This is a genomic window from Psychrobacter sp. MES7-P7E, from assembly GCF_002863645.1.
Taxonomy (GTDB): domain Bacteria; phylum Pseudomonadota; class Gammaproteobacteria; order Pseudomonadales; family Moraxellaceae; genus Psychrobacter.
The window spans coordinates 1-42812 of the sequence record NZ_PJBU01000106.1 but is presented as its reverse complement, the minus strand read 5'-3'; the positions used below and the strand labels follow the sequence as shown (position 1 = coordinate 42812).

The following is a 42812-nucleotide window of genomic DNA, read 5'->3' as shown; positions in this document are numbered from 1 at the left end:
AGTTGGCTCAGTTGGCTCAGTTGGCTCAGTTGGCTCAGTTGGCTCAGTTGGCTCAGTTGGCTCGGTTGGCTCGGTTGGCTCGGTTGGCTCGCTCTCAAAAATCTGTTTAGGATTAACTAACGATCTTGACTTAGTAACGAGCGTAAACTGAGATTGATCGTCAAAATAGATTGTGTTATCTAGTTCTGCGAAGCCAGTTAAGATTAAAATGTTGCCATGAAAGTCACTGACATCATCAGTCATACCAGCAGGGCCATTAGGCGCGTCTTTAATATATTTAATTTTCATAGTGACCTCGTGTTTTTTATGAGTAGATACTGATGCAGATAACGGGAGGTGGCACACCAATACCTACTCATAAAAAACCTCACGTTTGACGGTGAGGTTTTTTTATTCAATTATTTAAGGTTAATTTATACCAGCTGAGAGTAATCGATATAAGCGGCTGCGATGGTACGGCGTTTAGCCCAAGTGATATGGCGCTCAGCTCGAATGGCAGTCATGTTTTGTTGCCATAGATTGACCAAGGTAGTTGCACCCATATCGATGGTAGCTTGGTCGCTGAAGGCAACCTCAACATCACCATCATCGGCAAGGTAGAGCTCAGATGGTTTGACCAATGCGATTACTTCACCTGCATTCTCAGATTCAATAACAGGCAATCCATCTAAGGTTTTTTCACCAGGACCGTTCGCCATGCCACGGTAGTACGGGTTGCCTAATGCATCGCGTAAACGCCCCATAGCACTAGCGCGGGTTGCGCTCATAATGTAGTGAGCGCCTGTTAGTGAAAGATTTTTACTGATGAACTCATCATTCAAGGCGGCCAAATCCGCATCATATTCGGCTGTTGTTTTACCCGTAGCAGCAATCTTGGTAGCACCGTTCAATACGCCAGCTGGACGTGTAGAAGTTTGTGCAGCGTCATCCATAAATGTAGTATCGATAAGCGTGGCTGATGCTTCGACCAAATCATTGAGTAACATCTGGTCAGTGCTAGGTGTTGATAGTTTTAGCAAATCATCAGTACGAACAACAATACCAGCAAGTTTATGATGCTTGATTTCTACAGTGTTAAATGTCGGGTTGGTAGCTGGTTTCGGTGCACCTTCGCCTACCCATGCCGCTGTTGATCCAGTTCCTTGACCTGGAATGGTCGTATTAAATGGAGCGACACGCATCATAGAAGCAAGTTTATCAACGATAGTCTCTGCTCGTAATAGCTCAACGAACTCACCTGCGAGCTGATTCTCAACAATCAAAGCGCTGGAGTTTGATGTATCAAGCACCACAGCCTTTTCAAGCGCTTGGATGACACGCGGGTCCATACCTTGCGACTTTGCAACGTCAAGCGGAGTGATGTAGTTGCCTTTCTTTTGCTGTAGTACTGCGAGTGCTTTCGCTTTAGCAAGCTGGGCGAAGCCAATACCTTTTTTAGCATGGTTTGGTTTAACAGTGATGCCTTTAGCCGCTTTCTCAGGTTCTGCTGCACCATCTGCGCTAGCGGCTGCTTGGTCTGGGTCTTCGCCAGCGGCAGGGGTGGCATTGGCTGCCGCTGTTGCTACATCAGCGATAAATCCTTCGACACGTGCCAAGTTGGTTTCGAGTCGAGCGATGTCATCTTCAACGGCTTTGACCTCTGCTTCTTCGTCGTCGCTAGTTGTGCGTTTTTCAGTAGCAGCTTTAGTGATAATGCCACCGATTTTGCCTTTCTTAGATTTGATAGTCGCAAGGATTTGCGCGCGTTGTTGTTCCCATGTCATGGCTTACTCTCCAGATATTAATGATATGCTGCCCTGATTAGGGTCAACTAAGTTGATTATTCGTGATGGTGGTGGATTTGGAACGCTAGTATTGCTAGGCGCTTTTGTTTGGGTGTTTGGTACTGCTGGGTCGGGCGCTGCGTTTGAAGGCGAGGTCGCAGGGTTTTGAGCGTCCGAAAATGCTTGTTTGATTTTTTTGACGCTGGTTATTTGCCCATCAGGGTTTGCTGGTACTGTGACAGCGGATAATTCGTACCATTCCCACTCTTTAACATGCAGACCGTAGCTGTCTTCAAGGTAGTTGTACTCAAGCAATCTAAAGCCAATGGATAAGCCTTTGACCAAGCCTGACTTGATTGACTGCCATGCTTCGTCAATGCGGGTTTTGAGTGCGCCTTCATCTTCAATATTTACGATGGTCGCTGTGATCTCAATACCGTCTTCAGTAACTGTGGCATTCGTAACTTCGCCAATCGGTTGGTTATGGTTGTGCTGCCACAAAAAAGGCATGGGCAGCGCAAACTTGGCACCCGCCATATCCATGATGTCGTCATCACGGTCCTGCTTGGGCGTTGATGCGATACCAGTAATGGTGCGACTGCCATCTTCCTCATTGACAGCTTTGACTTTCAATATGCTGTAGGCTTTGGTCATAGTGATTCTCGATTGGCTGTATATAAAATTTCGGCAATAAAAAACCCACCAATTGGTGGGTTTATTTTGCATTCAGATAAGTTTTAATTTATTTAAACGTCGTTTCGCCAGCAGTAGCATAGTGACTCTTCTTCGGTTCTGTTTCTCCATCAAGCTCTGCAAGCAGCTCTTTGAACGCTTCCTCACGTGCTTCTGTATCTTGATACCATTCTTTAGCTAGCTTTTTAGCCTTTTCAGAAATTCTTTTTGACACATTGCCATTATTATCATTAACGGCTAAGGCTTTAGAAAATTCAAAAACCGTTTTTTCAAACTCTTCAAATGTTACATTTGTACTCATAGCATGACACTCCATGTTAAAAAATCATTTAGATTAATTTGACTTATGTTTAGATTGTTACGCAATCACCATGCCGAGTTTACTCTTAAGAGTAGTTATTGAGCTTTCAGTATGGTAAGTCTTTTCTGCAGTAATAATAGTGCATCGACTGCCATGATCTATAATGCCTGTCACACTACCTACCCTAACATATGCATTATATTTAATATTATTATCAACACAAATTAACTTAATAAATTGGTTATTAATTTGCTGTATTTGACTATCCATAAAGCCTCCATTATAAATTTATAATATTGATAAATTATAATGGAGACTAGATTAAATATATCAACACTTGTTAAACAAAAAACATAGTAGGTGCGCCAGTTTTTGGCGGCTCTGGATTTAGGCTCATCAATGCGACGGCGTTGAGCATACCAATGACTGGGTCAATCTTGGCAGTGCCTGACTCAGCCTTACTAATCATCGTGCCACTGCCGCGTACTACTGTGCGAGAGTTGCCAACGCACCAAGCCATAATATCTTGGTCAGCATGCAACAGATGCTTACGCGCGATTTTGTTTTCAGTGGTTTTGATATAGCCTGACATCTTGAAACCTTGACTGACGCCAATGATTTTATCGTCTGGTATTTCTACTGCGTCCAGCTCTTCTATCAGTGTGCCAATGCCAAGTGGGTCCAGTCCGATTTGGTCAAGCTTACCGCTATCAAATACTTGTTTGCATAGCTGAGCGACTTGCTCTGACTCATCACCGATGTTTTTTACAATGACAAGGTCGCCGTCTTTTTCAAACCCTTTTAATGTTGGCGCAATAGACATACGACGTTCTAGTGCAATCGTGTGACACCAAGCGCGTGTCCATACCCACCACGGCTTGATTTGTACTTTCTGTTTAGTAATGCTGTCTTCATACTCTCTTAGCACAATAGGTAATCGACCAACAGCCGCGAAGCCTAGTAAATCATCAAGACCACCGCCATCGATACCGATTGTGATAACCTCTGATGCCTCAATCAGCTCATCTAATGTAAATGGCACAGGAGCAGCTGCCGCTTCCCAAAACTCCACAGCAGCCCAACGATTGGCGCGTAGTGATATACCAATTTGTACGTTGAGATGTTTGGCCGTAAAATCTTGCAGCTCCTCTTTGCCTTCGTCTGCTGCTTTTTTGAATTCACGCTCTAAAAACTTAACACTGACAGATGCGCCAAGATTAGGGTTGGTTATATACCAATTTTCTGGGTTTAGATAAAGCTCATCGTCGATATACTTTTGCGGAAACTCATAGAGTAAGCCTAAGAACTGCGGATCGATAATCTTGCCGTCACGTACACCGCGAGCATAGTCTAGCTTTTGTTTGAATATGCCAGCCGGTTGCTCGTCAGGCATGGTGCTTAGATAAACAACAAACCCTTCAGGGCGTGATGCCAATCCGCCAGTTGCTTCACGCAACATCGATGCGGCATTGGCACGTTTACCAAATAGCCAAAGCTCATCAATCAGCACATAGCTAAATTTACTACCACCAAGTGTGTCAGATTCAGCAGCATAGACTTTCAGTGTGGCGTTGGTGCCTAAATGAGTGATAGTACGTGTATGTGGCGACACGTTAAACATGGCTGACAATTCAGGGTCTGCGCTAATCATATCGCTTGCAGGGCCATAGCTAGCATTAGCAACTTCTTTGGTCGGCGCAATAATAGCTAAGCTTGCACTAAAACGCTCATTGAGCACTAGCGCAATCATCATGATTCCAGCAGCGAGCGTCGATTTCGTATTTTTTTTGCTGATTAGTAAAAAGAACTCAGTGATTAATCGTTCTTGGCTATCAGTGTCATAAGCACCAAAGATAGCCGCGATAAACTCACGCGCCCATTCACGGGTGACATCTCCAGCAGCAGGGCTGCCAATCATATCTACCAGGATTAATTGGTCGAATATTTTTAGAGCAATATCAGCCACGTCTTGATTGAGTGGCTTGCACGGCATGAGAGACTCACCAGCGACGATGCGCTTTTCCCAGTCAGGCAAGGCTGTTGACCAGGTGTCTATCATGGAGGGCTCTTATTGGGTAGTCTTGGACGTGTTTAAAGGCAGCTGATTGTTAAGCGTTCTAAATGCGCCAGTATTGGTAGCAGTTTTAGCATCAAGCTTACCTTGCTCTTTTTTACCAATGGGCGCAGGCTTCGGCTCTTCGTATTGGATAGCAATAGTGGCGCAGCTGATACGGTCTTTCATTGACTTGGCTGGGTTCTTATAGACAGTCTGAAAGAAGTGCAGGGCGTTAACCAACTCAACGACTTCAGCAGATTCGCCCTCAGTCGTTTCGCCAGTCTGTAAAAGATTAATAGCACGCAATTCAGTAATACGATTTTGCACCAACTCATCATCATCGAGATTCTTGAGCTGTCGTTTTGCATTCGCTTCATTTTTAGCTTTATAACCAGCAGCTGCCATCGCCTCTAATTCATCAAGACCATCCGCGACGTTTTGGCAGTACGCTTCCTTTCTTTTAGTTAGCGACATAATGAGAACCTTTCTCAATTAAATAGATTCGGAAAAATGGAAAAATAAATTTGATTTAGCATTTTTTTTGCGCGTGGGAGGGGGAGTGGTGTCCGCTGGATTTGCCCAGAAAATAAATTGACTCCCCCCGGGCTTTTTCGCCAAAAATATCTTAAATTTCTTGGCTTTCGGCGTGTGTTTTCGCAGCATGACAAGGTGATTTGCATAGAGTTTGCAAGTTGTCATCGCTATCAGTGCCACCACGTGCAACATTGACGATGTGATCAAGCTCAAGCTCACCACCAACACGACCGCAAACTTGGCAAGTATATTTGTCACGCAAAAATATCTCATCGCGCTTGCGACGCCAAGGTCGGCCACCGCGTCCATGTCCCCATTTTGATTTGGGTTGGTGGGTATCGCTGACTGCTTTGGTGCCGATAGTTGTGAGGCGTGGGCGTAGGGTTTTCAATGCCATGCTTTATTACCTCCAAAAAGAAAGCCCGCTGCGGGGGCAACGGGCTTAACTGGTGATGTTTGTTTGAGTCTGCTTTGTGATTAGGCAGGAACTTCGAATATGAGAAATACTAAGCCAAACTGTTCCATTAATCAATAGGCCTCTTCTTCATCAATGAGCTGTTTGTCTATCTGACGCCTTACGCGACGAGCGGTAGAGCGGATATCTTTTATTATAAATTCGATGTGCTCTGAGTAATTATTGCGTGACCATGTTGCTTTAGATATACCAGCAAATGCTGCTCGTTCATTACCTGACCAAGCAAAGCCAGTGGCTTCATTCACTGGGTATTGCAATTCCGCAAGGGCTGTGGCACTAAGTGCTGCGCTGCACTTTAACGGTTTGTCTTCATAATTCCATTTGATGCTGTATCTAGAAGCTATGCGCTGCTGGATGATCGGGTCAAACCCGCTATAGATATAATGATAGCAATCAGACTCTATCTCATGAATGTTTGCATAAGCTTCAGCTGCTGCCCTTAAGTATTCTTGACGCATGATAAATATCCCCCGTTATTTATAGCCAATATAAGGGCGTGTGCATAGTTGCGTCAAGATGTGCAGGGTTTGATTTAAACTATGCACGTCTGAACCCATTGGTATTACTGGCTTATATGACTGATGTTCATAGTGTGCATAGTGTGCATAGTTATATCTACGCATGGAAATAAAAAAATATAGCTTTGATTGTCCTATATATTAAATAAATAATTATTTCCCGCGCGCACATACGGAAAAACCCTGCACACTATGCACAGGGTCGCTATAAGCTATATGGGGTAAAGGCTGTAGACGTGCATAGTTTGTTTTTATACTATGCACATGGGGTGCACACTATGCACATGGTTGGCTATTTTGGGTCAAGTTTGTGACCGATAGCGTTCTTCATGAGCTGGATTTGCATTCCAAGCCATAATTGCTGGTTAGCAGCATCAGGCGTTGGGTAGTTCGTTGGCATGTTGATAGCAATAATTGTCGATTGAACAGGCCGCGCGCTGCCTTGCATTTGGTATCTTAGTCGCTCTTTGTGCTCACGTCTACCAATATATGTCATTAATTTCGTTTTAGTGGTGCCACGTTCGCCGCCCTTACGACACCAATGCTGATAGTAGTCGTATAGATCGTCGGTCAGAGAGCTGCAATAAGGGATGCCAGCCTCACCTTTCACCCAGTCATCATAGAATACTTCCCAGTTCGGTTGGCTGAGTCTGATCAGTTGACGCTTGCTACCCGTCATGATTGCGGGAGAGTGTGCTGTTTGGCCATTAAGGTCCAGTTTCATAAGATAAGTATAGAACGCGCGGAGCATGTCATCATTTGTATTATCTAGAGCTTTCGCGACATCTTTTAATAAGGGTTCGGGAATCTTTTTCTTTGGATAACAGACGACATGGCGGCGGTCGTTCTGCTCTAATGATAGCGGCATCATGTTGTTTGATAAAAATATCGCGTTGACATAGTTGTCTTGCTTCCAACCGCTCATAAACTTTTGATTAATATAAATAGTGTTACCGGTGATGAGCTGCTTGACCATGCCCATCTGTGAATAGCGGTCACTACCACTGAATATCTCTTCAAACAATGCATAAAGTTTGTTTGATACCCAATCATTGTACTGCGACTCAAGCTGACCTTGTCCCAATATCACACCGTAGTCGCCATATATGCGCGTCATGATGCGGTCAAAGAATAACGATTTACCAGCGCCTTGTATCTCACCATGAAAGATAAGGGCTGTGTCGAGCTTTGTGCCTGGGCGCTGTAACGGGATTGCAAGCCACCTAACTACCCAGTCGTAAATAGACTGATCGCCTTCGCATAAATGCAATAGGAGCTCTATGATAGGAGTGCATAGCTTTTGCGCATCGTCAGCGGTCATGTTGTCGACAGGTTTCATTGGTAGCCCATCAAATGTATTGATAGCGATATCCTTGTCGTGCTTGGGTACTTTTGTGCGAGTAGGATCAAACCAGATATTATCAGCCTTGACCGTAATGCGCGCCTCAGATTTGAGCCATATATCATACTCGTTTGGTCGTGCAAGCTTGATGGTATCGACGGGCAAACGAATACGCTCAACGTCATCCCATACTTCTTTTGTGCCGTAAATGAGAAAGTAACGGTCAAACATCGACTGTGCTTCGACTACCATCAGCTCATCGCGGTCTTTTGAGACTTCCGCTTTGCTAATCTTGCTATGCTTTGCAAGCCACCATAAGTCTGCCAGCTTTTTGTTGCCAGCTTCGCTTACAAACTGAGTCTTTGTATACTCAATCTTTTGCTCAAGATCATATACTTTATTAGTGCCTTTGCCGATATCCATTATTTGAGCATAACGCTTAAGCATATTGGCCAAGCGCATGTCTCGCTCAATGTCAGCCGGTACATTGCCGTTGTGCTGAACGTTTGCCGACGTAGGTGCACTGTCGTCGTCATTAGCTGCCTGAGTCACTATTGACTGATTGGCTAGTGCATGTTTGATTTGGCGTGCTACTTCGTTGAGGCCCGCAGCTGCTGCGAGGTCATTAAAATCTGTATGTTGTTTGCCTTGCATTACGCCGCATCCTTATCTATTTCTAGTGTGTCGAAGCTTGGGGTGACAACTTCACCAGCTACATTGATAGCGGCTTGCTGTGCCTTATGAATGCCTGCGTTATATTCAACAAGTAATTTTGGTTCCTTGCCGTCGGCGATGTCTTTATCCCGCATCTTGATAGCCGTCGCACTGTCATCGTCAGCACAGATGATAATGCGATGATCGGGATATTGAGCGCGTATCGACTGAGCCACCGGAATGAGGTTATGAGCATTAAACGCGACGATGACCGGCAAGCTATAGCTCATAGCATCGAATACAGTAGCGCCAGTTGCATAGCCTTCACAAATCAATATCACGCCACCGCTGAACATAGCGGCACTACCAATCGTAAAGTAAGCGCCGCTGACTAGACCGCCTTTCAAAAATAACTTTTCGCTATCAGGTGCAATCGTCTGTACGTTGACCAATGTGGTTTGCTTGGTATCAGTATTATAGTAATGCATCGGTATGATTAGATTATCGTTCGTATCTTGGCGCAAGCCGATAGCTGATACACCTTTGCGTAGTAAGTAAAGATGATCGTCTGTGGTGGGTTTAGCATTATCCCACATGCTTTGGGCGCGACTGGCGGCATCGATACGAGCTTGGCGCTTTTCTGCCTTCTCAGCCGCTTCACGTTCGACTTGCTGTGATTGCCATTGGGTGCGTTGCTCATCCGTCACTTCACTCGTTGCGTCTAGTCCGATAGCACCTGCAATAAGCTTGTTGGTCTCGTAGACATCAAGGTCGGTATATTGCTGCACAAGCATAAAGCCGTTACCAGCACCACACTGCGAGCATATCCACGTGCCTTCGCCGCGCTTATCATCACAGCGAAAGCGATCATCGCCGCCACACATAGGACATGACTGATGCTGATGGGCAGGTTTGCTGAAGCTAATGCCAGCAGCAGGGAATATGGTCGAGACATAATTGCCGACAGCTGCTGCTCGTATGGCTTCGAAATCTAGCGGGGTGCGTTTATCTGTCATTATGTCTCTCCATATTACGCTTGGCATTTTCTAAAATTGTTTGAATATGACCGATTAACGCATGGCCGTCCTTTTGCATGCTCGCATATTCATCAGCCTCAATAATCTTGTCAGCATAAGCGTCCAATGATGTGCTGTTTAAGTTGGCAAACTTTTGACCAAGCAATGCAATATCAACCATTTCATCACATTGATTATCAGCATCAGGAAGCAAAAACCATCCTGCGTTGCCATGCGCGCAGCAGATAGCATCCATGATTAACGGCGACTGGGTATGTTCGAGCACTAATTCAATCGTCTCAGGCGCTAGTGTGTGACTGCTACGGTTTGGATTCACTTGTAAAGCAAGCGTGTTGTAGTTCACACCATAGATATCAGCAATCTTACCCAGTGTCCCGCGCTCTTTTTTGCAAGCGTGGTAGACGGATTGTTCAAGTGATAATACGCAATGAGCTGCGCGCTGAGCGGATGTAAAAATTGTTGTCGACATATTGCCCCCGTTATTGTCGTTCTTTTATTACTTGCTTACCGTTATGCTAGGTCTTGTTGATTACTTGGATCGTTAGCTGGCTCAGGGAAGATATCAGGCCGTAGTTCATGACATGAGACTCCAGTTGCTTGAGATACTTTCACCACCCATTTAGCTGATGTTTTTTTATCGCGGTTGAGCCAATTCCATATATTTTGTTGCTTTAGTTTTTCTTGATTGGGATCGATGCTTTTGGCTAGTTCAGTTTGACCGCCAGCGGTTTCGACTGCTTTTTGCAAAGCCTCTAAAGGACTGAGGAGTTTATCGATTTCACGCATGATGTAAATCCTTTGTTGTTAATTTTAGTGTATTTAATCATTTGTTGTTAATTATGTCAAATCCTTTGTTGTTAGCTTTATAACGTCATTTGTTTTAATTTATGGGTAGAATATAAGGGGCACAGCTATGGCGTTAGGATTGAGAGTAAAAGAAGCACGAGAACATAGAGGACTTACACAAGGTGAATTGGCTGATAAAATCGGCTGGTCACAGCAAGCGCTTTCCACATTAGAGAAGAGAGATAGCAAAAAAAGCGCGTATGCATCTCCCATAGCAAAAGCACTAGATATAGATATTGATTGGTTAATGGGTGGCACAGGTGAGATGCTTATCAAGCCGGAAAACAAGAGCCCATCAAAGAAACCCATCAAATATGTACCGGTTAAAGGGTCAGCGCAGATGGGCGACCAAGGCTATTGGATAGAGTTGGATTACATGGGTAATGGTGGTGACGGGTACTTGGAGGTTAATAACGCAAGTGACGATGCTTACGTCATAAGGGCTGTGGGCGATAGCATGTTCCCTGCATTACGTTCTGGCTGGTACATAGTATTCGACCCGAAAAGAGATCCATGCGCGGGTGAGTATGTACATATTGTATTGGCTGATGGTCGCAACATGATAAAAGAGTTCGTGAGCTGTCAACATGGGGTGCTTACTGTTATATCTGTAAATGGCATGGAGCGTATGTCTTTTAACTGCGATGATATAAAGGTTCTAAACCCATTTGTGGAGATACAGCCACCCAGTCGCCTGCGTGATGAACTGCATGTGCTGGATAATGAATGCGCGGAGAATTGATAATGACAAGTAGACCATGGCTCGAATATTGGGCTGAGCATTATTTTGCCAATGCAAAACCTGTGTCCGATAGCAACCCATTAGCCTTTGGTTGGTGCGTTTATATCGAAGTTTTTGAATTTGACTAACCTAAATTAATACCCATTTTGTTGTTTTATTATTTTTATTTTAATTATAAACAACAAAAGATTTGACACTATTAACAACAAATGATTAAATATACCCGTAATCAACAAAACGGGTGTAATGTCATGTCTCAATATCAAACCAACGGAACGGTCCCACCAAGTCGCGCACAAGCTGAAATCGAACGCTTACACGCGATCCTCTCTGAACGCAATCAGCAGCTCCAAACTATTGAGCAGCAAATCACTCATAACGAAATAAGCACCAAGCATGGGCGTAGAAATACGCGCTTGCTAATGGTGCTTTGCGCCATTTTGATTGTCGCATTGTCGTTGGGAGGTGTTGCATGAGCCAGTCAAAACCTATACCAAAATTAATCAGTCGCTTTGAAATTGGCTTCGATAATGAAACCAAAGTCGAAATTGGTGCTTTAAAAAGCAAGTTAGATGAGGTATTGCGCGGATTATCTGCTAAAAATGACAGTCACGGCGACCGATTGCTTGCCGCTATGCTAGCTGAAGCAGCTAATGATTCGCCTGTAACGTCCTCTTCTTGGGAAAATGATCTTAATCTCTCGACCGTCAATGATGTCGATTATCTAAGCGGTAGCGGCTTAGAAGAATGCGTACCACGTATTGATGACGTGCTAGACCAACCTAATTGGCTCTCAGAGTCAGCACCACAAATCACCCAAGCTGATATGCAGCTTATCTTTATCAAAAACCTATCTGAATGTCTCGTCCAGCGCATGCATAGCATGGATCGTTTTAGTGAGGATGATTATGCGATTGGTGGTGATAAGTTGATGGCTTGGGATATTTTGATTTACGAACCTTTAAATAGCTACGCTGTTTTAATAGATAACCGTCAAAAACCTAAAATAGCGGATTTATTGGTATTTTGGAATACTGGCGCAGCCGCTGATGCTAACTGGAATACTGATAGCGGCGCATTTGCAACGTTGCGCACCATTACAGAAGCCGAACTGCCAGCATTCCGTGCTGCACTGGAGGCTTGCTATGCGTAATATCGCCAATATCAAGCCGAGCGTCATCTTAGTATCTCTTATCCATAACGCCAAACTTAGCAACACTGTCAGCCGTATCGCCTTACGGGATGCCGAAAACCAGTGGTGCAAGCATATTACCAAGCCCATCGAACTACGCGACCAGCACACTATGCTTGATGTTGCTGAGCAACTGCGCCTAGTAATCGTGCAAGTGTCACAGCGTCGTTGCCGTATCAATCCAATGTATTGGGCGACATTGGTGCATTTAGAAGCTGACTTACGCAAGGCGTATGCTCATAACATCAACCTTGAGCCGCTACTTGACACCGTAGCTGCCAATAGCGAACACAGTGAGGTAGCGTAATGTCTATCAATACCCAAAAACGTAAAGGGCCTTTGCTGATTAATGTCAGCGGCGCGCCTCACATCGGTGTCACTACCGCCTGCGAACGCGTGCAACGGTGCTTAAATGCTCAAGGCATTATCACTGACGTTATCGTGCTTGAGCGTGGCATCGATGTAGTCAACTTTGACGATGATTATTTGCTTGGCAACTATGGTCACTTGGACGTCATTTTGTTTGATAAGCATCGTAATGCTGACTCTGCTGTCAAACGTCGTATGATTCAGCCGCTTTGGGACACTGAGGGCGTCGTACCCGATATCAGCGTCTTACTCAGTTGCACACCTGATAACTATAAGTGTCAAATCCGCAATCGTATCGACAAGCGCAAGAAGTTTGAACATCACGGCTACTACCTGGCAATCGATAGGGAGCATTACGGTACGCGCAACCATCATGTCGTCAATATCGATGGTAAAAACGGGCAGTTATACGCAGCCGGTACGATTAAAAGTCTGATATTACGGGAGCTGCGGCGATGAGAGTCTCGTTTGTATTGAATGCCAATCAAGATATAAAGCATGTTATGGCGAACCGCATTCGCGTGATCGAGCATAACTTTAATATGGAAGTGCAAGGCTTTGCTATTAAGCAGATAAGCAGTGCTAATTTCGATGTTAATTATGAATCTTTAGGTTCAGAAGAGGTTAAGCAGGCTTTATCTGGTTGGGATTGTGATTTGCAGTTCCAAATTCAGCTTGAATTTAGGGAGGTAGATGAAGATGCGGAAAACACTATCACTTAACCCACGCACTCATCTGTTTATCAAGGACAGTGCGCTATTTATCAAGCTTCAGCGGCCACACAATTTGGACCCAATGAAAGCAGATTATTACATTATCAAAAAATTCAGCATCAACCGTCTAAAAGAGATCCGCGACTGGGCAGATGCAATTATTAAAGACAGTGAGAGTAGTAATGTCAAAAAAGATTAAAAGAATCACGTTTGCAGCAAACAATTACGGCTTGAGTTGGTTGGAAGTAGACACAAGCTGTTGGGAGATTGTAGAGGCATGCAGCGCTGGTAGTCACTTGATTGGTAGGGCATGTCGCTTAGCTGATCGTGGAATGAAAATAGAATATCGCTACGGTATCGGCTATAAGCGTATCGAAGCGAACGTTGAGAAGATGGGGTAAGTAATGGCTGATGATGCTGATCGCGCAAACGACTATGTTGATTTAACACTGGCTCACTGCCTAAGTCGCGCGCCAAAATTTGATAAACCGTCACTGACAGAATGTTTGGAATGTGGCGAAGATATACCGGCTAGACGCCAAGCAGTGGGTGGGGTAACGCTCTGTGTAGACTGCCAAAGCGTATTTGAGAAAAGGGGACGGTGATGTTAACCAATAATGAGCAATTATTAGTAATAACTGGCACTTCTATCTTCCTTGGCATGTTGGTAGTCGCAGTGGTTTGGTTGTTGTCGATTGAATTGAATAAAGGGGAATGATCGTGAGTGATGTGGTCTTAGAGTGTTGTGATTGTGGTCACAAATACAAGGAAGATGATGCCAAGCGTATACCCGACCCAGATAACTGGATTGTGGTGCTTAGGGTGTGCCCAGAATGTGATTGCCCTGATTTCTATATGGAGGATATGGAAGATGACTAATACAACTAATATTCCGCAAGTTATTGACCAGCTTATTGAAGTGATACAAAATGGAGGCGGGTTGATTGACTGGGTGCAGGCTGAGCGCTTTGAGCAAATCACTGGTATCAAGCAATCATCGTTACGCGGCAAGCATGAGATGTGGCCAGAAGGCATTGTCTGGGCTAAGTTTGATGACGGTCGCCTCTATTATAGTATTGCGGGGTATAACAATTGGGCAAGTCAGCAAGCAGCAAATCGCTGCCCACAGGCGTCACCGACAGAAACGGCACCATCCGTATCTGGTGGATGTGGCACAAAAAGAGACACTGGCAAACGCTTGAAAAGCTCCCCGCGACAGAACGTGGCTACACCGCCGCGTCTGTTATCAGAAATCGCTTAGCTGAACATGCCAAATGGGGCACACTTACTGACGATATCATCAATGAATTATGCGGTAATGATGATGCCCCAAAAACTACTCCTACCTTTTTAGACTATGCCAGGCTTTATCTAAAGCAAGCCGACGTCAGCAAAGCCACCTTGCGCGAATACGCAAAATCCCTCGATAGATATTGGATACCGCCCTGGTACCAACGTGAAATTCATACCATTACCGCAAAAGAGGTCCGCACATTGATAGCGGACATTATTTGGTCTAGTGAAAAGACACGTAATAACAACCTAATTCCCTTGCGCGGGGTTTTTGCGATTGCATTGGATGATAGCGTCATCCATGCCAACCCAGTCGATAAAATAAAGAATACCAAGCATCAAGCCCCACCGCCGGACCCATTTAGCCGCGATGAAATGGAGCGCCTGCTTACATGGTTGCATGACAAACATGGTAAAGATGAAGCTGTATATTGGTTATATTTTGAATTGGCGTTTTGGACAGGTATGCGTACGGGTGAGCTGCTCGCGCTGACTTGGGATGATATCGATTGGGATGCGGGACTGATTAAAGTAAGCAAAGTCATGAGTGATGGGGAGCTAGTTAATCGCACCAAGACGGCTGAATATCGTGATGTCTTCTTTAATGCGCGCAGTGAATATGCGCTGAAGCGATTAAAACGTATCAAATCACCAGTCAGTGATCGGCTGTTTATGTCCCCGCGCTTCATTAATAGTGCGTGGCAAACAGATAAGACGCCAAGACGAGCACTTACAGCAGCGATGAAAGCGACCGGCATACGACATCGAGCCACTTACACAACGCGTCATACTTTTATAACAAACTGTTTAACGGATGGATTGAATATTTACTTTGTGGCCAAACAAACTGGCCATAGCGTGAGAACGCTTGAGACTAGATATGCGCGCTGGATCGACGTGTCGAAAGCACGTAGTGAGATTGCTAAATTAGATACGGGGAGTAGGTGAGATGTTCATTAATCATAAGCGGTGCCCAGAATGTGGAGCTAGGCTCAGAAAGAATGATTGGCGGTGCAGGGATTGCGAGAGTCAAAGCTTAACAAATTGGCCGCTAACTCTAACAATTTGGTTTGGGTTTATAGCTTTAATAGGGGTTCTTGTGATCAACTTCTTAGGAACAGCATGTAAAAGCAGTCTCATACAGCAGATTGCTATAAATTGGGGTATGAGCTGTTGATTTGTGCCAAATTTGTGCCAAAAAAAATAACTCAACGACCTAAGCCGTTGAGTTATATGGTATTTCTTGGTCGGAACGGCAGGATTTGAACCTGCGACCACTACACCCCCAGTGTAGTGCGCTACCAGACTGCGCTACGCCCCGAATGACTGACTATTTTACGCAAAATTATGCATATTGCAAGGATTAATTATTGTACAAATAACCCATTAACCTATATTGTCAAAAAACCACTTGCCTTCTTTTGTACGTCTAAAAAACATGCCCCAAGCTGCATTAACAATGCTTGAAACATACTCTAGATTAACTTCATCGTCTTGCAAATTAATTTCGACTTCATATATGTACGGCTGATACTTTTCAATCGTATTTTGCTGATTTTCGTGTGCCTCTAAATCCATCTCTACTATTTGAGACATAACTTCTCTAGCACGCTGTAACAAATCAGAGGTATGTTCTCCCTCATTTAAAGTCAAACGCACATCGAATTCATTTGCAATAATAATATTTAATTCTGCCGCACCTTTATCAAACAAAGCAGAATTAAAATATCGAATGATCATATTTTCTTGCAAATTCAAGGAATCCAAACACTGTATAGACGTGACATTCTTGCTCAGGCTATACTTATTGATCATTTAAAATTTTCCTAAAGCTATGTATAAAGTGGAAATATTTGAAAAGCTTATGAAGTATCTAGAATGTATAAATCAAAATGCTAATATAAATTCATCGCAAGCATAGTAAGAGAGTTCCTCTTATGAGTTACTTGTACTTTTATTAATGAATAGTAACTTTTCATATAAAAGTACAAGCAACGGGCTCTTATTACAAAATTAACCCAAAAGCTCTTTTAGAATTTGGTTCACTTGCTGTGGGTTAGCACTGCCGCGACTGGCTTTCATGACCTGACCGACCAGACCGTTAAAGGCTTTTTCTTTACCGCCGCGATATTCTTCGACCATCGCTTCATTTTTTGCGATGACTTCTTCGACCATCGCTTTGATAGCACCAGTATCGGTCTCTTGCTTGAGGCCTTTGTCTTTGATGATTTTATCTGCTGCATCATCGCCATCGCCGCCTTCGCGCTCGTATAGAGCACTAAAGACTTTCTTAGCCAGTTTGCCAGATAGCGTGTCATCTTTGATACGCTTGAGCATGCCAGCCAATTGTTTGGCACTGATAGGAGAGTCGATGATATCGGTGTCATCTTTGTTAAGGGCGCCAAGCAAATCGCCCATGACCCAGTTGCCAGCCATTTTAGCATCTTGTTGACCGATTTCAGCCACCACATCTTCGAAATAGTCAGCAATTTGACGACTGCCAGTCAAGATACGAGCGTCATATTCTGACAGACCAAGCGCTTCTTCAAAGCGTGCGCGACGAGCAACTGGTAGCTCTGGCATCGCTGCTTTGATCGCATCAACCGTATGCTGCTCGATACGGACAGGTAGCAGGTCAGGATCAGGGAAGTAGCGATAGTCGTTGGCGTCTTCTTTGGTACGCATGGTACGCGTTTCGTCACGCTCTGGATCATATAGCATCGTCGCTTGAACGACTTTGCCACCGTCTTCCAAGATATCGATTTGACGTTCGATTTCACGATTGATAGCACGTTCGATAAAGCGGAACGAGTTTAGGTTCTTTAGCTCAGTACGCGTACCGAGATCAGCACCTGGCTTGCGCACAGAGACGTTACAGTCACAGCGGAATGAGCCTTCAGCCATTACTGCGTCTGAGATACCTAGCCAAGTAACTAGCTGATGAATGGCTTTAATATAGGCAAGTGCTTCGTGGGCTGAGCGCATGTCTGGCTCAGAGACGATTTCGATCAGTGGCGTACCAGCACGGTTCAAATCCACACCCGTCATACCATCGACAGCGTCATGTACAGATTTACCAGCATCTTCTTCTAGATGCGCGCGGGTGATACCCATACGTTTAGGGTATTCGTTCTTTTCGCCCTCATTTACCACGACATCGATGTAGCCAACGCCTACGATAGGATTGGCCATCTGGGTGATTTGATAGCCCTTAGGCAAATCAGGGTAGAAGTAGTTTTTGCGGTCAAACGTATTAAATAGACCTAACTCAGCATTGACGCCGATGCCGAATTTTAGCGCGCGATCGACCACACCAGCATTTAGCACTGGTAATACGCCAGGCAAACCCAAATCGACGATGCTAGCTTGGCTGTTTGGCTCATGACCAAAATCAGTCGGCGCACTTGAGAAGATCTTACTTTCCGTATTTAGCTGGCAGTGAATCTCGATACCGATGACCACTTCATAGCCATCGACAAATAGCTCTTTACGCACGGCGTGTTCACGGACGGCATTGTTATCAGTAGTAACTGTACTCATTATACCGTCTCCTTTGCGATGGTAGAGTGTTGTAGGTGATGATCAGTATGCTGCTGGAACAGATGCGCAGTCGTGAGCAGTTGACTCTCTTGCCAGTGCTTACCGATTAATTGCAAGCCAATAGGTAGGCCTTCAGTCGTCAAACCAACTGGCTGACTGAGGGCAGGTAGACCTGCTAGGTTGACCGCGATGGTATAAACGTCACCTAAATACATCGTTGCAGGATCAAGGTTGTCAGTAAGCTTGTAAGCTGCCGTCGGTGCGGTTGGGCTAGCAATCACATCGCAGCTAGCAAAGGCTTCATCGAAGTCTTTAACGATTAAGCGGCGAATTTTCTGTGCTTTGGTATAGTAAGCATCGAAATAACCAGCCGATAGCGCATAAGTCCCTGTCAAGATACGGCGCTGTACTTCAGGGCCAAAGCCTTCAGAGCGTGAGCGCGTGTATAGATCGATCAGATCCGTTGGGTTTTCACAGCGATAGCCAAAGCGTACGCCATCGAAGCGTGATAGGTTCGATGATGCTTCAGCAGGTGCTAGCATGTAGTAAGTGGCAAGTGTGATCTCAGGATCAGTGATGTTTACTTCTACAATCGTTGCGCCTAATTCTTCGTATTTCTTGAGCGCAGCACGTGCTGCTTGCTCGACTTCGCTATCAAGCCCTGTACTGAAGTATTCTTTAGCCACACCAATACGAAGACCGTCAAATGGCTTATCACCAGCAGCGGCCTCTGCATCATTGATGTCTTGTACGTAGTTAGGCATGTCATATTTGATCGAAGTGGCATCGCGTGGATCGTGACCAATCATTGGCTGGAGTAGATAAGCGCAATCTTTCGCGCTGCGTCCCATGCTACCAGCTTGATCCAAACTTGAGGCATAGGCAATCATACCAAAGCGTGATACACGTCCATAAGTCGGCTTGATACCTGTTAGGCCACAGAATGAGGCGGGCTGACGAATAGAGCCACCCGTATCACTACCAGTCGCAACAGGGACAAAACCTGCGGCAACGGCGGCAGCACTACCACCTGACGAGCCACCAGGGACGCGCTCTAGGTTCCAAGGGTTCTGTACGGTGCCGTAGTAAGAGCTACTGTTGTCTGAGCCCATCGCAAACTCGTCCATATTGAGCTTACCTAAGCTGATCATGCCAGCTTTATCGATGTTAGAAACGATAGTCGCGTCATATGGTGAGACAAAGTTATGTAGCATCTTTGAGCCACAAGTGGTCAGTACGCCTTGGGTACAAAAGATATCTTTGTGCGCCATTGGTACACCAAGTAGCGGACGCTGATCGCCCTGAGCACGCATCTCGTCTGCCGCTTTTGCTTGTGCGCGTGCTGTCTCAGAAGTATGAGTGATAAAGCTGTTAATTTTGCCGTCTAGCGCGTCTATACGCTTGATGTAGTGTTCAGTTAATTCTGCGCTGCTAAATTGTTTGTTTTGCAAGCCAGTAATGAGCTGCTCGGTACTTAATAAATGAAGTTCAGACATAAGGTGTCGTCCGTCAAAATGTTAATAGCATAAAATAAAATGAGATAATGGCAAATGCGTGATTATATTATTCAGCCACTATTATTCAATCACCTGAGGCACTAGATATAAGCCTTCTTCTACGGCAGGTGCGACTGACTGATTACGCTCACGATTGATGTCGTGTTTTGCCACATCAGCACGCAACTCTTGGCAAGCTTCATGGATATTGGCTAGTGGCTTGATGTCTGTGGTATCAACGTTAGATAGCGTATTCATCAGTTTTAATACTTTACTGATATCATCAGCATAGCTATCGGCTGTACTTTCATCGACACCTAAGCGGGCAAGGTTGGCAACTTCTAGGATTTCTTCACGGCTGACGTTGCTGTCAGACGTTGCTGGCTGCTGAGACATAGTTTCTCCAGTTAAGGACAGTTTTTGTTAGAGTAATTGATTACGAAAAGGAAAATACGTAAGCGTTAAAATAGAAACAATTAAAATAGAAACAAATAGTAAGTGGGCTTATTATAAAGCATCTGACTCAAGTTTACAGAGTATGACGCTTGATTGATGCACAATCTCAACCAAGAGGCTGAATTGATAAAGACGTAATATTAAATAAGATATGGTGCTAGCCGAGCCATAATGCCAATTAAGACACAATGATTTACAGAGAATTGCAAAACTGACCCCCTAATTCATCATTGTTCCTCAATTGCTCTCCAATTAGCTTCTAAAATACGTTACAGTATGCATCTGCTATTAAGCAAAACATTCATCTGCCTGTAGAGCCTTGTTAGTTATCAGATTAAATGATGTTTCATTGAGTTGAATGATATTTACTACTATTTCAAACTTTGTAACAACTTTTGGCGTCTAAGACAAAAATCCTTACTTACTGATGCAAATATCTATGTTTTTTTTGAGCTAAATCGGTATAATTTAGCTCAGTTTTTTCATTTCATCATTATTGTTTGGATTTTGACTTGTTGGGATGATTAACTGTTGCCATAAGTAATGTTTAACGACGACCTGCTCAACACTGACGAGTAACACCTCAGTCAATCTCATTCGCCTCATTCGTAAGACGCTGGATATATTAGTCATGAACCTGTTTGGATTTTTATCAAATAATATCGCTATCGACCTCGGTACTGCGAACACCCTAATTTTTATTCCTAATAAAGGCGTCGTGCTTGACGAGCCTACGGTGGTCGCGTTACGAAGCAATCGTACTCAAAACCCGACCGTCGCCGCTGTTGGTATCGATGCCAAGCAGATGCTAGGTCGTACGCCTGCGAACATCACAGCGATTCGCCCGTTAAAAGACGGTGTGATTGCTGATTTTGAAGTGACGCAAAAAATGCTTAAGCACTTTATCGCTAAAGTAAAAGCCAAGCGTTTTATGGCACAGCCTAACGTCGTGGTTTGTGTGCCATGCAAGTCTACTCTAGTTGAGCGCAAGGCGATTCGTGAGGCAGTATCATCAGCAGGTGCGAGCAAAGTACTATTACTAGAAGAGCCGATGGCTGCGGCTATCGGTGCTGGTATGCCAGTTCATGAAGCCAGTGGTTCTATGGTTGTGGATATTGGTGGTGGTACAACTGAGATTGCTGTTATCGCCCTGTCTGGTTGCGTATATGCTGAGTCGATTCGTATCGGTGGTGATATGTTTGATGAAGCGATCATCACTCATGTACGCCGTACGCATGGTTGTGTCATCGGTGAGACAACCGCTGAGCGCATCAAAAAAGAAGTCGGCTCTGCATTGAATGAAGACAGCCAACTAGAAGTAGAAGTTCGCGGTCGTAGCATGGCAGAAGGTGTGCCAAAGACCTTTACTGTCAACTCAGAAGAAGTGCAAAAAGCATTGACTGATCCATTGAGCGGTATTGTTAGCGCTGTAAAAGTAGCACTTGAGCAGACTCCGCCAGAGTTGTCATCTGATATCGCTGAGCGTGGCATTGTATTGACAGGTGGCGGCGCACTATTACGTGACTTAGACAAACTTATCTCACAAGAGACTGGTTTGCCAGTGACGGTAGCAGAAGACCCACTAACCTGCGTTAGTCGCGGTGGTGGTATCGCACTTGATTTCATCAATAACAAAAGTTTAAACATGATTTTTGTTTAAGTCATCTTTATCTTTAATTGCCCTATAGTCTTGGTAATATATGATGATTTATGTGAATGATGAAACTATGAATATAGTCGGTTTAATATAATTTGGATACAAGGAAGGCAAGCGAAAGTACTACAAGTAGTAGGCTGAGCGAGACTGACACCGTATCCAATCTATAGAAGATTGACTATATATAAAATTAAAGGTAGCCGATTGTGCTACCTTTAATTGCATTCATTTGTGCTAGAACCCAATATCCTCGATAAACACTCATGCTGTAAATAAGTGCTATTGTTCATTTTAGAATCCTTAAATCAGACGACTTATGACTCCAAGTATTTTTGCGCGCCAGCCGTTATCACTTCGTAAGACTGTTATCGTATTGATAGCAGCCTTAATCTTGATGTGGTTTGATAGCAAAAACTCTGATTGGTTTAAGCCTGTACGTAGCACCAGTCATGCCGCCATGCAGCCAATCTATGAGCTGTCTTTATTACCAAGCTATGCTAAGCATTGGGCTAGTGGTAGTCTGCAATCAAAAGAAGCACTGCGTCGCGAAAATATGCAGCTAAAGTCGCAATTGATACACGCGCATGCCAAGCTACAACAGCAAGATTATATTTTGGCGCAGAACGCACGCCTGCAAGGTATCTTATCTACCACCAAGCCTGAGCAGTTCGATCTTAATTTGGCGCAAGTCATCGGTACAGATACCAATTTGCTCAGACAGATTGTCGTGCTTAATAAAGGTGAGCAAGATGGCGTACAAGTTGGGCAAACGGTCATCGATGAAGACGGTGTGTTAGGACAGATCATTAACGTCTATCCCAATACTAGCCGTTTGTTGTTGATTACAGATGAGCAGCAGTCAGTTGCGGTTACTGTTAAGCGTACTGGTCAGCGTGCTATCGTCACAGGCCAAGGTATCCCATCTTCATTGAGTCTCAATTACGTCTTCAAAACATCGGATGTGCGAGTAGGTGATGAGCTAGTGTCGTCAGGACTCGGCGGTCGTATTCCGGCAGGCTATCGAGTAGGGCGTATCGCGCATGTCAAAGATGAGCAAACCGACAACTTTAGAACGATCGAAGTTACTCCAGCAGCTAACTTTATTGACAATGCCTATGTTTTAATACTTCAAGACAAGCTGTTAAATGAGAACAATGCTACTGCTATTGCTCCATAGATAACGACGTAAGCCACAGTATTAACGTTTTAAAGCTTTCCATTTATGGTATTCACCTTGCCAATATCCAATCAACAATATCACAGCAACCACCAAACACTCGCTAAGGTAAGTACCCATGTCGTATCCTGATTCTGAGAATGCCACGGTACTATTGATAGTTGTGATTGTTCTGAGTTTCATCGCTGCATCATCACTCAATGTCTATCCATTAAGCCCAAGCATGGCCACACTGCGTCCCATGGTCATGATCATGGTGCTGATTTATTGGTTGCTGTTTCAGCCGCGCTATGTCGGCATTTTTACCGCATTTACGGTTGGACTGATTGCTGATTTATTGATGGATACGCATTTAGGTCAGCAAGCGTTCGCCGCCGTTGTGGTTGCACTGGTTATCAAAATTACCAGTATCTACGTCAGACAGTTGAATACCGTTAGCGCGTGGTTAATTGCTAGTCTAGGGCTGATTGTCTTTCAGTTAAATCTATGGATACTACAGATGTTTATTCAAAACGTCTTTGTCGCTCAGTCTGCTTTATCACTGTTTATGAGTATCCTCAGCTGGCCACTCGTGCTGTTTGCTTTACGCAAGTTTTCGCGTTAATGAATCGCTAGTTATAGCTGTTATTCTGATTAATAGCTTAGCTTGCTCGGCCCACAATACTGTATGACCACACACATCATAAATTTATAAATGAAGAGAATATCGATGGATATCGTTTTGGCATCTGGCTCTCCGCGTCGTCGTGAGCTACTAGAAAGAGCGCAACTAAACTTTACTATCTTGAGAGTGGATATTGATGAGACGCCGTTAGATAATGAGTCGCCGACAGACTATATCGAACGCATGGTCGAAACCAAAGCCGATGCTGCGATACAACAATTAAGCGATACCTCTCAAGCGGATCACGATAGCCTTACCTCACCGTTTATTATTCTGACCTCTGATACTATTGGCGTGCTGTCAGATGGTAAGACAGTATTGGTCAAACCTATCGATCGCGAGCACGCATATAGTATGTGGCAGCGTATGTCTGATAACGTTCACGAAGTATGGACTGCCGTTCAAGCGACTCAAGTACAGCTATTGCCTAAAGCAAAACCAAGCCCATCAGAACCTATACATTCCTTGCAAATTATTAACCAGAAGCGAATCACTGAGCGTACGGAAGTGACCTTTATACCAATGACGACACAAATGATGAGCGACTACTGGGATAGTGGCGAACCCGCTGATAAAGCTGGTGGATATGGCATTCAAGGACTGGGAGCTGCGTGGGTCAGTCGTATCAACGGCAGCTATACCAATGTCGTTGGTCTGCCACTGGCACAAACACTGGCACTAATCAAAGAAATGACAGAAGGCAGTATGGACACAGTCAACCCGTTATAATGGGATATGCACATAATGACACGGTAGGGTAATGGGCAAGAGCAAGTCGCATTTGTTACACTGTCAATCTAATAGGCGATGACCGTCTAATAAGAAAGCTGAGAGATAAGAGAAAAAACTATGTCCGAAGAGCTGCTGATTAATATTAGTCCAATGGAATCCCGTGTTGCGGTTTTAGACAATGGTATTTTGGGCGAGATTTATATTGAACGACATCACAAACTGGGGTTGGTCGGCAATATCTATCTAGGGACGGTCGTACGTGTCCTTCCTGGTATGCAGGCAGCCTTCGTAGATATTGGTCAGTCACGGACCGCATTTCTACATGTTAATGATATGCAGCGTGAACCACGCCCCGTTGCAGAAAAAAACAAAGCGGCTAAGGCCACTAAGCACGAGATAAATGAGGACGATGCCACTGCCAACGCTTCTGCTGATAGCTTGGCTGTGACACCGCCTATTGTCAGTGCACAAAGTACAGAGATCGTACCAGCGTCTAAAACATTGATTCAGCATCGTCTGCATGAAAGTCAGCGTATTTTGGTACAGGTAACCAAAGACCAGTTGGGGAGCAAAGGTGCTCGTCTAACGACCAACATCTCACTACCATCACGTTATTTAGTATATTTACCATCGAGTGATCATATTGGCATATCGCAGCGTATTGATGGCGAAGAAGAGCGTAGCCGATTAAAGACTGAGCTTAGTAGCCTAATGCAAACGGTCAATCTAAAGGGTGGACTGATTGCCCGCACCGCTGCTGAGCGTGTGCCTGTCGATAAGCTAGAAGAGGACATCTATTATCTATTGCAGCTATGGCGTACTATCTGTGCTCGTCGCCAAGAGATTAATCATCATCAGAGCTCAGAGCTGATCTATCAAGAACTGTCATTACCATTACGTTCTATCCGTGACTTGGTTCACGCTGATACCGAAAAAGTTATTATTGATAATACGCAGATTTATGAGCAAGTCAGATATTTCGCCAAAGAGTTTGTTCCATTTGTCTATGATCGTATCGTGCATTACACCGCTGAGCAGTCATTGTTTGATGTACACCGTGTCGAAGACGACTTACGTGATGCGCTAAAGCGCCGTGTCGATCTCAAGTCTGGCGGTTATCTGATTATTGATCAAACCGAAGCTATGACCACGATTGATGTCAATACAGGCTCTTTTGTAGGCGGTCGCTCATTAGAGGATACGGTTTATAAAACCAATCTAGAAGCCACACATGCTATCGCCCGTCAGCTACGACTACGTAATCTAGGCGGCATTATTATTCTAGATTTTATTGATATGCTTGAGCAACAGCATAAAGATGACGTGCTAGAGAGCTTGCAGGCGCAGCTTACTCAAGATTATGCAAAAACCAAGATTACGCAGGTTAGTGAGCTTGGCTTAGTAGAGATGACACGCAAGCGCACGCGTGAGTCATTGGGTCAACAACTTTGTGAGCCGTGCTCGACTTGTCAAGGTCGTGGGTTCGTCAAAACCGCAGAGACGGTTTGCTTTGAGATTTTCCGCGAGATTATGCGCTGCGCCCGCACTTATAATTCTCCCAAAAAGTTCACAGTGGTGGCTCATGCGGCAGTCATTGACTTACTGCTTACGACAGAGTCAGACACAGTGGCTGATTTAGAGTATCTACTGGGTAGGGTCATTACTTTTGATGTAGAGAATTTATATACCCAAGAGCAGTATGATATTGTTTTAGATTAATATTATTTAAAACAAATAATAATTTTAGATGAAAATATTTGTGTGATTAGTAGCCAGTATAAAAAGGAGCATCTCTAATGATACTAGAGATTGCTCTTGCAATACCTAAAATACTATGTATAATATACACCACTGAATTATATATGCGCAGCTGAATAAAAAAAGCTGGCGCTATGACAGCTAGAGCATCGTTTCTAGCACTATTTCATTATGCCTTTGCTACTTTCCAATTAATAGGAGGGTTGGCGGGGCTTTAAACTATTTTACTTTTGGCACGCTATAAGTTCGGATAAAGAACTCATTCTGGTTAAGAACAGAAGGCCGCTTTAAGTGAATATTTAACCAAACTGCTTTTGATCATGGTCTTGCGACGCAAGAATGACAAAGGCACATATTAGGAGCTTGCTGGCATGGCTAACCAGAGAATCCGTATCCGTCTTAAGTCTTTTGATCATCGTCTGATTGATCAATCTGCACAAGAGATTGTTGATACTGCAAAGCGCACCGGTGCGCAAGTTTGTGGTCCTGTACCGTTGCCGACTCGCATTGAGCGCTTCAACGTTCTAACCTCACCACACGTTAACAAAGATGCTCGTGACCAGTACGAAATCCGTACTCATAAGCGTATGGTTGATATCGTTCAGCCAACTGACAAAACTGTGGATGCGCTAATGAAATTAGATTTAGCGGCGGGTGTTGACGTTCAAATTGCTTTGGGTTAATGCACATTAAACACCCAACCCATTAATATAAGATATAAAGAGGTCTAAAATGGCGATCGGTTTAGTCGGTAAAAAGTGCGGCATGACCCGTGTCTTCACTGAAACAGGCGCATCTATCCCTGTAACAGTTGTTGAGGTCGATGCAAACCGCATTACTCAAGTAAAAAATACTGATGTAGATGGTTATCAAGCCATCCAAATTACCACAGGTACTCGTCGTGACAGCCGCGTAACAGCTGCACAAAAGGGTCACTTCGCTAAAGCTGGTGTTAAAGCTGGCCGTGGTGTTTGGGAATTCCGTGCCAACGAAAGCGATCTTGAAGGTCGTGAGATTGGTGGCGAGATTCTAGCTGACTTGTTCGAACAAGGTCAGATGGTTGATGTGACAGGACAGAGCAAAGGTAAAGGTTTCCAAGGCCCTGTTAAGCGTCACAACTTTAGTATGCAAGATGCTACTCATGGTAACTCAGTGTCTCATCGTGCGCATGGTTCAACTGGTCAAAACCAGTCACCAGGTAAAGTATTCAAAGGCAAGAAGATGGCGGGTCAGATGGGTAACAAACGTGTTACCGTTCAGGGCCTAGAAGTGATTTCGGTTGATGCCGAAAAAGGGTTACTTGTCATCAAGGGTGCTATCCCAGGTGCCACCGGTGGCGATGTTATCGTACGTCCGTCAGTCAAAGCCTAAGCAAGGGGATTAACGTGGATTTAAAAACAGTTACAGGTGCGGCGGTTGAGCTTTCTGATACGGCATTTGGTCGTGAATTCAACGAAGCACTAGTGCATCAAGTCGTCACCGCTTATTTAGCTGGTGCTCGCCAAGGTACACGCGCACAAAAAACACGTGCCGAAGTTTCTGGCGGTGGTATTAAGCCATGGCGCCAAAAAGGTACTGGTCGCGCTCGTGCGGGTTCTATTCGTAGCCCAATCTGGCGTTCAGGTGGTCGTGCATTCGCTGCAAAACCACAAGATTGGTCACAGAAAGTAAACCGTAAAATGTATCGCGGTGCGATGCAGTGCATCCTAGCAGAATTGATTCGTCAAGAGCGTCTGATTTTGGTAGAAGAGTTGAGCGTTTCTGGGCCGAAAACCAAAGAACTGATTGCTAAGTTAAACGATTTGAATGCACCTCGTGCACTAATCGTTACTAAAGAAGTTGATGAAAACTTATACTTAGCTGCTCGCAACATTCCACACGTCAATGTACTTGGTACAAATGAAGTGGACCCAGTGAGCTTGATCGCATTTGATAAAGTGATCATGTCAGTTGAAGCTGCGAAACAATTTGAGGAAGCACTAGCATGAATAACGCAAGACTTTATCAGGTCTTAAGAGGGCCTGTATTCTCAGAAAAATCTCAAATGCTTGGCGACTCACTTGGTGTGCAGGTATTTAAAATTGATTCTAATGCTACTAAGCTTGAAGTCAAGAAAGCAGTTGAGTTGATGTTTGAAGGTGTTGAAGTTACTAAAGTAAACACTTTGAATGTTAAAGGTAAGACAAAGCGTTTTGGTAAAAGCATCGGCCGTCGTAACGACTACAAAAAAGCCTATGTTACCTTAAAAGCTGGTCAAGATGTACAAATGGCTGATGCTGGTGAAGAAGTAGCGAATACTACTGATTCTACTAGTGAAACAGCGAATAACGAATAAGGATTACACTCATGCCTATCGTAAGAGCAAAGCCAACATCACCAGGCCGTCGTTTTGTTGAAAAAGTAGTGCATCCACACCTGTACAAAGGTCGTCCGTTTGCAGCACTTCTAGAATCAAAAAGCAAGTCAGGTGGTCGTAACAATAATGGCCGCATTACTACTCGTCACATTGGCGGTGGTCATAAGCAACATTATCGCATTATCGATTTCAAACGTACTAAAGACAATATCCCAGCAACGGTAGAGCGTATTGAATACGATCCTAACCGTACTGCTCATATTGCTCTACTTAAGTATGCTGATGGCGAACGTCGTTACATTATCGCTGCTAAGAAACAAGTAGTTGGTGATACAGTAATGTCAGGCGAGACTTCTCCAATTCGTCCAGGTAACTGCTTACCGCTAAAAAACATCCCATTGGGTACTGTGATTCACAATATCGAGCTTAAAATCGGTAAAGGTGCACAGATGGCTCGTTCTGCGGGTGCTAGCGTTCAGTTACTAGGTCGTGACGGTGTTTATGCTATTCTACGTATGCGTTCTGGCGAAACTCGCCGTGTACACGTAAATTGCCGCGCTGTTATTGGTGAAGTTTCTAACACTGAAAACAACTTGAAATCACTTGGTAAAGCCGGTGCTTCACGTTGGCGTGGTGTTCGTCCTTCTGTTCGTGGTGTCGCTATGAACCCGGTTGATCACCCACACGGTGGTGGTGAAGGTCGTAACAAAGGTCGCCATCCAACCAGCCCTTGGGGTCAGAAGTCTAAAGGACTTAAAACGCGTCACAATAAGCGTACTGACAACATGATCATCCGCCGTCGCGCCAAGAAGAAATAAAGGAAGAATTTCATGCCTCGTTCATTGAAAAAAGGTCCATTCATAGACGCGCACTTGTTTGCTAAAGTTGAGAATGCATTAGACACCAACTCACGCAAGCCAATTAAGACTTGGTCGCGCCGCTCGATGATTCTGCCACAAATGGTTGGCCTAACTTTATCTGTTCACAACGGCCGTACTCATGTACCGGTTATCGTGAGCGAGCAGATGGTTGGTCATAAACTAGGTGAATTTGCCCCGACTCGTACGTATCGTGGTCACGGCATTGACAAAAAAGCTAAGAGATAAGGTGCTTACCATGGAAGTAACTGCAAAATTACGCGGTGCCGCCATATCGGCACAAAAAGTTAGACTCGTTGCTGATGAAGTTCGTGGCAAATCTATTGAGCGTGCTTTGGATATCCTAACGTATAGCAATAAAAAAGGCGCTGTGTTTGTTAAGAAATGCCTTAACTCAGCCATCGCCAATGCCGAACATAATCACGGCTTAGATATTGACGACCTAAAAGTCGCTACTATCTATGTTGATGAAGGCATTACGCTAAAACGTATCCTACCACGTGCCAAAGGCCGTGCTGATCGTATCAGCAAGCGTACTTGTCACATCACTATAAAGGTAGGAGAATAAGTTATGGGTCAAAAAGTACATCCAATCGGAATTCGTCTTGGTGTTGTAAAAAAGCATAACGCAAACTGGTATGCTAACCCTAAACAATACTCAGAATACCTAATCAACGACATTCAAGTTCGTGAATATCTACGCAAAAAGCTAGATAACGCTATGATCAGCAACATCATGATCGAGCGTCCTACTGGCGCTGCTAAGATTACCATCGCCACTGCGCGTCCTGGTATTGTTATCGGTAAGAAAGGCGAAGATATCGAAAGACTTCAAAAAGAATTGACCAAAATTATGGGCGTACCTGCTCAGGTCAACATTGAAGAAATCACGTCACCTGACCTTGATGCACGTTTGGTAGCAGACGGCATCGGTAGCCAGCTTGAGCGTCGTGTTATGTTCCGTCGTGCGATGAAACGCGCGGTACAGAACAGCATGCGTTCTGGTGCTAAAGGTATCAAGGTTGAGCTGTCTGGCCGTCTAGGCGGTGCTGAGATTGCTCGTAGTGAATGGTACCGTGAAGGTCGTGTGCCATTGCATACACTCCGTGCTGATATTGACTACTCGTCAATTCGTGCAGAGACAACTTACGGCACCATCGGTGTTAAAGTTTGGATTTTCCGTGGCGAAATCCTTGACGGTATGAACAGTGTATATAATCCCGTCAAAGAAGAGCAGACTCGTGCGCCAAAACGCCGTGGTCGTGGAAACCGTCGAAACTCAGACAGAGGTTAAACTATGTTACAGCCAAAACGTACCAAGTTTCGTAAAATGCACAAAGGTCGTAACACTGGGCTAGCTCATCGTGGAAGCACCGTTGCATTCGGACAAATTGGTCTAAAATCATTGACGCGTGGTCGTATGACAGCTCGTCAAATCGAAGCAGCACGTCGTACCATCACTCGTAAAATTAAGCGTGGCGGTAAGATTTGGATTCGTGTATTCCCTGACAAACCGATTACTAATAAACCATTAGAAGTACGTATGGGTAAAGGTAAAGGTCCAGTAGAATATTGGGTATGCGAAATCAAACCTGGTAAAGTGCTATATGAAATTGAAGGGGTACCAGAAGAGCTTGCACGTGAAGCTTTCACGCTTGCTGCAGCAAAACTGCCCTTTAAAACTACCATTGTTAAGCGGACGATAATGTAATGAAGATCAGTGAATTACGTGATAAATCATTAGAAGAACTGACCCAGTTACTTGATGAAAAGCAACTTGATGCTTTCCGTATTCGTATGGCTAAAGCAACTGGTCAGTTGGGTAATACCCATGAAGTACGTGACAATCGTCGCACGATTGCTCAGCTTCAGACTTTGATTAACGAGAAACAACGAGGCGACTCATGAGCGATAACAATCAAACAACTACCAATGCTAGCGTATTGACAGGTCGAGTTGTTAGCGACAAGATGGATAAGTCCATCACAGTTTTGATTGAGCGTCTGGTTCGTCATCCTTTGTATGGCAAGCAGCTTCGTCGTTCTACAAAAATCAAAGCACATGATGAGAATAATGTTTGCCAACAAGGCGATCTTGTCCGTATCAAAGAAACGCGTCCAATCTCAAAAACCAAGTCTTGGACTTTGGTTGATGTGGTTGAAAAAGTAGAAAAAATCTAAGTAAATTGCATTAAAAGCCAGAAGCTGTTAAAATAGCCGCCTTTTTAAGGATGCTGATTGCGCCGAGCGTATATCACTCACATTAAGAGTAAGTCGCGGTTATTTATATTAAAATGCCGTCTACTCATACTGTGCTAGCGGCAGCAACTGGTTTTTATTGCTCATACGTGTGGAGTAACGCTATGATTCAGGTTGAGTCAATGCTGGAAGTTGCAGACAATAGCGGTGCAAGAAGAGTTCAGTGCATTAAAGTACTGGGTGGTTCTCATCGTCGTTATGCATCAGTTGGCGACATTATTAAAGTAACGGTTAAAGAAGCCATTCCGCGTGGTCGTGTTAAAAAAGGCGACGTGATGAATGCAGTAGTTGTACGTACCAAAAAAGGCGTTCGTCGCCCTGATGGTTCTGTGTTACGTTTTGATGACAATGCTGCGGTATTGTTGAACCAAAACAAAGCGCCGATTGCAACTCGTATTTTTGGACCGGTAACTCGTGAACTACGTGGTGATCAGTTTATGAAAATTGTATCACTAGCACCAGAAGTATTGTGAGGTAATCCATGTCAAAATTACGTAAAGGCGATACAGTTATCGTGATTGCTGGGAAAGACAAAGGCAAGCAAGGTACTGTACAAGCTGTAAAAAACGATCGTATTAAAGTTGAAGGCATTAACATTGTTACCAAACATCAGAAGCCAAATCAGGCAACTGGCGTTGAAGGTGGCATTCTTAAGCAAGAAGCTTTTCTGCATATCTCAAATGTCGCAATCTTAAATGCGCAAACCCAAAAAGCAGACCGTATTACTTATCAGTTTGGCGAAGACGGCAAGAAACAACGCGTCTATCGTTCAAGCGGTGAAGTAGTGGCGACTGCGTAAGACACTAAGGGTGTAATGGTAATGGCAAGATTAAAATCTTTATATAACGATGAACTAAAGCAGCAAATCAAAGAAGAGCTTGGTTTGGCAAATGTGATGCAAGTGCCTAAAATCACTAAAATCACACTTAACATGGGTGTAGGCGGCGCGTCTCAAGACAAGAAATTGTTGGAAGGTGCTGTAGCTGATATGACCGCGATTGCTGGTCAAAAACCTGTTGTCACCAAAGCGCGTAAATCAGTTGCTGGCTTTAAGATTCGTGAAGAATGGCCAATTGGCTGTAAAGTAACGCTACGCGGTGAGCAAATGTACGAATTTTTAGATCGTCTCGTTGCCATTGCAATTCCTCGTATTCGTGATTTCCGCGGTTTTTCACCTAAAGCCTTTGACGGACGTGGTAACTACTCATTGGGTATCAAAGAACAAATCGTATTCCCAGAAGTAGATTTTGACAAGATTGATCGTATCCGTGGTATGGATGTGACAATCACCACGTCAGCTCAATCTGATGAAGAAGGTCGTGCGTTGCTTAAAGCATTCGGCTTCCCATTTAAATAAGGTAAAGACGTTATGGCAAAGAAGAGCATGATTAACCGCGAATTAAAGCGCGAAAAAATGGTTGCTAAATATGCTGAAAAGCGTATCAAGCTAAAAGAAACTATCAGTGATATGACTGCAAGTGACGAAACTCGTATGGAAGCGATGTTAGAGCTACAAGCTCTTCCACGCAACTCATCACCAGTACGTCTGCGTAATCGTTGTGCTATCACCGGTCGTCCTCACGGTTACTTCCGCAAGTTTGGCTTGTCACGCAATATGCTGCGTGAGCGTGTCATGCAAGGCGATGTGCCTGGTGTTCGTAAAGCAAGCTGGTAAGGAGTAACTATATGAGTATGCAAGATACCGTTGGGGATATGCTAACCCGTATCCGTAACGCACAAATGGCTAACAAAGTATCGGTAGCAATGCCGAGCTCTAAATTACGTAAATCAATTGCTGATTTACTAGTTAGCGAAGGTTATGTGGCTAGCGCTGTTGTTGCTGAAGAAGAAAACAACAAAGCAACCCTTACTATTGAATTGAAATATTTCGAAGGCCGTGCTGTCATCGAAACTATCCAACGTTATAGCCGTCCTGGTTTACGCCAGTTCCGCGGTAAAGACGCTATCCCTACTGTTAAGCAAGGTATGGGTGTTGCTATCGTATCTACTAGCCAAGGTATCATGAGCGATCGTGCTGCACGCGCTGCTGGTATCGGTGGTGAAATCGTCGCATTTGTAGCGTAAGCTATACGACGATGAAGTCTATTTGATGGTTGTTAGGCTTCTATCGGTTGAGTAATATTAAATTATTTCGAATTGATAGATGTCTAACACAGTCAACTATGCTAAACTAACACGCTTTTTAGCCTGTTAGTTTTTTCGCTAATATAAAGAAGTTAAATTTTTTAAGGAATATTCCTATGTCTCGTGTGGCTAAAGCCCCAGTGACGCTGCCAAACGGTGTAAGCGTTACTTTGAACGATCGGCAGGTCGAAGTTAAAGGCAAGAACGGTTCTATGTCTTTACGCCTGCATGAATTGGTCGAGCTGAAACAGGAAGATGATGCTATCATTTTCTCACCTACAGTCGATTCAAAAGAAGCTATGATGCACACTGGCACCATGCGCGCTCTTGTTAACAACTATGTTACTGGCGTAAACGAAGGCTTTGAAAGACGTCTTCAGTTAATTGGTGTTGGTTATCGCGCGCAAGTTACTGGTAACAAAGTAACCTTGAACGTTGGTTATTCTCATCCAGTAGAGTATACGTTACCTGAAGGTGTATCAGCTGAAACGCCAACGCAAACTGAAATTGTTTTGAAATCAAACAATAAACAGCAGCTTGGTCAAGCAGCCGCCAACATCCGTGGTTTCCGCCCACCTGAGCCTTATAAAGGCAAAGGTATTCGTTATAGTGACGAGCATGTGATTCGCAAAGAAGCTAAGAAAAAATAAGGTGAGTTGAAATGTTTGATAAAAAAGCAGCTCGTCTGCGTCGAGCTAAGAAAACACGCGCGCATATCCGTTTCTTAGGCGTTCATCGCTTAACGGTTAACCGCACGTCAAAACATATTTATGCCCAGATTATCTCTCCAAATGGTGGTGAAGTGATTGCTCAGGCATCTACCTTAGACAGCAGCTTGCGTTCAGGCGCGACTGGTAATGCTGATTCAGCAACGTCTGTAGGCCAAATGATCGCAGAACGCGCAAAAGCAGCTGGCATTACTAAAGTTGCCTTTGACCGTAGTGGTTTCAAATATCATGGTCGAGTTAAAGCTTTAGCAGAAGCTGCTCGCGAAAACGGATTGGAGTTTTAATCATGGCTAGAAATGATAAAAATGATAAAAATGAACAGACTGACGGTCTAGTAGAACGCTTAGTTACCGTTGATCGCGTAGCGAAAGTTGTTAAAGGTGGTCGTATTTTCTCTTTCACTGCATTGACTGTAGTGGGCGATGGCAATGGTCGTGTAGGTTTTGGTCGCGGTAAAGCACGTGAAGTGCCAGCTGCTATCCAAAAAGCACTAGAAGCTGCCAAACGTAATATGATTACTGTTGAGCTAAATGATGCAACTTTGCATCATCCAATCAAAGCACGTCATGGTGCTAGTAAAGTCTACATGCAGCCTGCATCTGAAGGTACTGGCGTAATCGCTGGTGGCGCAATGCGTGCTGTATTAGAAGTTGCTGGTGTCAAAGATGTTTTGACTAAATGTTATGGTTCTACCAATACTGCTAACGTTGTTCGCGCAACGTTTAACGGTTTACGTGATATGTCAACTCCAGAGAAGATGGCAGCTAAACGTGGTAAATCTGTAGACGAAATCTTGGGTTAACTTAGACTAGGTGAGTTACGATGAAAAAAATGAAAGTCACTCAATTTAAATCGGGTGCCCATCGCCTAAAGAGCCACAAAGCGAGCTTGAAAGGATTGGGTTTACGCCGTATTAATCATACTGTAGTAGTAGAAGATACTCCTTCGACTCGTGGTATGGTCAATCGCGTTAACTACATGGTAAAAGTGGAGGAAGCGTAATGGGTCTTAGATTAAATGAATTATCACCAGGTGTTGGCGCAAAGAAAACTGCTCAACGTCGTGGTCGTGGTATCGGTTCAGGTCTTGGTAAGACTGGTGGTCGTGGTGTAAAAGGTCAGAAATCTCGTTCAGGTTCTAGCATTCGCTCAGGATTTGAAGGTGGTCAGATGCCTCTATATCGTCGTCTACCAAAATTTGGTTTTACCAGTAAACTGGCTATGAAGACTGCTGAAGTACGTCTTTCTGAACTGAATAAAATTGAAGGCGATGTAGTTAGCCTTGAAACACTTAAAGCTGCTAACCTTATCCGTCACGATATGAAACGTGCTCGTGTAATGCTATCAGGCGAAGTCACTAAAGCTTATACTTTCAAAGGTATTAAAGTGACTAAAGGTGCTAAGCAAGCTATCGAAGCTGCTGGTGGTAGCATCGAGGAGTAGTAACGTGTCAAAACAATCAATGTCATCGGCTGGTATACCGCTTAATCCATTCGCATTTATACGTAAGTATGATGAGCTATGGACGCGTTTATTATTTTTAATCGGCGCATTGATTGTTTATCGTTTAGGGTCACATATTCCAGTTCCGGGTATCAACCCAGTTAACTTGGCTGATCTGTTTTCGCGCAACGAAAACACCATTCTGAGTATGTTTAATATGTTCTCAGGTGGTGCGCTAGAGCGTATGTCTATCATGGCACTTGGCATTATGCCATATATCTCAGCATCGATTATCGTACAGATGATGTCTGCAGTATTGCCATCGCTTGAAGCCCTCAAAAAAGAAGGTGAAGCGGGACGACGCAAGCTAAACAAGTATACCCGTCAGGGAACGCTTGCTTTAGCCCTAGTACAGTCATTAGGAATGTGTGCCGGCTTAATCAGCCAAAACCTTACTTTATCTACTGGTCTTACCTTTTATATTCCAGCTGTTACTTCTTTAGTAGCAGGCGCAATGTTCTTAATGTGGCTTGGTGAGCAGATTACAGAACGTGGCGTAGGTAATGGTATTTCAATGCTCATTTTCGCGAGTATTGTGGCTGGTACGCCAGGTATGATTTCGCAGTCTATTGAACAGGTCAATCAAGGGCAGATGAACTTGATTGTGCTATTTATTTTTGTACTGCTAGGTATCGCGGTTACTGCGGGTATCGTTTATATTGAACGTGCTCAACGCCGTGTTCCTGTGAACTATGCTCAAAAGCAGCAACAAGGCCGCAAAATTTACGCTCAGCAGCAATCACATTTGCCGTTGAAGCTAAATATGGCAGGGGTTATCCCAGCTATTTTTGCAAGTTCTTTGTTATTGTTTCCTGCAAGTTTAGGGCAGTGGGTCGGTCAATCGACTGATCCTACCTTTGTACAGAAAATGCTTCAAAATATGGCATTGGTGTTGTCTCCAGGACAGCCGCTATATTTAGTACTGTTTGGCGCAATGATTATCTTCTTCTGTTATTTTTATACGGCATTGGTATTTAGTCCGCGTGAAGTAGCAGAGAACCTTAAACGTAGTGGTGCGTATATCCCAGGTATTCGCCCAGGACAACAAACTCAGCGTTACCTCGATCATGTATTAAACCGACTGACCTTTATTGGCGCGATGTATATGACGGTTATTTGTTTAATGCCAATGGTCGTCCAGTCATCGTTTGGTGTGCCGTTTCAACTCGGTGGTACGTCTTTACTGATTATGGTGGTTGTGGTAATGGACTTCATTTCGCAGATTCAAGCGCATTTGATGACCCATCAATATCATGATCAGACGTTAATTCAATCGCCCACTCAACCTTAAATGAGCGGTACGATATTTCAAGGAGCATGCTATGAAAGTTCAAGCATCAGTTAAAAAGATTTGTGGTAGCTGTAAAGTTGTGCGCCGTAAAGGCCGTGTACATATTATTTGTACAGCAGAACCTCGCCACAAGCAACGTCAAGGTTAATATTTAGTATTAGAAAACATCTAGTTTTCACTGCTAATTAAATTAATACTTGAAAAATAACGGCGGATGCGATATCATCCGCCACTTGCCGTGTTTATACAAAATCTTTTATAATAGAATCGATGAGCAGACTTATAGTCAAAACATCGATAATGACTATAAAAGCTCTAGTATTAACAGCAACAAATCTGAAGAGTAAAGCCTTATCGCTAGATAACGCTTATTTTTCTTTAATGGAGAGAAATCAATGGCTCGTATTGCCGGCGTAAACATTCCGGATAATAAGCATGCTGTTATTTCACTAACTTACATCTTTGGTGTAGGTCGTACCACTGCTCAGAAAATCTTAGAAGCAGTTGGCATCGCCCCTACTACTAAAGTCAGTCAGTTAGATGATACACAGTTAGATGCTATCCGTGCACAAGTTGCAAACTACATGACTGAAGGTGACCTTCGTCGTGAAGTTTCAATGAACATCAAGCGTTTAGTTGATCTTGGTTGTTACCGTGGCATCCGTCATCGTCGTAACCTACCAGTTAGAGGTCAGAACACCAAGAACAACGCTCGTACTCGTAAGGGTCCGACACGCCCTCTCAAAAGATAATTAACTTAGGAAGCTAAAAGATGGCAAAAGACACTCGCAGTCGCAAAAAGGTGGCTCGTCGTTCAGTATCGGAGGGCATTGCCCATATCCATGCGTCTTTTAATAACACCATTGTTACGATTACCGATCGTCAAGGTAATGCATTGGCTTGGGCCACTTCAGGTGGACAAGGCTTCCGTGGTTCACGTAAATCTACACCATTTGCAGCTCAGGTTGCAGCTGAAGTCGCTGGTAAAGCGGCCCAAGAATATGGTGTTAAGAATATCGATGTTTTGGTCAAAGGACCAGGACCGGGTCGTGAGTCTGCGGTAAGAGCACTAGGTGCATTGGGTTATAAAGTTAACAGCATCTCTGATGTAACCCCAATCCCACACAATGGTTGCCGTGCGCCGAAAAAGCGCCGCGTCTAATATTAAAGACGAAGCTTTTTACATTAAAAGCTTATAGGAGACATAACAATGGCCCGCTATATTGGACCAAAACTGAAATTATCACGTCGTGAAGGTACGGATTTAGGCCTTAAGTCTGGCGTTAAACCGTATGACGTAAAAACGAAGAAAGCTGGTCGTCCACCAGGTCAGCATGGCGTAAGCCGTAACAAGACCTCAGAATATGCTCTACAGTTGCGTGAAAAGCAAAAAGTTAAGCGTATTTATGGTGTACTAGAGCGTCAATTCGCGAACTACTATAAAGAAGCTGCTCGTAAGCGTGGCGCTACTGGTGAAAACCTACTAGCAATGCTTGAGAGTCGTCTAGATAACGTTGTATATCGCATGGGCTTTGGCTCAACTCGCGCAGAAGCACGTCAGCTAGTCAGTCATCGTACTGTTATGGTAAAAAAAGCTGGCCGTGATGAGTTTGTTCGTGTGAACATTCCTTCAATTCAGCTTCAAGATGGTGATGTCATCGCTATCCAAGAGAAATCTCGCGAACAACTACGTATTAAAAACGCTATCGAATTAGCGACACAACGTGGTATTCCAGAATGGCTTGATGTTGACCACAGCAAACTACAAGGCACATTTAAACATGCGCCTGATCGTATTGATCTACCTGCTGAAATCAACGAAAGCTTGATCGTTGAGCTATACTCTAAGTAATGACGTAATGCTCAATGTTATGAAAATGGCATTGAGCAATTAACGTTAATTAAACCAGTTTAATAAATCGAGGTGACATCATGATGCTAAATGCAACTGAGTTTCTAACGCCGAATGCCATTAATGTGGATACGGTTAACGAAACGATTGCGAAAGTCACGCTCGAACCGTTAGAACGCGGCTTTGGGCATACCCTAGGTAATGCTCTGCGTCGCATCTTGTTATCTTCATTACCTGGTGCTGCAGTCATTGAAGCTGAGATTGATGGTGTTGACCATGAATACTCAACGCTTGAAGGCCTGCAAGAAGACGTACTTGATTTGCTTTTGAACCTAAAAGGCTTAGCAATTACCCTTCATGACCAAAATGAAGTATTTTTGACCTTGGATAAACAAGGTCCAGGCACTATTACTGCTGCAGACATCGCGTTGCCGCACAATGTTGACATCATCAATCCAGAATTGGTCTTGGGTACATTGAGCGATCGTGGTCATCTTAAGATGCGTTTGCGTGTAGTGATGGGTCGTGGATATGAGCCAGCAAACCAGCGCCGTGAAGATGGTGATACTAAAGCAATTGGACGCTTAAAGCTTGATGCAAGTTTTAGTCCTGTGCTTCGTGTTGCTTATCAGGTTGAGAACGCTCGTGTAGAGCAGCGTACTGATCTTGATCGTCTTATCATTGAGCTTGAAACTAATGGCACTATAGATCCAGAAGAAGCAATTCGTAAAGCAGCCACTATTTTACAACAACAGATTTCTATCTTTGTTGACCTAGAAGCTGAAGAAGCGCCTGAGCCTGTGAAAGAGAAAGAAGAGGTTGATCCGGTGCTATTACGCCCTGTGGACGATCTTGAACTAACGGTTCGCTCAGCCAACTGCTTGAAAGCTGAAAACATTTACTATATCGGTGATTTGGTACAGCGTTCAGAGACTGAACTTCTAAAAACCCCAAATCTTGGTAAGAAATCATTGACAGAAATCAAGGACGTATTAGCGTCTAAAGATTTAGAGCTCGGTATGCGCCTAGATAACTGGCCACCAGCTGATTTACGTGTTGATGATCGCTTTTCTTATCGTAGCCGTTAAACTTTAAGGATTTTTGACTATGCGCCATCGTAAGAGTGGAGTCAAGCTGGGTCGTACCGGCAGTCATCGTAAGGCAATGTTTCAGAACATGACTAACTCATTATTTGAGCATGAACTGATCAAAACAACTTTACCAAAAGCTAAAGAACTACGTCGCGTTGCCGAGCCATTGATCACTATGGCTAAAGAAGACAGCGTTGCTAACCGTCGTTTAGCATTCAGCCGTATGCGTAGCAAAGCTATGGTAGGCAAATTATTTGGCACGTTAGGTCCTCGTTACCAGACGCGTCCAGGTGGTTATTTGCGTATCGTAAAATGCGGTTACCGTGATGGTGACAATGCGCCAATGGCTTATGTAGAATTGGTTGATCGCGACTAATTTTGCACCTAAGACATATTCCATAAAAAAGCTCCAATTGAATTGGAGCTTTTTTTTGTCTTAAATTTGACTAAATATACTAGTAGCTTTTTAAAGCAATAATTAGCTGCTTAGAGTAATAACGAATCGACATTGGCCGCACCTTGCCTGATAACTTCAGGAACGCTGCTAGTCATATCCACGATAGTAGTAAGCTTAGTTGTCTTTATACCTGCATTGATGAGACCGTCGATTTGATTGCCTAGCAAATCTTCAATCTCAAATGGGTCATCCAAAATATCGTCTCGATTAGGCAAAATCAGTGAGCTGGTTAAGATAGGTTCATCCATCGCTTCTAATAATGCTTGAGCAATGGGGTTACTAGGTACACGGATACCAATGGTTTTTTTCTTTGCATGCGCCAGTTTTTTCGGTACGTCTTTGGTGGCAGTAAGAATAAAAGTAATTGGAGCAGGGGTATGGGCTTTCAGCTGTTTAAATTGCACATTATCAACTGTTGCATAATTGGCAATTTCACTCAGGTCGCGGCACAGCAAGGTAAATTGATGCTTATCATCGAGTTCACGGATTTGCTTAAGCTTCGCTAGGGCATCCTTTGCACCCAACCGGCAACCAAAAGCATAACTGGTATCAGTTGGGTAAATAATTAGCTGATCTTTGCGCAATAGGTCAGCGGCTTGCTCAATGAGACGTGGCTGCGGATTATCGGGATGAATATAGAAGACTTCCATAGTGGTTCCTTATTTTATAATTATTGGTTTTTAATTGAGACAAATTTTTCATTAGTTAGATGTGGTTCAATCACTGGATATATTAGAAGAACTATTCTAGAACTAAAGCAGATCGATATCTTTAAAATACCACTTCAGTTATCAGTATAGCTCAAAGTAGATATAAGTTTAGTGGTAAGGCGTTACCAACCGTAGAAAATCGTTAATAAGTAGGGAAGCTTAGTAATTTGAATTAAGCGTTGATTTCAGATGAAGAGGTGCAAGCGCTAAGTAACGCAGTCAGCAAAGTCTTAGCGTCACGCGGCAGAGTATGAGGTTTGGCTATGTAGCTTTCTACTTGCCGATAGACATCAATAGCAAAGGTACTACTACTAGTGTCGAAGTCGGCAAACAAGTTATCTTGTGAGACTTGAAAATTTCGTCCACACGCCAAGGTGAATAGACACTCTAATGCTTGAGGTTTGATTTCTACACGCTCAAACGCTTGTTGCTGCGCTGCTGATCGTCCATCTGGAGCATACCAGTAGCCAAAGTCAGATAGTTGTCTACGAGCGTCACCAGCTACGCACCAATGGCTTAGCTCTAGTAAACTCTTAACTATAAATGTACATTACTAAGTTATTGATTGATAAAGAAGTAATTGTAATGATGTAAAATCAGCTTCTTGATAAAAAAATGTACAATATTCCTCATAAAAGGAGATATTGTACATTAAGTGAGTCATTGGAATTATCACTTTTCAAAGCACTAAGAAGCTTATATTAGCCGTGTATATACAATCGAGACATATCAATATTTTATTTTTGATGAATAGATCGGGACTTTTTGTTGGTTCTTCTCTTAGTAGATATTCTTTGTTTTTTCAATAAAATTGGGAAGGCTAGAATATTTACTATAGTTATCATCGGCTGAATAGTAGCCTGATGAATATACTTCACATGACTGCTTTGAAATTTTAAAATTAAGTAAGTATGAATTTGCAATATGTAGTTAATAAACTAATTATCCCTTAACGTAGAAAAATCTGTATGCATTAATGTTTCTAAAGCTATTCTAGCCGTAGGAGGAGGATTCGTAATCATCTCTTGATAATTAACTTCTAAGTTTTTTAGAAACATCTCTGATATCGGTCGACCTGAAAAATCATCAAAGCTAGGTGAAAAATGTATACCTATAGCTTCACACATAGCCTTTTCTAAGCCTTGAGGTCTTGCTTCAACCAATTGAAATAGCTCTTGCTCTTCACTTGTTCTACCACATTCAGTATACCAGTAACCATAGTCATCTAATTTGCGTCGTTTTTGCCCTGCCAAACAGTAATGAGCAATTTCATGTAATAGGCTTCTTGGGTAGTTTTCTTTAAAAAAGATCTTCGCATTTGTATCTGCTTTTGGCGCTTCATAGTAGGGTTCATCTACTCCACCAATTATGGTTAGAGTAGGAAACAGATGTTCAAATAAAATTTTTAGTTTGTTACACAAATGATCGTCATTCATAGGAATACTTTTAAGGCATCTTAATAGCCGTAATATGAGAAAAATAAAGCTTTAGAGAGGCTTTATTCATAGATTGTATTTGAGCTAAACAGGAACAAGA

General features: G+C 43.7%; 66 protein-coding genes, 1 tRNA gene and 1 pseudogene. 46 read left to right on the top strand and 22 right to left on the bottom strand.

The features are described 5' to 3' along the window. The 13 genes from CXF62_RS14740 to CXF62_RS09930 form a co-directional block, all read right to left on the bottom strand. Nucleotides 1–288, bottom strand: a 288-nt coding sequence (locus CXF62_RS14740; protein WP_185156636.1) for a hypothetical protein, incomplete at its 3' end; no start/stop codon positions are given. 125 nt (nt 289–413) lie between these two features. Then, nucleotides 414–1763, bottom strand: coding sequence for a phage major capsid protein (locus CXF62_RS09985; protein ID WP_102094210.1), 1350 nt, complete (start codon nt 1761–1763; stop codon nt 414–416). A 3-nt stretch (nt 1764–1766) separates the two neighbouring features. Continuing rightward, complete coding sequence (locus CXF62_RS09980; RefSeq protein ID WP_102094209.1) at nt 1767–2417, bottom strand: HK97 family phage prohead protease; 651 nt, start codon at nt 2415–2417, stop codon at nt 1767–1769. A gap of 88 nt (nt 2418–2505) precedes the next feature. Further along, the gene (locus tag CXF62_RS09975; protein ID WP_145990551.1) at nt 2506–2757 is read right to left on the bottom strand and encodes a hypothetical protein; all 252 of its coding nucleotides are present in this window, start codon (nt 2755–2757) and stop codon (nt 2506–2508) included. 57 nt (nt 2758–2814) lie between these two features. Beyond that, complete coding sequence (locus CXF62_RS09970; RefSeq protein WP_102094206.1) at nt 2815–3027, bottom strand: hypothetical protein; 213 nt, start codon at nt 3025–3027, stop codon at nt 2815–2817. A 70-nt stretch (nt 3028–3097) separates the two neighbouring features. Then, a complete protein-coding gene (locus CXF62_RS09965; RefSeq protein ID WP_102094204.1) occupies nt 3098–4816 on the bottom strand; it encodes a terminase large subunit in 1719 nt (572 codons plus the stop codon). Nucleotides 4817–4825: 9 nt separating this feature from the next. After that, the gene (locus tag CXF62_RS09960; RefSeq protein ID WP_102094202.1) at nt 4826–5287 is read right to left on the bottom strand and encodes a hypothetical protein; all 462 of its coding nucleotides are present in this window, start codon (nt 5285–5287) and stop codon (nt 4826–4828) included. Between the two features lie 151 nt (nt 5288–5438). Continuing rightward, nucleotides 5439–5744, bottom strand: a complete 306-nt coding sequence (locus tag CXF62_RS09955) for an HNH endonuclease (RefSeq protein WP_102094201.1) — start codon at nt 5742–5744, stop codon at nt 5439–5441. Between the two features lie 131 nt (nt 5745–5875). Continuing rightward, complete coding sequence (locus CXF62_RS09950) at nt 5876–6280, bottom strand: hypothetical protein (protein ID WP_102094199.1); 405 nt, start codon at nt 6278–6280, stop codon at nt 5876–5878. A 352-nt stretch (nt 6281–6632) separates the two neighbouring features. Then, nucleotides 6633–8336 carry a primase-helicase family protein gene (locus tag CXF62_RS09945; protein WP_102094198.1) on the bottom strand — a complete coding sequence of 568 codons (1704 nt, stop codon included), beginning with the start codon at nt 8334–8336 and terminating at the stop codon, nt 6633–6635. Next, complete coding sequence (locus tag CXF62_RS09940; protein ID WP_185156635.1) at nt 8336–9352, bottom strand: primase-helicase zinc-binding domain-containing protein; 1017 nt, start codon at nt 9350–9352, stop codon at nt 8336–8338. Before CXF62_RS09940 ends, CXF62_RS09945 begins: the two co-directional genes overlap by 1 nt. Beyond that, nucleotides 9342–9842: a phage regulatory CII family protein gene (locus CXF62_RS09935; protein WP_102094195.1), complete on the bottom strand. Its 501-nt coding sequence runs from the start codon at nt 9840–9842 to the stop codon at nt 9342–9344. Before CXF62_RS09935 ends, CXF62_RS09940 begins: the two co-directional genes overlap by 11 nt. Nucleotides 9843–9883: 41 nt before the next feature. Then, nucleotides 9884–10159, bottom strand: a complete 276-nt coding sequence (locus CXF62_RS09930) for a transcriptional regulator (RefSeq protein WP_102094193.1) — start codon at nt 10157–10159, stop codon at nt 9884–9886. Nucleotides 10160–10286: 127 nt separating this feature from the next. Between CXF62_RS09930 and CXF62_RS09925 the strand changes: the two genes are divergently transcribed. The 13 genes from CXF62_RS09925 (at nt 10287) to CXF62_RS09875 (ending at nt 15476) form a co-directional block, all read left to right on the top strand. Continuing rightward, nucleotides 10287–10961: an XRE family transcriptional regulator gene (locus tag CXF62_RS09925; RefSeq protein WP_102094192.1), complete on the top strand. Its 675-nt coding sequence runs from the start codon at nt 10287–10289 to the stop codon at nt 10959–10961. A gap of 2 nt (nt 10962–10963) precedes the next feature. Then, nucleotides 10964–11089, top strand: coding sequence for a hypothetical protein (locus tag CXF62_RS14925; protein ID WP_265734913.1), 126 nt, complete (start codon nt 10964–10966; stop codon nt 11087–11089). 123 nt (nt 11090–11212) lie between these two features. After that, entirely contained in the window at nt 11213–11437 is a 225-nt protein-coding gene (locus tag CXF62_RS09920; RefSeq protein ID WP_145990550.1) for a hypothetical protein, read from the top strand. After that, complete coding sequence (locus tag CXF62_RS09915) at nt 11434–12114, top strand: hypothetical protein (protein WP_102094188.1); 681 nt, start codon at nt 11434–11436, stop codon at nt 12112–12114. The genes CXF62_RS09920 and CXF62_RS09915 overlap by 4 nt, the downstream gene beginning before the upstream one ends. After that, nucleotides 12107–12460 carry a hypothetical protein gene (locus CXF62_RS09910; RefSeq protein WP_102094187.1) on the top strand — a complete coding sequence of 118 codons (354 nt, stop codon included), beginning with the start codon at nt 12107–12109 and terminating at the stop codon, nt 12458–12460. The genes CXF62_RS09915 and CXF62_RS09910 overlap by 8 nt, the downstream gene beginning before the upstream one ends. Beyond that, nucleotides 12460–12981: a hypothetical protein gene (locus CXF62_RS09905; protein WP_102094185.1), complete on the top strand. Its 522-nt coding sequence runs from the start codon at nt 12460–12462 to the stop codon at nt 12979–12981. Before CXF62_RS09910 ends, CXF62_RS09905 begins: the two co-directional genes overlap by 1 nt. Then, nucleotides 12978–13244: a hypothetical protein gene (locus CXF62_RS09900; RefSeq protein ID WP_102094183.1), complete on the top strand. Its 267-nt coding sequence runs from the start codon at nt 12978–12980 to the stop codon at nt 13242–13244. The genes CXF62_RS09905 and CXF62_RS09900 overlap by 4 nt, the downstream gene beginning before the upstream one ends. Then, entirely contained in the window at nt 13222–13434 is a 213-nt protein-coding gene (locus tag CXF62_RS09895; RefSeq protein ID WP_102094182.1) for a hypothetical protein, read from the top strand. Before CXF62_RS09900 ends, CXF62_RS09895 begins: the two co-directional genes overlap by 23 nt. After that, nucleotides 13418–13636, top strand: coding sequence for a hypothetical protein (locus tag CXF62_RS09890; protein WP_102094180.1), 219 nt, complete (start codon nt 13418–13420; stop codon nt 13634–13636). Before CXF62_RS09895 ends, CXF62_RS09890 begins: the two co-directional genes overlap by 17 nt. Nucleotides 13637–13639: 3 nt before the next feature. Further along, nucleotides 13640–13840, top strand: coding sequence for a TraR/DksA C4-type zinc finger protein (locus CXF62_RS09885; protein WP_102094178.1), 201 nt, complete (start codon nt 13640–13642; stop codon nt 13838–13840). Nucleotides 13841–13955: 115 nt separating this feature from the next. Continuing rightward, nucleotides 13956–14114: a hypothetical protein gene (locus tag CXF62_RS14735; RefSeq protein WP_185156634.1), complete on the top strand. Its 159-nt coding sequence runs from the start codon at nt 13956–13958 to the stop codon at nt 14112–14114. Further along, nucleotides 14107–14496, top strand: coding sequence for a hypothetical protein (locus CXF62_RS09880; protein ID WP_102094177.1), 390 nt, complete (start codon nt 14107–14109; stop codon nt 14494–14496). The genes CXF62_RS14735 and CXF62_RS09880 overlap by 8 nt, the downstream gene beginning before the upstream one ends. Then, entirely contained in the window at nt 14403–15476 is a 1074-nt protein-coding gene (locus CXF62_RS09875) for a tyrosine-type recombinase/integrase (protein ID WP_102094175.1), read from the top strand. Before CXF62_RS09880 ends, CXF62_RS09875 begins: the two co-directional genes overlap by 94 nt. A gap of 296 nt (nt 15477–15772) precedes the next feature. On the opposite strand, the gene CXF62_RS09870 is transcribed toward CXF62_RS09875, so the two are convergent. From CXF62_RS09870 to CXF62_RS14920, 6 genes are all read right to left on the bottom strand, one after another. Continuing rightward, nucleotides 15773–15849: transfer RNA gene (locus tag CXF62_RS09870), tRNA-Pro, on the bottom strand. Between the two features lie 65 nt (nt 15850–15914). Then, nucleotides 15915–16343 (bottom strand): hypothetical protein, encoded by a 429-nt coding sequence (locus CXF62_RS09865; protein WP_102094174.1) that lies wholly within the window; start codon nt 16341–16343, stop codon nt 15915–15917. 198 nt (nt 16344–16541) lie between these two features. Beyond that, nucleotides 16542–18068, bottom strand: a complete 1527-nt coding sequence (gatB, locus tag CXF62_RS09860; protein WP_102094172.1) for an Asp-tRNA(Asn)/Glu-tRNA(Gln) amidotransferase subunit GatB — start codon at nt 18066–18068, stop codon at nt 16542–16544. Beyond that, nucleotides 18068–19564: an Asp-tRNA(Asn)/Glu-tRNA(Gln) amidotransferase subunit GatA gene (gene gatA, locus CXF62_RS09855; protein WP_102094171.1), complete on the bottom strand. Its 1497-nt coding sequence runs from the start codon at nt 19562–19564 to the stop codon at nt 18068–18070. Before gatA ends, gatB begins: the two co-directional genes overlap by 1 nt. Before the next feature lie 81 nt (nt 19565–19645). Next, the gene (gene gatC / locus CXF62_RS09850; RefSeq protein ID WP_057758683.1) at nt 19646–19960 is read right to left on the bottom strand and encodes an Asp-tRNA(Asn)/Glu-tRNA(Gln) amidotransferase subunit GatC; all 315 of its coding nucleotides are present in this window, start codon (nt 19958–19960) and stop codon (nt 19646–19648) included. Nucleotides 19961–20488: 528 nt separating this feature from the next. Then, on the bottom strand, nt 20489–20617 hold the full coding sequence (locus CXF62_RS14920) for a hypothetical protein (RefSeq protein ID WP_259358613.1): 129 nt from the start codon (nt 20615–20617) through the stop codon (nt 20489–20491). 25 nt (nt 20618–20642) lie between these two features. Here CXF62_RS14920 and CXF62_RS09845 point away from each other — a divergent pair, with 25 nt between their 5' ends. From CXF62_RS09845 to rplQ, 33 genes are all read left to right on the top strand, one after another. Beyond that, nucleotides 20643–21680 (top strand): rod shape-determining protein, encoded by a 1038-nt coding sequence (locus tag CXF62_RS09845; protein ID WP_057758685.1) that lies wholly within the window; start codon nt 20643–20645, stop codon nt 21678–21680. 313 nt (nt 21681–21993) lie between these two features. Further along, nucleotides 21994–22854, top strand: coding sequence for a rod shape-determining protein MreC (gene mreC, locus CXF62_RS09840; protein ID WP_102094169.1), 861 nt, complete (start codon nt 21994–21996; stop codon nt 22852–22854). Nucleotides 22855–22972: 118 nt separating this feature from the next. Next, entirely contained in the window at nt 22973–23458 is a 486-nt protein-coding gene (gene mreD, locus CXF62_RS09835; protein WP_101204871.1) for a rod shape-determining protein MreD, read from the top strand. A gap of 105 nt (nt 23459–23563) precedes the next feature. Next, nucleotides 23564–24247, top strand: a complete 684-nt coding sequence (locus CXF62_RS09830; protein ID WP_185156633.1) for a Maf family protein — start codon at nt 23564–23566, stop codon at nt 24245–24247. Between the two features lie 120 nt (nt 24248–24367). Further along, the gene (locus tag CXF62_RS09825) at nt 24368–25969 is read left to right on the top strand and encodes an Rne/Rng family ribonuclease (RefSeq protein ID WP_102094166.1); all 1602 of its coding nucleotides are present in this window, start codon (nt 24368–24370) and stop codon (nt 25967–25969) included. A gap of 410 nt (nt 25970–26379) precedes the next feature. Further along, a complete protein-coding gene (rpsJ, locus tag CXF62_RS09820) occupies nt 26380–26691 on the top strand; it encodes a 30S ribosomal protein S10 (protein ID WP_010196670.1) in 312 nt (103 codons plus the stop codon). A gap of 49 nt (nt 26692–26740) precedes the next feature. Next, the gene (rplC, locus tag CXF62_RS09815; RefSeq protein WP_057758696.1) at nt 26741–27379 is read left to right on the top strand and encodes a 50S ribosomal protein L3; all 639 of its coding nucleotides are present in this window, start codon (nt 26741–26743) and stop codon (nt 27377–27379) included. Nucleotides 27380–27393: 14 nt separating this feature from the next. Further along, a complete protein-coding gene (rplD, locus tag CXF62_RS09810) occupies nt 27394–27996 on the top strand; it encodes a 50S ribosomal protein L4 (RefSeq protein ID WP_057758698.1) in 603 nt (200 codons plus the stop codon). Continuing rightward, a complete protein-coding gene (gene rplW / locus CXF62_RS09805) occupies nt 27993–28343 on the top strand; it encodes a 50S ribosomal protein L23 (RefSeq protein ID WP_057758700.1) in 351 nt (116 codons plus the stop codon). Before rplD ends, rplW begins: the two co-directional genes overlap by 4 nt. An 11-nt stretch (nt 28344–28354) precedes the next feature. Further along, complete coding sequence (rplB, locus tag CXF62_RS09800) at nt 28355–29182, top strand: 50S ribosomal protein L2 (protein WP_057758702.1); 828 nt, start codon at nt 28355–28357, stop codon at nt 29180–29182. 12 nt (nt 29183–29194) lie between these two features. After that, nucleotides 29195–29470, top strand: coding sequence for a 30S ribosomal protein S19 (gene rpsS, locus CXF62_RS09795; RefSeq protein ID WP_010196682.1), 276 nt, complete (start codon nt 29195–29197; stop codon nt 29468–29470). A 10-nt stretch (nt 29471–29480) separates the two neighbouring features. After that, a complete protein-coding gene (gene rplV, locus CXF62_RS09790; RefSeq protein WP_021813373.1) occupies nt 29481–29810 on the top strand; it encodes a 50S ribosomal protein L22 in 330 nt (109 codons plus the stop codon). Between the two features lie 3 nt (nt 29811–29813). Continuing rightward, a complete protein-coding gene (gene rpsC / locus CXF62_RS09785; RefSeq protein WP_057758704.1) occupies nt 29814–30536 on the top strand; it encodes a 30S ribosomal protein S3 in 723 nt (240 codons plus the stop codon). A gap of 3 nt (nt 30537–30539) precedes the next feature. After that, nucleotides 30540–30953, top strand: coding sequence for a 50S ribosomal protein L16 (rplP, locus tag CXF62_RS09780; RefSeq protein WP_010196693.1), 414 nt, complete (start codon nt 30540–30542; stop codon nt 30951–30953). Then, a complete protein-coding gene (gene rpmC, locus CXF62_RS09775) occupies nt 30953–31150 on the top strand; it encodes a 50S ribosomal protein L29 (protein WP_102094164.1) in 198 nt (65 codons plus the stop codon). The genes rplP and rpmC overlap by 1 nt, the downstream gene beginning before the upstream one ends. Then, a complete protein-coding gene (gene rpsQ / locus CXF62_RS09770) occupies nt 31147–31422 on the top strand; it encodes a 30S ribosomal protein S17 (protein ID WP_102094163.1) in 276 nt (91 codons plus the stop codon). The genes rpmC and rpsQ overlap by 4 nt, the downstream gene beginning before the upstream one ends. A 182-nt stretch (nt 31423–31604) precedes the next feature. After that, on the top strand, nt 31605–31973 hold the full coding sequence (gene rplN, locus CXF62_RS09765; RefSeq protein WP_010196702.1) for a 50S ribosomal protein L14: 369 nt from the start codon (nt 31605–31607) through the stop codon (nt 31971–31973). Nucleotides 31974–31981: 8 nt separating this feature from the next. Continuing rightward, entirely contained in the window at nt 31982–32299 is a 318-nt protein-coding gene (rplX, locus tag CXF62_RS09760; RefSeq protein ID WP_101204866.1) for a 50S ribosomal protein L24, read from the top strand. Nucleotides 32300–32320: 21 nt separating this feature from the next. Next, a complete protein-coding gene (gene rplE, locus CXF62_RS09755; protein ID WP_101204865.1) occupies nt 32321–32857 on the top strand; it encodes a 50S ribosomal protein L5 in 537 nt (178 codons plus the stop codon). 12 nt (nt 32858–32869) lie between these two features. Beyond that, complete coding sequence (gene rpsN / locus CXF62_RS09750) at nt 32870–33175, top strand: 30S ribosomal protein S14 (protein WP_010196705.1); 306 nt, start codon at nt 32870–32872, stop codon at nt 33173–33175. Nucleotides 33176–33186: 11 nt separating this feature from the next. Then, a complete protein-coding gene (gene rpsH, locus CXF62_RS09745) occupies nt 33187–33585 on the top strand; it encodes a 30S ribosomal protein S8 (RefSeq protein ID WP_101204864.1) in 399 nt (132 codons plus the stop codon). A gap of 176 nt (nt 33586–33761) precedes the next feature. After that, nucleotides 33762–34295 (top strand): 50S ribosomal protein L6, encoded by a 534-nt coding sequence (gene rplF, locus CXF62_RS09740; RefSeq protein ID WP_057758710.1) that lies wholly within the window; start codon nt 33762–33764, stop codon nt 34293–34295. Nucleotides 34296–34306: 11 nt separating this feature from the next. Next, nucleotides 34307–34657, top strand: coding sequence for a 50S ribosomal protein L18 (rplR, locus tag CXF62_RS09735; RefSeq protein WP_057758713.1), 351 nt, complete (start codon nt 34307–34309; stop codon nt 34655–34657). A 2-nt stretch (nt 34658–34659) separates the two neighbouring features. Further along, on the top strand, nt 34660–35175 hold the full coding sequence (gene rpsE, locus CXF62_RS09730) for a 30S ribosomal protein S5 (protein WP_057758716.1): 516 nt from the start codon (nt 34660–34662) through the stop codon (nt 35173–35175). Between the two features lie 20 nt (nt 35176–35195). Continuing rightward, on the top strand, nt 35196–35375 hold the full coding sequence (rpmD, locus tag CXF62_RS09725; RefSeq protein WP_057758718.1) for a 50S ribosomal protein L30: 180 nt from the start codon (nt 35196–35198) through the stop codon (nt 35373–35375). Then, the gene (rplO, locus tag CXF62_RS09720) at nt 35375–35815 is read left to right on the top strand and encodes a 50S ribosomal protein L15 (protein ID WP_057758719.1); all 441 of its coding nucleotides are present in this window, start codon (nt 35375–35377) and stop codon (nt 35813–35815) included. Before rpmD ends, rplO begins: the two co-directional genes overlap by 1 nt. 19 nt (nt 35816–35834) lie before the next feature. Next, on the top strand, nt 35835–37166 hold the full coding sequence (gene secY, locus CXF62_RS09715) for a preprotein translocase subunit SecY (RefSeq protein ID WP_185156638.1): 1332 nt from the start codon (nt 35835–35837) through the stop codon (nt 37164–37166). A 31-nt stretch (nt 37167–37197) separates the two neighbouring features. After that, nucleotides 37198–37314: a 50S ribosomal protein L36 gene (gene rpmJ / locus CXF62_RS09710; protein WP_010196721.1), complete on the top strand. Its 117-nt coding sequence runs from the start codon at nt 37198–37200 to the stop codon at nt 37312–37314. Between the two features lie 247 nt (nt 37315–37561). Further along, on the top strand, nt 37562–37918 hold the full coding sequence (gene rpsM, locus CXF62_RS09705; protein ID WP_021813384.1) for a 30S ribosomal protein S13: 357 nt from the start codon (nt 37562–37564) through the stop codon (nt 37916–37918). Between the two features lie 20 nt (nt 37919–37938). Then, on the top strand, nt 37939–38328 hold the full coding sequence (gene rpsK, locus CXF62_RS09700) for a 30S ribosomal protein S11 (protein WP_010196728.1): 390 nt from the start codon (nt 37939–37941) through the stop codon (nt 38326–38328). 48 nt (nt 38329–38376) lie between these two features. Beyond that, nucleotides 38377–39018, top strand: a complete 642-nt coding sequence (gene rpsD, locus CXF62_RS09695) for a 30S ribosomal protein S4 (RefSeq protein ID WP_057758723.1) — start codon at nt 38377–38379, stop codon at nt 39016–39018. Between the two features lie 80 nt (nt 39019–39098). After that, nucleotides 39099–40106, top strand: coding sequence for a DNA-directed RNA polymerase subunit alpha (locus tag CXF62_RS09690; RefSeq protein ID WP_021813386.1), 1008 nt, complete (start codon nt 39099–39101; stop codon nt 40104–40106). A 19-nt stretch (nt 40107–40125) separates the two neighbouring features. Then, nucleotides 40126–40485, top strand: coding sequence for a 50S ribosomal protein L17 (rplQ, locus tag CXF62_RS09685; RefSeq protein WP_021813387.1), 360 nt, complete (start codon nt 40126–40128; stop codon nt 40483–40485). Nucleotides 40486–40595: 110 nt separating this feature from the next. Here the strand turns inward: rplQ and CXF62_RS09680 are convergent, their stop codons facing one another. From CXF62_RS09680 to CXF62_RS09670, 3 genes and pseudogenes are all read right to left on the bottom strand, one after another. Further along, on the bottom strand, nt 40596–41216 hold the full coding sequence (locus CXF62_RS09680) for an L-threonylcarbamoyladenylate synthase (RefSeq protein ID WP_102094159.1): 621 nt from the start codon (nt 41214–41216) through the stop codon (nt 40596–40598). A gap of 232 nt (nt 41217–41448) precedes the next feature. After that, a pseudogene (locus CXF62_RS09675) lies at nt 41449–41820 on the bottom strand (elongation factor P hydroxylase); the annotation flags it as partial. Nucleotides 41821–42214: 394 nt separating this feature from the next. Then, nucleotides 42215–42712 (bottom strand): elongation factor P hydroxylase, encoded by a 498-nt coding sequence (locus tag CXF62_RS09670; protein WP_102094158.1) that lies wholly within the window; start codon nt 42710–42712, stop codon nt 42215–42217. Nucleotides 42713–42812 lie beyond the last annotated feature (100 nt).

Bases quoted from the DNA above. Each gene is read 5' to 3' on its own strand.
- CXF62_RS09985 (WP_102094210.1), bottom strand. From the start codon at position 1,763: ATGACATGGGAACAACAACGCGCGCAAATCCTTGCGACTATCAAATCT.
- CXF62_RS09980 (WP_102094209.1), bottom strand. From the start codon at position 2,417: ATGACCAAAGCCTACAGCATATTGAAAGTCAAAGCTGTCAATGAGGAA.
- CXF62_RS09975 (WP_145990551.1), bottom strand. From the start codon at position 2,757: ATGAGTACAAATGTAACATTTGAAGAGTTTGAAAAAACGGTTTTTGAA.
- CXF62_RS09970 (WP_102094206.1), bottom strand. From the start codon at position 3,027: ATGGATAGTCAAATACAGCAAATTAATAACCAATTTATTAAGTTAATT.
- CXF62_RS09965 (WP_102094204.1), bottom strand. From the start codon at position 4,816: ATGATAGACACCTGGTCAACAGCCTTGCCTGACTGGGAAAAGCGCATC.
- CXF62_RS09960 (WP_102094202.1), bottom strand. From the start codon at position 5,287: ATGTCGCTAACTAAAAGAAAGGAAGCGTACTGCCAAAACGTCGCGGAT.
- CXF62_RS09955 (WP_102094201.1), bottom strand. From the start codon at position 5,744: ATGGCATTGAAAACCCTACGCCCACGCCTCACAACTATCGGCACCAAA.
- CXF62_RS09950 (WP_102094199.1), bottom strand. From the start codon at position 6,280: ATGCGTCAAGAATACTTAAGGGCAGCAGCTGAAGCTTATGCAAACATT.
- CXF62_RS09945 (WP_102094198.1), bottom strand. From the start codon at position 8,336: ATGCAAGGCAAACAACATACAGATTTTAATGACCTCGCAGCAGCTGCG.
- CXF62_RS09940 (WP_185156635.1), bottom strand. From the start codon at position 9,352: ATGACAGATAAACGCACCCCGCTAGATTTCGAAGCCATACGAGCAGCA.
- CXF62_RS09935 (WP_102094195.1), bottom strand. From the start codon at position 9,842: ATGTCGACAACAATTTTTACATCCGCTCAGCGCGCAGCTCATTGCGTA.
- CXF62_RS09930 (WP_102094193.1), bottom strand. From the start codon at position 10,159: ATGCGTGAAATCGATAAACTCCTCAGTCCTTTAGAGGCTTTGCAAAAA.
- CXF62_RS09925 (WP_102094192.1), top strand. From the start codon at position 10,287: ATGGCGTTAGGATTGAGAGTAAAAGAAGCACGAGAACATAGAGGACTT.
- CXF62_RS14925 (WP_265734913.1), top strand. From the start codon at position 10,964: ATGACAAGTAGACCATGGCTCGAATATTGGGCTGAGCATTATTTTGCC.
- CXF62_RS09920 (WP_145990550.1), top strand. From the start codon at position 11,213: ATGTCTCAATATCAAACCAACGGAACGGTCCCACCAAGTCGCGCACAA.
- CXF62_RS09915 (WP_102094188.1), top strand. From the start codon at position 11,434: ATGAGCCAGTCAAAACCTATACCAAAATTAATCAGTCGCTTTGAAATT.
- CXF62_RS09910 (WP_102094187.1), top strand. From the start codon at position 12,107: ATGCGTAATATCGCCAATATCAAGCCGAGCGTCATCTTAGTATCTCTT.
- CXF62_RS09905 (WP_102094185.1), top strand. From the start codon at position 12,460: ATGTCTATCAATACCCAAAAACGTAAAGGGCCTTTGCTGATTAATGTC.
- CXF62_RS09900 (WP_102094183.1), top strand. From the start codon at position 12,978: ATGAGAGTCTCGTTTGTATTGAATGCCAATCAAGATATAAAGCATGTT.
- CXF62_RS09895 (WP_102094182.1), top strand. From the start codon at position 13,222: ATGCGGAAAACACTATCACTTAACCCACGCACTCATCTGTTTATCAAG.
- CXF62_RS09890 (WP_102094180.1), top strand. From the start codon at position 13,418: ATGTCAAAAAAGATTAAAAGAATCACGTTTGCAGCAAACAATTACGGC.
- CXF62_RS09885 (WP_102094178.1), top strand. From the start codon at position 13,640: ATGGCTGATGATGCTGATCGCGCAAACGACTATGTTGATTTAACACTG.
- CXF62_RS09880 (WP_102094177.1), top strand. From the start codon at position 14,107: ATGACTAATACAACTAATATTCCGCAAGTTATTGACCAGCTTATTGAA.
- CXF62_RS09875 (WP_102094175.1), top strand. From the start codon at position 14,403: ATGTGGCACAAAAAGAGACACTGGCAAACGCTTGAAAAGCTCCCCGCG.
- CXF62_RS09865 (WP_102094174.1), bottom strand. From the start codon at position 16,343: ATGATCAATAAGTATAGCCTGAGCAAGAATGTCACGTCTATACAGTGT.
- gatB (WP_102094172.1), bottom strand. From the start codon at position 18,068: ATGAGTACAGTTACTACTGATAACAATGCCGTCCGTGAACACGCCGTG.
- gatA (WP_102094171.1), bottom strand. From the start codon at position 19,564: ATGTCTGAACTTCATTTATTAAGTACCGAGCAGCTCATTACTGGCTTG.
- gatC (WP_057758683.1), bottom strand. From the start codon at position 19,960: ATGTCTCAGCAGCCAGCAACGTCTGACAGCAACGTCAGCCGTGAAGAA.
- CXF62_RS14920 (WP_259358613.1), bottom strand. From the start codon at position 20,617: ATGAGATTGACTGAGGTGTTACTCGTCAGTGTTGAGCAGGTCGTCGTT.
- mreC (WP_102094169.1), top strand. From the start codon at position 21,994: ATGACTCCAAGTATTTTTGCGCGCCAGCCGTTATCACTTCGTAAGACT.
- mreD (WP_101204871.1), top strand. From the start codon at position 22,973: ATGTCGTATCCTGATTCTGAGAATGCCACGGTACTATTGATAGTTGTG.
- CXF62_RS09830 (WP_185156633.1), top strand. From the start codon at position 23,564: ATGGATATCGTTTTGGCATCTGGCTCTCCGCGTCGTCGTGAGCTACTA.
- CXF62_RS09825 (WP_102094166.1), top strand. From the start codon at position 24,368: ATGTCCGAAGAGCTGCTGATTAATATTAGTCCAATGGAATCCCGTGTT.
- rpsJ (WP_010196670.1), top strand. From the start codon at position 26,380: ATGGCTAACCAGAGAATCCGTATCCGTCTTAAGTCTTTTGATCATCGT.
- rplC (WP_057758696.1), top strand. From the start codon at position 26,741: ATGGCGATCGGTTTAGTCGGTAAAAAGTGCGGCATGACCCGTGTCTTC.
- rplW (WP_057758700.1), top strand. From the start codon at position 27,993: ATGAATAACGCAAGACTTTATCAGGTCTTAAGAGGGCCTGTATTCTCA.
- rplB (WP_057758702.1), top strand. From the start codon at position 28,355: ATGCCTATCGTAAGAGCAAAGCCAACATCACCAGGCCGTCGTTTTGTT.
- rpsS (WP_010196682.1), top strand. From the start codon at position 29,195: ATGCCTCGTTCATTGAAAAAAGGTCCATTCATAGACGCGCACTTGTTT.
- rplV (WP_021813373.1), top strand. From the start codon at position 29,481: ATGGAAGTAACTGCAAAATTACGCGGTGCCGCCATATCGGCACAAAAA.
- rpsC (WP_057758704.1), top strand. From the start codon at position 29,814: ATGGGTCAAAAAGTACATCCAATCGGAATTCGTCTTGGTGTTGTAAAA.
- rplP (WP_010196693.1), top strand. From the start codon at position 30,540: ATGTTACAGCCAAAACGTACCAAGTTTCGTAAAATGCACAAAGGTCGT.
- rpmC (WP_102094164.1), top strand. From the start codon at position 30,953: ATGAAGATCAGTGAATTACGTGATAAATCATTAGAAGAACTGACCCAG.
- rpsQ (WP_102094163.1), top strand. From the start codon at position 31,147: ATGAGCGATAACAATCAAACAACTACCAATGCTAGCGTATTGACAGGT.
- rplN (WP_010196702.1), top strand. From the start codon at position 31,605: ATGATTCAGGTTGAGTCAATGCTGGAAGTTGCAGACAATAGCGGTGCA.
- rplX (WP_101204866.1), top strand. From the start codon at position 31,982: ATGTCAAAATTACGTAAAGGCGATACAGTTATCGTGATTGCTGGGAAA.
- rplE (WP_101204865.1), top strand. From the start codon at position 32,321: ATGGCAAGATTAAAATCTTTATATAACGATGAACTAAAGCAGCAAATC.
- rpsN (WP_010196705.1), top strand. From the start codon at position 32,870: ATGGCAAAGAAGAGCATGATTAACCGCGAATTAAAGCGCGAAAAAATG.
- rpsH (WP_101204864.1), top strand. From the start codon at position 33,187: ATGAGTATGCAAGATACCGTTGGGGATATGCTAACCCGTATCCGTAAC.
- rplF (WP_057758710.1), top strand. From the start codon at position 33,762: ATGTCTCGTGTGGCTAAAGCCCCAGTGACGCTGCCAAACGGTGTAAGC.
- rplR (WP_057758713.1), top strand. From the start codon at position 34,307: ATGTTTGATAAAAAAGCAGCTCGTCTGCGTCGAGCTAAGAAAACACGC.
- rpsE (WP_057758716.1), top strand. From the start codon at position 34,660: ATGGCTAGAAATGATAAAAATGATAAAAATGAACAGACTGACGGTCTA.
- rpmD (WP_057758718.1), top strand. From the start codon at position 35,196: ATGAAAAAAATGAAAGTCACTCAATTTAAATCGGGTGCCCATCGCCTA.
- rplO (WP_057758719.1), top strand. From the start codon at position 35,375: ATGGGTCTTAGATTAAATGAATTATCACCAGGTGTTGGCGCAAAGAAA.
- secY (WP_185156638.1), top strand. From the start codon at position 35,835: ATGTCATCGGCTGGTATACCGCTTAATCCATTCGCATTTATACGTAAG.
- rpmJ (WP_010196721.1), top strand. From the start codon at position 37,198: ATGAAAGTTCAAGCATCAGTTAAAAAGATTTGTGGTAGCTGTAAAGTT.
- rpsM (WP_021813384.1), top strand. From the start codon at position 37,562: ATGGCTCGTATTGCCGGCGTAAACATTCCGGATAATAAGCATGCTGTT.
- rpsK (WP_010196728.1), top strand. From the start codon at position 37,939: ATGGCAAAAGACACTCGCAGTCGCAAAAAGGTGGCTCGTCGTTCAGTA.
- rpsD (WP_057758723.1), top strand. From the start codon at position 38,377: ATGGCCCGCTATATTGGACCAAAACTGAAATTATCACGTCGTGAAGGT.
- CXF62_RS09690 (WP_021813386.1), top strand. From the start codon at position 39,099: ATGATGCTAAATGCAACTGAGTTTCTAACGCCGAATGCCATTAATGTG.
- rplQ (WP_021813387.1), top strand. From the start codon at position 40,126: ATGCGCCATCGTAAGAGTGGAGTCAAGCTGGGTCGTACCGGCAGTCAT.
- CXF62_RS09680 (WP_102094159.1), bottom strand. From the start codon at position 41,216: ATGGAAGTCTTCTATATTCATCCCGATAATCCGCAGCCACGTCTCATT.
- CXF62_RS09670 (WP_102094158.1), bottom strand. From the start codon at position 42,712: ATGAATGACGATCATTTGTGTAACAAACTAAAAATTTTATTTGAACAT.